Source organism: Pseudomonas fulva (assembly GCF_023517795.1).
Classification (GTDB): Bacteria; Pseudomonadota; Gammaproteobacteria; order Pseudomonadales; family Pseudomonadaceae; genus Aquipseudomonas; species Aquipseudomonas fulva_D.
In genome coordinates, this window is record NZ_CP082928.1 from 3697152 (window position 1) to 3751737 (window position 54586).

Below are 54586 nucleotides of genomic sequence, written 5' to 3' on the forward strand. Positions count from 1 at the left end.
GCTGCAGGCGGCCGGCATCCTCGAGGATCTGTTCGAGTTGCTGCTGCAGTTGCAGGCGGTTGGGCAGGCTGGTCAGGAAGTCGTACTGCGACATGCGCTGCAGGCTGTTTTCCGCCTCGCGGCGCAGGTGCGTGTTGCGTTCGATCGAGGCGAGCAGCCCGTTGGCGGTGTTGATCCACAGGCCCAGTTCGTTCTTTTCGTTGCCGGCGAGCATCGGCAGCTTGTTCTCGCTGGGGCGGTCCGGGTTGATGTTGCTCAGGTGCTCGATGATCTTGGCCAGCGGCTTGGTGAGCAGCCAGTAATAGACCAGGTACAGCACCAGGCCCATGGCCAGGGCGCGCAACACCCCGGAGATGAAGATGATCACCGAATTGGTGAGAAAGCTTTCTCCGTACAGCGCGGTGTCGAGGGTGATGTTCAGGTCGCCGTAGTATTCGTTGTACGGCTCGCGGCCGACCAGACGGGTGCTGAACTGCTGCTCCTCGCCGAGGATCGGGTCGGTCAGCCAGCGCAGGGGCAGGTCGGCGAGGGGGCGGCTCTTCTCGGCGAGCATCTGCTCACCCGGATGGCCGATGGACGCCTGGCGCACCGACTCGTGCTGGAACAGGCCTTCGACCACCTGCATGCCCATCTCGCGATCCAGGCTGTAGACCGCCTGGGTGGAGGGGTCGCGGAACATGCCGAGAATGCGCTGGGAATCGCTGGTGATGGAATGGCGCGTCTTGTAGATGTCGAACACGATCTGCCCGAGGCTGAGCACCACGCCCACGGCAAGCGCGGACAACAGCACCACGCGCAGCAGTTTCACGGACAGGCTGTGCTTGAGTTCCAGCTTCAAATGGCAGTTCCTTGTGCGATACCCGGCGCCGGATTGGAGTTGAGTATTGGCAAACTCGCGTTGCCAGTCAAAGGCCGTATGCATGGGGCGACCAATCTGGTCGCGCCCAGGGCGCGGCGGACGTTTCCCGTGACGACGCGGCTCGCGTTGAAAGGTGGACAGGTCCTCGGCTGGCACTACCCGCTCTGTGTCGGAAAGAAACCTCAGGTCTTGAGCGCCGCCTGTCGATGCCGCCAGGTTGCAACAGGCAAAAAAAAGCCCCCCTGACTCGCATCAGAGGGGCATTTTCATCGGCCAGGGGCTCAGGCGGCGAAGTTCTTCGCCACGAAGTCCCAGTTGACCAGGTTCCAGAACGCCTCGACATACTTCGGACGCACGTTGCGGTAGTCGATGTAGTAGGCGTGCTCCCAGACGTCGCAGGTCAGCAGCGGGGTGTCGCCGCTGGTCAGCGGGCAGCCGGCGCCGATGGTGCTGGCCAGGGCCAGGGAGCCGTCGGCCTTCTTCACCAGCCAGCCCCAGCCGGAACCGAAGGTGCCGATGCTGACCTTGCTGAACTCTTCCTTGAACGCGTCGAAGGAACCAAACGCCTTGTCGATGGCCGCTGCCAGTTCGCCGGTCGGCTGACCGCCGCCGTTGGGGCTCAGGCAGTTCCAGTAGAAGGTGTGGTTCCACACCTGGGCGGCGTTGTTGAAGATACCGCCGGAGGAGGTCTTGACGATTTCTTCCAGGCTCTTGCCTTCGAACTCGGTGCCGGGCACCAGGTTGTTCAGGTTCACGACATAGGTGTTGTGGTGCTTGTCGTGGTGGAACTCCAGGGTTTCCTTGGAGATGTGCGGCTGCAGGGCATCGTGTGCGTACGGCAGCGGCGGCAATTCGAAAGCCATGGTTATTCTCCTAATCAGGTCTGTTGCGATGAGCGCAAGGCCGATCACGGGCGGCCAAACATGCGTCGGCGGATTTGTACCCTTTGCGACGCAGGGCAGGGATCATAGCACCGGGGCTACGCCATAACCACGCGGCAACTGTGCGGGATACCGGGCCAGAGCCCTCGCGGCGATTCAGCTCAGCTTCATCATCGCCACGCCGGCGAGAATGATCAGGCAGGCCACGGCGCGCAGCGGCGGCAGGCTTTCCTTGAGCCATAGCCGGCCGATCAGCAGGGCGAACACCACGCTGGTTTCACGCAGCGCCGAAACCAGTGCCACCGGCGCCAGGGTCATGGCCCAGATGGCGATGCTGTAGGCCAGCATGGACATGGCGCCGCCGAGCAGGCCGGCGCGCCAGTGCGGACCGAGTGTCGAGACGACGCCTGGGCCGCGTTGAGCGAGGATCACCAGGGCCATCACCAGGCCGTTGACCGCGAACAGCCATGCCGAATACGACAGCGGGTCGCCATTGGCGCGGGCGCCGCTGGCATCGGCCAGGGTGTAGCCGGCGATGAACAGCGCGGTCAGCAGGGCATTGATCAGCAGGCCGCTGCGGGGGCGGCCATGACCGCCGCGCATCGCCATCAGCCAGATGCCGCCGACCAGTACGCCAAGGCCCAGCCACTGGCTGGCGGGCAGCACCTCGCCAAGCAGCAGCACCGACAGCGCGGCCACCAGCAGCGGCGAGCTGCCTCGGGAGATGGGGTAGACCTGGCCGAGGTCGCCGTGCCGGTAGGCGCGGCTCAGGAACAGGTTGTAGCCGATGTGCAGCAGCGCCGAGAGGATGATCCAGGGCCAGGCCGCGGCGGCCGGCACAGCCACGAAGGGCAGGGCGAGAAGGGCGACGACGCCGGCGCCGATCTGGATCAGCGAGGCGGTGAGGAAGCGATCCAGGCCGATCTTGAGCAGCGCGTTCCAGCCGGCGTGCAGGGCCGCGGCGGCGATGACCATGAGAAAGACACCTGTTTCCACTGCTGCTTCGCCCGTTGTCTGGAGCGCGCCAGCATAGCAGCTGGGCGCACGTCGTGCGGGCGTTACAGCGGGCTGGCGATCAGTTGCCAGGCGATGGCGAACATCATGGCTGCGACCACCAGATCGATGATCCGCCAGGTCAGCGGGCGGGCCAACCAGGGCGCCAGCCAGGCGGCGCCCAGCGCCAGGCACAGGAACCACAGCAGCGAGGCGCTGGCCGCGCCGGCCGCATAGGCCGGCGGCACGGCTTGCTGGGCGCCGAGGGAGCCGATCAGCAGCACGGTATCCAGGTACACGTGGGGGTTGAGCAGGGTGACCGCCAGGGTCGCCAGCAACACTGCACGCAACGAGCGCGGCGCCCCCGTTTCGGCCTGCAGGCCGGCCGGCCGGCAGGCGCGCCGCAGGGCCTGGGCGCCGTACCAGATCAGAAACGCGGCGCCGCCCCAGCGGGCGATCCCGAGCAGCCACTCGCTCTGCAGCAGCAGGGTCGCCAGGCCGAACACCCCGGCACTGATCAGCAGCGCATCACAGAGGATGCACAGCAGCGCCACGGGCAGGTGATGCTCACGGCGCAGGCTCTGGGCGAGCACGAAGGCGTTCTGGGCGCCGAGGGCGATGATCAGGCCGGCGGTGATCGCCAGGCCGTTGGTGTAGCTCTGCCACATGGTGAAAGTCCTTGGAAACGAACGCGTCGAGCACGATCTGCGGGTGGGGATGGCTATCAGTCTGCGCCCCTGGCCTGTATAAGAAAAAGCAATAGTACTGATCGATCATTAGGAAAATCGATTGCTCGACTACAAATTGCTCGCCGCCCTTGCCGCGGTCGTCGAACAGGCCGGTTTCGAACGTGGAGCCCAGGTGCTGGGCCTGTCGCAGTCGGCGGTGTCCCAGCGCATCAAGCTGCTGGAGGCGCGTATCGGCCAGCCGGTGCTGCTGCGCGCGATGCCGCCGACGCCCACCGATGTCGGCCGGCGGCTGCTCAACCACGTGCAGCAGGTGCGCCTGCTGGAGCGCGACCTGCAGCAGCAGGTGCCAAGCCTGGAGGCGGATGGGCAAACCCAGCGCCTGCGCATCGCCGTCAATGCCGACAGCCTGGCCACCTGGTGGGGCAGGGCGGTGGCGGATTTCTGCGCCAGCCACCGGGTGCTGCTGGAACTGGTGGTCGAGGATCAGGAGGTGGGGCTCAAGCGCATGCGCGCCGGTGATGTGGCCGCCTGCGTGTGCGCCGCGGAGCGGCCGGTATCCGGCGCGCGCAGCCTGGCGCTGGGTGCCATGCGCTACCGGGCCATGGCCAGCCCGGCCTTTATCGCCCGGCATTTTCCCGATGGGGTGAGTGCCGAGCGCATCGGTCAGGTGCCGGCCATCGTGTTCGGCCCGGATGACCAGTTGCAGCACCGTTATCTGAACGAGCTCGGTCTGTCCGGCAGCTTCCTGCACCACCTGTGCCCGTCGTCCGAAGGCTTCCTGCGCCTAACCGCCGAAGGGCTGGGTTGGGGCATGGTGCCCGAGCCGCAGATGGCCGAGGCCATGGCCAGCGGTGAACTGCTCGAGCTGCTCCCCGGCCGGCCCATCGACGTGCCGCTGTACTGGCACCACTGGCGCAACGGCGGCGAATTGCTCGACCAGCTCACCCGGCACCTGCAGCGCCATGCCGGTGATTATCTGGTACCGGTGCCGTGAACACGGCTGCCATGATCGGCGCGACGCCTTATAGTGCGCGCAGCAGCGGGCGGAGGGCGTGATGAAGATTCTGGTCACCGGAGCAAGCGGGTTCATTGGCGGGCGTTTCGCGCGGTTCGCCCTCGAGCAGGGCCTGGAGGTGCGCGTCACCGGCCGCCGCGAGGAGGCATTCGAGCACCTGATCCGCCGAGGGGCGCAGTTCATGTCCGGCGATCTGGCCGACCCCGAGCTGGCGCTGGCGCTGTGCAGCGACGTCGAAGCAGTGGTGCACTGCGCCGGTGCCGTGGGTGTGTGGGGGCGCTACGAGTATTTCCATCAGGGCAACGTGGTGCTCACCGAAAACGTCATCGAGGCCTGCCTCAAGCGCGGGGTGCGCCGCCTGGTGCACCTGTCCTCGCCGTCGATCTATTTCGATGGTCGCGATCACCTCGGCCTGCGCGAAGACCAGGTGCCCAAGCGCTTCTCCAGCCATTACGCGCGCACCAAGTTTCTCGCCGAACAGCGCCTGTTCGGCGCCCAGGAGTTCGGCCTGGAAGTGCTGGCGCTGCGGCCGCGCTTCGTGACCGGCGCGGGAGACGTGAGCATCTTCCCGCGGCTGATCGCCCTGCAGCGCAGGGGCCGCCTGGCGATCATCGGCAACGGCCTGAACAAGGTCGACTTCACCAGCGTGCACAACCTCAACGAGGCCCTGTTCGGCGCCTTGCTGGCTGCCGGGCCGGCACTTGGCAAGGCCTACAACATCAGTGACGGCGCGCCGCTGCCGCTGTGGGACGTGGTCAACTACGTGCTGCGCCAACTGGAGTTGCCGCCAGTCACCCGCCATGTGCCAGTAGCCCTGGCGCGCAGCCTGGCCGTTGCCAGCGAGGGGCTATGCAGCCTGCTGCCCGGCCGCCCCGAGCCCGCGCTGACCCGGCTAGCGGTGGACGTGATGAGCCGCGACTTCTCCCTGGATATCAGCCAGGCACGCGAGCACCTGGACTATCAGGCCAGCGCCAGCCTGTGGCCGGCCCTGGACGAGTTCTGCCGCTGGTGGCGGGCGCAGGGCTAATCGCCCGCGCCAGGTCGGTGCGGAACCCGAGGTGCCTGCAACGGGTCTCTGTGCGCAATGCAGGCCGTCGCGGCATGCCCATTACTGGCATTACGACACCCAAGCGCCAGCCGTGAATCGGTATACTGCGCGCACTTTGCCTCCACCCTGGTTTTCTCAAGGTTCTCCCCATGCGTAACGATGCCCACGACGAATTCGATGACGTACCCAGCCTGACCCCGGATCGCCGCGATCAGGACGATTTCGAACCCGAGCCGCAGCCTTACGCCCGCACTGGCGCGGCTTCGCGCAAGGCCAGCGCGCCGCGTGCGGCGAGCACCGGGCCCCTGTGGGCGCTGGTCGGCGCCCTGAGCATCGCCCTGGCGGGCCTGGGCTGGTGGAGCTTCCAGCAGATCAGCCTGATGGAGCAGCAACTGGTGGCCACCCAGGAAAGCTTCGCGCGTATCAGCGAGGAAGCGGCCGGACGTATTCAGGATATTTCCGGCAAGGTGGTGGCGGCCGAGTCCAACGTCACCACCGGCAGCGAGGCGCTGCGCCTGCAGGTGCGTCAGCTGGAGAACAAGGTCGCCGAGCTGGGCAAGCAGCAGCAGGCGGCGGGCGGCCAGCAGAGCGGGCAGGACAAGCGCATCGAGCAGCTGGTCGCCGACCTGAAGGCCCAGCAGGGCGATGCCGGCCAGTACGCCGATAGCCTGAAGACCCTGGGCAGCGGCCAGGACGCACTGAAGAGCGAGCTGGCCGCGCTGAAAACCGAACTGGCTTCGCTGAAGAGCAGCCAGGGCGACGCCGGCAAGCTGGCCGCTCAGGTGAAGAGCCTGGCGGGTGATGTCGAGGCGCTGAAAAAGGCTGGTAATTCCAACGCGGCAGTCGAGCGTCTGGAACAGGACATGCTGGTACTCAAGAGCCAGCTGGACAACCGCCCGGCCGCCAGCAACAGCGGCAGCAGCACCGCCGAGTTCGATGCCTACCGCGCACAGACCACTCGCAGCATCAACACGTTGCAGGCGCAGATTCAGAACCTGCAGCAGCAAATTGACGCCCGCTGATCAGCCCAACCCGCCGATACGAAAAAGCCCGCGTTTTTACGCGGGCTTTTTGTTGGCGCTGATGAAGCTTACAGACGCGGATAATCGATATAGCCGACCGGGCCGGAGCCGTAGAAGGTTTCCTTGTGCGGCTCGTTCAGCGGCGCGTCCTGGCGCAGGCGCTCGGGCAGGTCCGGGTTGGCGATAAAGGGCACGCCAAAGGCCACGGCGTCGGCCTTGCCGCTGGCCAGCCAGGCGTTGGCCTGGTCCTTGGTGAAGCCTTCGTTGGCGATGAACACGCCGCCGAACGCTTCCTTCAGGCTTGGCGACAGGCTGTCGTCGGCTTCGTGCTCACGGGCGCAGAGGAAGGCGATGTTGCGTTTACCCAGCTCGCGAGCCACGTAGGTGAAGGTTTCGGCGCGGTTGGAATCGCCCATGTCGTGGCTGTCGGCACGCGGGGCCAGGTGTACACCAACGCGGCCCGGTTCCCACACGCTCAGCACCGCATCGGTCACTTCCATCAGCAGACGGGCACGGTTTTCCAGGCTGCCACCGTAGTTGTCGGTACGCCTGTTGGTGCTGTCCTGCAGGAACTGGTCGAGCAGGTAACCGTTGGCGGCGTGGATTTCCACACCGTCGAAGCCGGCAGCCTTGGCGTTCTCGGCACCCTGGCGATAGGCCTCGACAACGTCGGCGATTTCTTCGCTTTCCAGGGCGCGCGGCGTGACGAAGTCCTTCATCGGGCGGATCAGGCTGACGTGGCCGGCGGGCTTGATGGCGCTGGGGGCCACCGGCAGTTCGCCATCCAGGTACACCGGATCGGAGATGCGGCCCACATGCCAGAGTTGCAGGACGATCTTGCCGCCGTTGGCGTGCACCGCCTTGGTCACGCCGCTCCAGCCGCGCACCTGCTCATCGGACCAGATGCCGGGAGTGTTCGGGTAGCCGACGCCCATGGGCGTGACCGAGGTGGCCTCGCTGATGATCAGGCCAGCCGAGGCGCGCTGCACGTAGTACTCGGCCATCAGGGCATTGGGCACGCGGCCTTCATCGGCGCGGCAGCGGGTCAGGGGCGCCATGATGACGCGGTTGGCGAGTTCCAGATCGCCGATCTTGATGGGGTCGAACAGAGTGGTCATTGCCTAGATCCTCGAATCATTCGCTCGGTAGGGGTTGCTGGATGGTGAAGGGGGGCGGGTTGCAATCGCATGCAGGTCACAGATCACGGGTGATCCGCTCGATAAAGGCGGCGATGGTCGCATCGTTGCGCTTGAAGAAATTCCACTGACCGACCTTGCGGCTGGTCACCAGACCGGCGCGTTGCAGGGTGGCCAGGTGGGCCGAAACCGTGGATTGCGACAGCCCGGTGGCCTGGTCGAACTTGCCGGCGCACACGCCGATCTCGAAGGAATGGTCGGGCTGCACGAAGTGCGCTGCGGGCTCTTTCAGCCAGCGCAGAATGTCGCGGCGCACCGGATGGGCCAGCGCCTTGATCACTTCGTCCAGGTCCATCTCTTCAGGGTTCATCGGCTCTCCTGCGTAGCTGCAACGGCATATCGCGATGAAGCGAACTTTATATCGAGACTTGGCGATATACAGATCGTTCAAGCAGATAGTGCATATCGACCGCCATGATGGCGCGCCCCTCGCCGTGGCCGGGGCGAGGCTTTAAGCTGGGCGGCATGAACTACCTCGCACACCTTCACCTGGGCGGCGATGCGCCCGCCGAACTGCTCGGCAGCCTGTATGGCGACTTCGTCAAGGGGCCGCTGGCCGGGCAATGGCCGGCCGCCATCGAGGCGGGCATCGCTCTGCACCGGCGCATCGATGCCTTCACCGACGGCCATCCGCTGCAGGCCCGGGCGCGGGCGCGCTTTCCCGCCGAGCGGCGGCGGGTGGCCGGGATCTTTCTCGACCTGTTCTTCGACCACTGCCTGGCCCGGGACTGGCAGCGCTACAGCGACCAGCCGCTGCAAGGGTTCACCGATCGTGTCTACCAGGTGCTGGCCGCCGAGCCACAGTTGCCCGGCAGCCTGCAGCGCATCGCCCCGCGCATGGCGGCGCAGGACTGGCTGGGCAGCTACCAGGAGTTCGAGGTGCTGGGGCAGGTGATCGCCGGCATGTCGCGGCGTTTGTCGCGACCGCGTCTGCTGGATGGCGGGCTGGAGGATCTGCGCCGGCTCTACGAACCGCTGAGCGAGGATTTCAGCGCCTTCTATCCGGCGCTGATGGCCTTCGCCCGGGACCAGCGTGAGGCGCTGCTACAGCCCGCGCGCTGAGCAATCAGCGCTGCCCTGAACCGTTGCGCAGGGTGTCGAACAGGGCTGCATCGACCTTCTTGCGACGGGCGCCTTCCAGGTGCGCGCGCATGCGGTCGGCGGCGGCGAGGCGGTCGCCCTGTTCGATCAGGTCGAGGATTTCCAGGTGCTGCTCGACCTGGGCGCGGCGATGTTCACGGGACACGTCCACGCGGTATTCGACCAGGCGGCGCAGGCGATCCAGACGTTTGAGCGATTGCAGCAGAAAGCGATTGCCGGAAAACCCGGCGATGACCTCGTGGAAGCGCGAGTTGGCTTCGTAGAGTTCCTCGATGGTCATGCTCAGATAGCCGCTTTCGGCGATGAACGCCTGCTGCTTGCGACAGTCCGCCAGCAGCTCGCGGTCGACCTGGAAGGTCGGCGACAACAGCCCGGCCGGCTCGATGATCGAGCGAAAGGCGAAGCTCTCCTCGTAGGCCTCGATCGAGTCGATCACCGGCAGCATCTTCCAGCCCTGGCCGCTGCGCTGTTCGGCCCAACCTTCCTGCTGCATGCGCAGCAGCGCCGTGCGCAATTCGGCGCGCGACACCCCGAACTGGCGCATCAACTCGATCTCGGTGAACTGCTCGGGCAACTGCCGCGACAGGCGCAGGGCGACGAAGCGGCGATACACCGAATCTTCCTCGGCCTCGGCGATTTCCTGCACCAGTCCGTTGAGCTCGTCGGCAGCCTGAGCGAGGAAGAAACCGCGGTTGCGGTCGTGCTTGAGCATGCCGCGTTCGGCGAGGTGGTTGAGCACGAACTTCACCGGGGTGCGCGAGGTGTTCAGGGTCTGCGCCAGGTGCGATTCGGCCAGGTGGTGGCCGATGGGCAGGCGCTCGCGACGCACGTAGGCGATGACCTCGCGGGCGACGCGCTTCTGCAGGGCAGTGAGAACCGCCGAAGGGGTATTGTCCTGGGCCATGGCCGTAAGCGTCGATTCCTGTCTGGGGTGATGCGCCGGTGCCGAGCGGCTCGGCAGGCGCTGCATTCTGCTACGTAAACGGTGCCACGCAAAGATGCCGGGCGGCTGGAGATCTTTCAACTTCCAATTGTTTTTTATTCGCCTAAAGAGCAATAATGGTGGCGTCGAATTACGAGGATAGCGGCATTGAATCTAGATTCATGTCGCTGTGCGCGACAGGCTGTGAACAACGTAGCGATAAAAATCATCCAATAACCAGGCTTTCGTTTTCCGCGACCACCTCGATCTGGATCAATCACCACGCTGCTGGTGCACGTACCGAAGGGGACGCCATGTTCAAGACCCACTGGAGCAATCACCTGGGCACGCCGCTGGTCGGTGCCCTCGGCGCGGTGATCGCCACCTTCATCGGCTGGCCGCTGCCCTGGATGATCGGCTCGCTGGTGGCGGTGATCCTGGTGCGCTGCTTCAGCAGCTGGCAGTTGCAGCCGCTGCCGGGCGGGCGCAAGTTCGGCCAGTGGATCATCGGTATCGGCATCGGCCTGCACTTCACGCCGGCGCTGGTCGCGCAGATCGCCGGTCATCTGCTGCCGATCATGGTCGGTGCGCTGATCACCGTGCTCAGCAGCATCGCTGGCGTGTGGTTCATGCGCCGCACCGGCGAGAGCATGGCCACGGCGTACTTTTCCAGCATGCCGGGTGGCTCCAGCGAGATGGTCAACCTTGGTGCCCGTAACGGCGCCGAACTGACCCGAGTGGCAGCCGCACAGAGCCTGCGGGTGGTGGCCGTGGTGCTGCTGGTGCCAGCAGTGTTCAAGTTCCTGCTGGGCGACGGCGAGGTGCACCATCACTCCGTTCACGTCGACTGGCCCTGGCTGGTGCTGATCCTGCCGGTGGCCGGGTTGGCCGGCTGGTTGCTGCAGCGCTACCGGCAGCCCAACCCCTGGCTGTTCGGCCCGCTGCTGGTCAGCGCCGCTGCCAGCATCGGCTTCGACCTCAGCAGCACGCTGCCGACCGGCGCCAGTCAGGTCGGCCAGCTGATGATCGGCAGCGCCCTGGGCTGCTTCTTCAACCGCGCGTTCTTCCGTTATGCCCCGTCATTCCTGGCCCGTACCCTGATCACCACCCTGGTGATGATGCTGGTGGCGTTCATCGGTGCGGTGCTGGTCGGCTGGGCCAGCGGGCTGGATATCCAGTCCCTGACCCTGGGGATGATGCCCGGCGGCATCGCCGAGATGAGCCTGACGGCCGAGACCCTGCAGCTGGCGGTGCCGCTGGTGACGGCGATGCAGGTGGTGCGGCTGTTTCTGGTGTTGTTCCTGGCCGAGCCGATCTTCCGGCGTTGGTTGCAGAGCGATAATCCGCAGTTGCGGCAGGCTTGATCGATCTCGTCGTAATTCCATGGGCAGCGGTCGCGGTGTAGTGAGAACGGACGTTGGTGCACTACCTTTGGGAGCGGGCCCTGCCCGCCATTTTTTTTTCGCGCGCATGGCCCGCTTCCACAACCGCAGCAGTGCCTGATCGTATGAAGGGATCCGCCGGGAAAGCTCGCGGCTAAAGCCGCTCCTACGCGGTTGCTGGGATCTCGCTTTTGCCTTGTCGCCCTTGCACCGCGCAAAGATGAGTTCCCAGAAGATCTTGAGCCGGCCCTAAGCCGCAGCCTGGGTTTCCTGCTGCTGCGCCCCATACAGCGCCTCGCTGACCGCTGCCTGGGCGCGGCGGGCCAGGTCGTTGCGGTTGCCCGAGTTGCTGGCGATCGGCTCGAGCAGCTGGATCTCCACCTCGGCGACATCGCTTCCCATCAGGCGCAGCAGGTGCGAGAGCATGTCGTCGTCGCCGATAAAGGGCGTCACATCGCAGCGCTGCCCACCGCGAACATAGCGAATGGCGACCGGCTGCAGGTCGACGCCGCTTTCGATGGCGCTGCTCAGCAGCCGGCCGTGGAAGGTGCGCAGGGCCGCGCCGTCGCAGGTGGTGCCTTCCGGGAAGATCAGCAGGTGGCTGCCGCCCTTCAGGTGGCGACCCAGTTGCTGGTTGAGCAGCCCGCCGTCACCGGCGCCGCGGCGGATGAACAGGGTGCCGGCCTTGTGCGCCAGCCAGCCGGCCAGCGGCCAGGTGCGCACCTCGGCCTTGGACAGGAACGACAGCGGTGCGAGCATGCCGAGCAGCGGAATATCGGTCCACGAGATGTGATTGCTCAGCCACAGCATCGGTTTGTGCGGAAGCTGCCCCCGCACGCAGACCCGAAACGGCAGGGCTCTGGCCAGGCGCGCCAGCCACCAGCGGGTCAGGCGTTGGCGCAGGCCCGTCAGGTCACGGCGGGTCAGGCGTTCGATCGGCACCAGCAAGGCGGCCAGTAGCGTGCCGATGGCCAGCACGGCGGCCAGGCGGGTCAGACGCAGATACAGACGCACGTTGCTCATCGGGTTTTGACCTGGACGGGGGAAAGAGGAGGGCGTGCGCCGCTGTATGAGCGGGCAACGCCCGGCGCGGCCTTTCTACCGTGCCAGGGCGCCGGGTTCAAGTCCCGCTCAGACCGCTGCCTTGAAGTGCCGGGCGTAGCGCGGGCACAGCTCGTCGCGCTTGAGCAGGATGAACACGTCGGCCACCTGGAAGTCCTTGTCCCAGCAGGGCTCGCCGCAGATCTTGGCGCCCAGGCGCATGTAGGCCTTGAGCAACGGCGGCATCTCGGCGATCACGTTGCCCGAGATCTCCAGGCTGGGCAGCGGAGTCTTCGGCTCGGCGCGCAGGTTCTCGGTGCACAGGTAGCGTTCGCGCAGGCGCTGCATGATCGCCTGGGCCTGGATGCCGCCATCCTGCATGGGAATGCTGGCGCAGCCCATCAGGTAGCGGTAGCCGCCCTCGTTGAGCACTTCGGCCAGTTCGGCCCACAGCACCGCGATGGTGCCACCGTTGCGGTAGGCGGCATCCACACAGGTGCGGCCGATTTCCAGCACCGGCCCTTGCAGATGACGCAGGCCGTGCAGGGCGAATTCCTCTTCGCTGTAGAAACGCCCCAGGCCGGCGGCTGCCCGATGGTCGAGCAGGCGCGTGGTGGCCACCAGTTCGCCGCTGTTCAGGTCGCGTACGCCGATGTGCTGGCAGTGCACGTCGTAGTCGTCCATGTCCAGGCCCAGCTCGGCGCCCTTGAGCTTGGCATCGAATTCGGCACTGAACACGCGAAAGCGCAGGGCCTGGGCTTCGCGCAGGGCGCGTGGCTTGCTCAGGCGTTCGGCCTGCAGGCGTCGGGGAGTGTTGCTGCGCTCGGGTGCCATGGCGTTCTGGGTCATGCCTTACCTCCGTTGCCGGTCGGGCAGCCTCGCTGCGCACGAACCGGATTAGCCTGCAGACCTGAGCAATCTCAGGAAACACATTCAGGCTAGGCAGGGCGGGTGTCACGCCTGTGAAGGTTCGGTGATGCTTGTGTGACAGCCCCACCGGGCAGGGACAGCGCGAATCACGCGTGCAGCGCAGGGGCATCCTGCTTACCATGTGCGCCTCTCAACCCTTCGAGCGCTCGTGGCGTATGTTCTTTATCAGAAACCTCGGCGTGCCCTTCATCCTGATCATCGGCGGCGTGGTCGCCCTGATGGGGCTGGCGATCCTCTCCCGGCAGGGCGGTGAGGCAGCGGCCTGGGCGCGGACGATCTTTCCCTGGATGATCCTCCTGCCGGCCCTTGGCGCGGCCTGGGCGGCACGGCGACTGGTGCAGATCGGGCAGTGGCGGCGCGGCACCCTGAATGGCGATTGCCCGCGTTGCACCGGGGTGATGAGCGGCGGACGTTGCCGCATGTGCGGGCAGCGCTGAGCAGCGCCAGCAACAAGGCCTGCCGGCTGTGGCCGCCATGCTCCGCGGCATGGACGTGGCGATGATCGTGCCGCCGCATGGCCGGCCGTTCGTGGGGCGCGAGATGGTCAGCGCCTTTCCGTACTGGATCTAGAACCTGGAGTGCGGGCTCGACCTGCTCGGCCCGAGGACTATCGGCTGCCGCGCCAGGGCCGTTATCGTTTCAGCGCGCGTGGGTGCGCCGCGCTTTGCAAGGCGCACGCGCCCGGCTATCGTGGCGCTTTCCCCGCTGCCGCCGAGATGTCATGCGCCGCTTTTCCCACCTTCTCTGTGTGAGTGACTGATGCCTGGTCAGGTCTATCCCTGGCGCCAGGGCAACCAGTTCACGCTGCTCAACGACGGCCCGGCGTTCTTCCCGCGGATGATCGCTTGCATCGACGCCGCCCGTGCAACGGTGGAACTCGAACAGTACCTGGTGTGCAGCAGCGCCTGCACCGATGCGCTGCTGCGCGCCCTGTGCGAGGCGGCCGCGCGGGGGGTGGCGGTGCGCTGCCTGTTCGACGCCTTCGGCTGTCAGGCGCTGAATGCCGCCGACCGCCAACGCATGCTCGATGCCGGCATCCAGCTGCGCTGGTACAACCCGCTGCGCTGGCGGCGAGGGGTGCGCAACCTGTACCGCGACCACCGCAAGCTGCTGGTGGTCGACAGCCAACTGGCCTTCGTGGGCGGCACTGGCTCGACCGATGATTTCTGGATGCCGGGGCAGCCCGAGAGCGCCTGGCATGAAGTGATGGTGGAAATCCAAGGACCGCTGGTAGCCGACTGGTTGCAGCTGTTCGACCGCCAGTGGCAGGCCAACAATTCGCGCTTCGCCTGGCGCCCCTATCTCACCCCCCATCGCCAGCCCTTGCCGCACCTGCCCGCAGCGGGCACCGGTTGGGGGCGGGTAGCCTATGCCGATGCCCGCCAGCACCGCGACATCCTGCAGTCGCTGGTGCGCGCGCTGAACGGCGCCCAGCACCGGGTGTGGCTGGCCACGCCGTACTTCCTGCCCACCTGGCGGGTGCGCCGGGCGCTGCGCAAGGCCGCCGGGCGGGGCGTCGACGTGCGCCTGCTGCTCAGCGGCCGGCATACCGACAACCCGCCGGTGCGCTTCGCCGGGCAGCGTTACTACCCGCGGCTGCTAAGGGCCGGCGTGCGCATCTTCGAATTCCGCCCACGCTTCCTGCACCTGAAGATGGTGCTGGTGGACGACTGGACCAGCGTCGGCTCCTGCAACTTCGACCACTGGAACCTGCGCTTCAACCTCGACGCCAACGTCGAAACGCTGGACGCCGCCTTCACCGCGGCGGTGCAGCAGAGTTTCGAGCGCGATTTCCCGCAGAGCCGCGAGGTCGACCTGCAGATGTGGCAGGCGCGGCCGTTCTGGACCCGGGTGCGTCAGCGCATCTGGGGCTGGGCGGATCGACTGATCGTCAACCTGCTCGATCGACGCCGCTGATTCGCCCCAGTATCCGCAGGTACAGGCGCATGGTGGTGCCCATCCCTGGCGCCGTTTCCACCCGCACGTCACCGCCCGTGGTGTTGGCGAACTCGCGGGCCTGGGCCAGGCCCAGCCCGGTGCCCTTGCCGGCCTGCTTGGTGGTGAAGAAGGGGTCGAAGATCCTGGCCGCCAGCTCGGCGGACATGCCCGGGCCGTCATCGTGGACGCTCAGCACCAGGTAATTGCCGTCGCTCAATTGCTCGTCGCCGATCAGGTGCTCCTGGTGGGTGGCGACCAGCACCCGACCGCGGCCCTGCATGGCATCGCGGGCATTGCTGAGCAGATTGAGCACCACCGCCTGCAACTGCACCTCGTCGCACATCACGCCGACATCGCGGGCACCCAGGTCGAGGCTCAGGGTGACGGCATCACCCAGGGTACCGGCCAGCAGCTCGTGGGCGGCACCAAGGCGTTCGCTGATATCGATGCACACCAGCTCCGGGCCGTCCTGGCGGACGTTGGCGAGCAACTGGCGGATCAGCTTGCCGCCTTGTTCCACCGCCTGCAGGCCGGTCTGCGTGAAGCGCTCCACGTCCGCCGGCCGCCGCGCCCGCAACTGGGCCATCTGCAGGCTGGTGCTGAGTACCTGCAGCAGGTTGTTGACGTCGTGGGCGATGCTCGCGGTCAGCATGCCCAGGGAGGACACGCGGCGCGCGTGACGCAGCGATTGCTCGGCCTCGCGATGCCGCGCCTGGGCCTGTTCCAGCTCATCGAGCAGCACGCTGGCACGCCGTTCGCGTTGCAACTCCAGCAGGCGCAATTGCAGCAGCGCGGCGGTCTGCCGGGCCAAGGCCTGCAGCGCCTGGCGCTGGTGCTCGGAGAGGGTGCGTGGACGGGTGTCGATCACGCACACGGTGCCCAGCGGATGGCCGGCGTCGGTGCGGATCGGTGCGCCGGCATAGAAGCGTATGTGCGGCTCGCCGAGCACCAGGGCGCTGTGCTGGAAGCGCGGATCCAGCAGGGCGTCCTCCACCACCAGCAGGTCATCGGGCTCGAGAATCGCATGGGCGCAGAAGGCCAGGTCACGGTGCGTCTGGCGTACGTCCAGGCCCACGCAGGCCTTGAACCATTGCCGCTCGCGATCCACCAGGGAGACCAGGGCGATCGGGGTGTCGCACAGGGTCGTCGCCAGCAGCACGACGTCATCGAAGTTCTGCTCGGGTGCCGAATCGAGGATGTCCAGGTGTTCGAGCGAGCGCACGCGCTCGTCGTCGTCGAGCGGCGCTGGGGCAGGGCGGTGGGGCATCGGTGGGTACCGCGGAAAGAGTGGCGGCATGATGCGCTGTACAGTGTACAAGAGGCAAGCAACTTGTCGGCGCTGCCGGCGTATCGAGCAGGGCGCCGGTGGGCACTGCGGAGCGCCCGCTTGAAAGTGTTGAACCAGGGTTTTGCCGCTTCGGTCACAACCTGCAGATGGCCTTGCAAGGCCGCGCACAGCCGTTAGCCGATGAGGTAATTCCATGCAGATCTTCGAAGCGTTGCGCGAGAGTCACGACCGCCAGAGGGCGATGGCCGAGGCGCTGGTCGCGACCACCGGCGATTCCCCCGAGCGGGCCCGCTATTACAGCGAGCTGAAGGACGAACTGCTGGCCCATGCCCGGGCCGAGGAACGCTTCTTCTATTCGCCATTGATGAAACACGATGCCGGGGTCGACCTGTCCCGCCATGGTGTGGCCGAGCACCACGAAATGGACGAGTTGCTGGAAACCCTGGAGGACACCGACCCGTCCAGCCCGTCCTGGATCGCCACGGCGCGCAAGCTCAAGGACAAGATCTTCCATCACCTGGAAGACGAGGAGCACACCTTCTTCCAGCAGGCCGGCAAGATGCTCACCGACCAGCAGAAAACCACCCTGGCCACCCAGTACGTGAAGGACTACGAGGACGCACTGGACTGACCGGCGCCCGTCCGGCGGTCAGTCGGCGAGCAGCTCACGCACCCGCGAGGCCAGGGCATCGAGGGCGAACGGTTTGGTCAGCACGGTGATACCGGGTGCCAGCTGCCCGTCGGTGAGCAGCGAGTTTTCCGCATAGCCGGTGATCAACAGCACCGGCATGTCCGGCCTGACCAGGCGTCCGGCGTCGGCCATCTGCCGGCCGTTCATGCCGCCGGGCAGGCCCACGTCACTGATCAGCAGGTCGATGGTGGCGTCCGAGTGCAGCAGGCCGATGCCCGCTGCGCTGTCGCTGGCCTCGATGACGGTCAGCCCCAGTTCCTCCAGTACGTCGTTCACCAGCAGGCGGATCGTCGGTTCATCGTCGACCACCAGCACGGTCTTGCCCCGTCGCTCTGCTGTGGGTTCCAGCGCTGCCATGGTGCCGGGCTGCGTGTCGCTCTGCGGGGCGCCGCTATGGCGGGGCAGGTAGAGGGTCACCACGGTGCCTTCGCCAACCACCGAGACGATGCGCATCTGCCCGCCGGACTGCTTGGCGAAACCGTAGGCCATGGACAGCCCCAGGCCGGTGCCTTCACCGATCGGCTTGGTGGTGAAGAACGGCTCCACCGCGCGGGCGACGATCTGCGCCGGCATGCCCACGCCTTCGTCGCTGACCGCCAGGCTCAGGTACGGCCCCTCGGCCAGGTTGAGCGCCGCGGCCTGGGTCGCATCGATGTGCAGGTTGCGGGTGGTGGTCTTGATCACGCCGCCGCCCGGCATAGCGTCGCGGGCATTGATACACAGGTTGAGCAGGGTGTTTTCCAGCTGCGAGGCGTCCACCAGGGCCGTCCACAGCTCGGCCTGCAAATCGCTTTCCAGGCGGATGCCGGGGCCGACGGTGCGCTGAATCATTTCCAGCATGCCGGCGATCAGCCCGTTGGCATCGGTGGGCTTGGGCAGTAGGGTCTGGCGGCGCGAGAAGGCCAGCAGCCGGTGGGTCAGCGCGGCGGCGCGGCGGGTGGCGGTTTCCGCTGCGCCCATGTACCGCCCGAGTTCATGGAAGCGGCCCTGCTCGATGCGCAGGTGCATCAACTCCAGCGCGCCGGAAATGCCCGCCAGCAGGTTGTTGAAGTCATGGGCCAGGCCGCCGGTCAGCTGGCCGATGGCTTCCATCTTCTGGGACTGGCGCAGGGATTCCTCGGCCATGTGCTGGGCGGTGACGTCGCGGCCGACGAAATGGAAAACCCGCCCTGACGGATCCGGCGCGGCGGTCCACATGAACGAGCGCGCTTCGCCGCCCCTGCTGCGCAGGCGGCTGGTGAAACCGCTGACCTTCTCGCCCTGGCCGAGGCGCGCCAGGAGGTCGAGCACGTCGGCCCGGTCGTCTTCGACCACCACCTCGAGAAACGGCATGCTCAGCAGCTTTTCCACCTCCCAGCCGAGCAGCTGGGTCCAGGCCGGGTTGATGGTCTTGAAGTAGCCGTCCAGACCTGCCGAGCCCATCAGGTCGTTGGTGCTCTCCCACAGGCGGTCGCGCTCGGCGGTGCGCTTGCGCAGTTCGGCGCGATTGAGTTTCTCGCGGGTGATGTCGCGTGCCGAACAATAGGTCTTGCGGCCATCGGGCACCGCCACCCAGGACAGCCAGCGCCATTCGCCGTTGCGGCAGCGGAAACGATGCTCCAGGCCCAGGGCCGGCTCGCCGGCCTCCTTGAATTTGAGCCATACGCTTTGCGTACCGGGCTGATCCTTGGGGTGGACGAATTCCAGGAAGTGCACGCTCGCCAGCTCTTCCTCGCTCCAGCCCAGGGTGACCTGCCAGGCCGGGTTGGTGGCTTCGAAGTAGCCATCGTGGTTGAGCACGCCGAGCAGGTCGGGGGTGATCTGCCAGGTGCGGCCCCGCTCGAAGGTCTGGGCGATGACCTTCTGTTCCAGCTCGGCATTGAGCGCCATGACCCGCGCCATGGCGCGGTCGCGTTCGCCTTCGATGGCACGCCGCTCCTCGACGTTGATCAGCACGCCGGGAAAGCTCAGGCCCGTGCCGTCGGCGGCCAGTTCGACGCGGCCGTTGGCCTCCAGCCAGTAGTAATGGCCGTCGGCGCGGCGCACGCGGTACTGGTGGGCATAGGGGCCGCCCCGGGCGATCGCTTCGTTGATGGCGGCGTGCAGGCTGTCGATATCCTCGGGATGCACCGTCTCCACCACCTGTTGCAGGCTGAGGCCCCGGCGACCCAGCGCCGGGTCGAGGCCGAAGCTGCGGGCGAAGGCTTCATCTACGGTGAACTGGTTGGTCGGCAGGTCCCAGAACCAGGTGCCGATGATCGCCCCGGCGGCCAGCGCCAGCTGCACCCGTTCGGCATTGGCGATGGCCGGCTGCTCGATGGTCACCACCTGGGTGGTTTCGATGGCCACGTTGAGAAAACCGGCGATCGCTCCGCTGGCGTCGCTCAGCGGGCTGTAGGAAAAGGTCCAGTAGGTGTCTTCCGGGTAGCCGTTGCGGGTCGTCAGCAGGTGCATGTGCTGCTGGTGCACCGGCTCGCCCGCCAGTACCTGGTCGACCAGCGGGGCGATGGTCGGCCAGACGTCCGGCCAGACCGCTTCGATCGGACGCCCCAGTGCCCACGGGTGACGTTCGCCGAGCAGCGCGATGTAGGCATCGTTGTAGATCAGGGTCTGCGCCGGGCCCCAGGTCGCGCACATGGCGAAACTGCTGGTGCGCATGATGGCGCAGGTGGTGCGCAACTCGGCAGGCCAGCGCGCTTGCGCACCTAGCGGAGTAGCGGCCCAGTCGAAATCGTCGAGGATGGATGGCACGGGGAAAACCTTGCGCTGGCGGTGCGGATCAGGCTGCAAGTGTGCCATCAGCGGGCATGGGGACACAGGGCCATCTGCGCCGATTGTCAGCGATCATCAGAATTCCTGTGCTGAACCGACGTGAGGCTGATACAGGGTTGTACAGCGCGTATTCAATGTAGAACTTCTTGCCGCCTCGCTGCTCGAATTCAGGACAGGGGCCTGCCATTGGCCTCGCCAGCAGCGCGATAGGTAAGCCGATGCCCACAGGTGGCAAGCATGATTTTCGGGTCGATAACGCCTCTTCGGGAGATATTTCCGGCTCGGGCAAGAACATCTTCTTCGCGGCGGTGGAAACCACCCGCATGCCGATGATCGTGACCGATCCCAATCGGCCCGATAATCCGATCATCTTCGCCAACAACGCCTTTCTGGAAATGACCGGCTACGAGGTCGACGAAATCGTCGGCCAGAACTGCCGGTTCCTGCAGGGGGCGGAGACCGATCGCTCGGTGGTGGCCCAGGTGCGCGACGCCATCAATGCGCGCCGGGAAATCTCGGTGGAGCTGATCAACTACCGCAAGGACGGCTCCACCTTCTGGAATGCGCTGTTCATCTCGCCGGTCTACAACGATGCCGGCGAGCTGATCTACTTCTTCGCCTCGCAGCTGGACATCAGCCGCCGTCGCGATGCCGAGGAGGGCCTGCGCCAGGCGCAGAAGATGGAGGCACTGGGCCAGCTGACCGGTGGCATCGCCCACGACTTCAACAACCTGCTGCAGGTGATGATCGGCTACCTGGAAGTGCTCGAGCGCACGGCGAGCAAACCCGAGTACGACCAGGACCGCATCCTGCGGTGCGTCAACAACGCCCGCAACGCCGCCGACCGCGCCGCCACTCTGACCCAACAGCTGCTGGCGTTCTCGCGCAAGCAGAAACTCGAAGGCCGGGTGCTCAACCTCAACGGGTTGATCAGCGGCTTCCAGGAGCTGGGCGAACGCACCCTGGGGCACGCCAACCTGCGCCTGACGCTCGACAAGACCCTGTGGAACTGCCGTATCGATCCGACCCAGGCCGAAGTGGCTTTTCTCAATATCCTGATCAACGCCCGCGACGCGCTGGAAGGCCGCGAGCAGCCCGCGGTGCATATCGAAACCAAGAACGTGACGGTCGAGGAGCTGGGCAGCATGTCCTACGACGGCCTGATGCCGGGGCGCTACGTCAGCGTGGCCATTACCGACAACGGCATGGGCATGTCCGACAGCGTGAGCAGTCGGGTCATGGACCCGTTCTTCACCACCAAGGACGAAGGCAAGGGCTCCGGGCTCGGGCTGTCGATGGTCTACGGTTTCGTCAAGCAGTCCGGCGGCACCGTGCGCATCTACTCCGAAGAGGGCGTCGGCACCACGCTGCGCCTGTACTTCCCGGCCGACGACAGCCAGGTGATCCACAGCCCGGCGAAGGAGCGCACCAACGAGCGCAACGGTACCGAGCGCGTGCTGGTGGTCGAGGACCGCCCGGACGTGGCCGACCTCGCCCGCATGGTGCTGGAGGATTACGGCTACGTCGCCGACATCGCCCTGAATGCCCGGGAAGCCCTGCTGCGCCTGGACGTGGCCGACTACGACCTGCTGTTCACCGACCTGATCATGCCCGGCGGCATGAACGGCGTGATGCTGGCCCGCGAGGCGCGGCGTCGCAAACCGGAGCTCAAGGTGCTGTTGACCACCGGTTATGCGGAGAACTCGCTGGAACGCACCGATGCCGGTGGCAGCGAGTTCGACGTGATCTCCAAGCCGTACGTGCCCAACGAGCTGGCGCGCAAGGTGCGTCAGGTGATCGACGGCCCTACCGGGGTGGGCTGAGGCACCTGCGGCAGGGGCTGGCACGGCTGGTCGTGGTGCCTTTTGGTGCACGCTGACGAGTGGTCGGAAGACTATACGAACTGTTCTGCATGTATACGCCTCACAAGGGTATGGACAAATACATCAGCAGATTCAAGACGGAAACCGGCTGCCAGCTCGAACTCGAACGAGGCCCCACCGGCATCTGCTTCAAGGCGATGTCGGGCAGTGGGCAATGCCTGGGGCAACGGCACCTGAGTACGTCGCAACTGGGCAACGGCGCCCTCGTCCAGGCGGTGATGCTGGACTTCATCGCCCAGGTCAAGCGCTTGCTGGAGCTCGACGGCCAGGCCGTTTCGATGCCCACCGATTCCTCCAGCACAGACTCCGACACCGCCCCTCGCCGCTGAGCCCACCTGCCGGAGGCGTGCAAAAATCCCCTCATGATCGGCTGTTTCGCAGCTACCGCGTTGGCAGGCGCGCTGTATAACGTGGAGCCCTTTCGCTGGTACAGGCCGTCGCTCCATGAATCTCTGGTTCCGCCTTTTCCTGATGCTGCTGCGTCGTCCCTGGCGCCGCCCCGTTTCGGCGTTCGCCACCACCGTGGTGCGCATGCGGGTATGGCCGCTGGATCTGGACCTCAACCGGCACGTCACCAATGGTCGCTACTTCACCCTCGCCGATATCGGACGCATGGATTACGTGCTGCGCAGCGGCGCGTTCCGGGTGGCACTGCGGCAACGTGCACTGCCCATCGTCGGTGACGTATGGGGCAAGTTTCGTCGCGAGCTGAGGGTGTTCGAGTCCTTCGAGATCCATACCCGCATGCTGGGCTGGGACGACAAGTGGAGCTTCATGGAGCACCGCTTCGTCAAGGATGGGCGGGTGGCCGGGGTGGTGATCATGCGCGGCCTGTTTCGCGGGCGGCAGGGCAATGTCCCGCCCGGCGATTTTGTCGGCGAGCTCGGCCTGCCGGCGCAATCGCCGCCGCTGCCGGACTGGCTGAGCGACTGGTCCGACAGCTGCGACCGGCTGAGCGGTCAACTGCGGGGTGAGGAGCAGTAGCGCAGGCGCTACGCCGGGCGCGCGGGCTCATGGCCCGGGCGCCGTTGGGCGCAGCGGCCTTGGGACCGCCCCGCAGTCAGGCCAGCGTTGCCAGGTCGGCGGCGTCGAAGCCTGGCAGCGGCTCGCCATTGCGAACCTTGTTGGCCCATGCAGCATCGGAAATCAGCACCCGGCCCACGGCGATCAGGTCGAACTCCTCGCGCTCCAGGCGCAGGTGCAGGTTGTCCAGCACCGCCGCGCCGGAGCCCTTGCCACCGAAGGCGGCGAAGAAGTCACCGTCGAGCCCGACCGAGCCGACGCTGATGGTCGCCGCACCGGTGAGCTTCTTCGCCCAGCCGGCGAAGTTCAGACCCTCGGCACCGTCCAGTTCCGGGAACTCCGGTTCCCAGAAGCGCCGCTGCGAACAGTGCAGGATGTCCACGCCGGCCTCGACCAGGGGCGCCAGCCATTCGCTCATCTGCTCGGGGGTAGTGGCCAGGCGCGCGGCGTAGTCCTGCTGCTTCCACTGGCTGACCCGCAGGATCAGCGGGAAGTCAGCCCCCACCGCCGCCCGTACCGCACGCACCGCCTCGGCGGCGAAGCGCGAGCGTTCGGCAATGGTGGCGCCACCAAAGGCATCGGTGCGGGTGTTGGTACCGGGCCAGAAGAACTGGTCGATCAGGTAGCCGTGGGCGCCGTGCAATTCCACGGTATCGAAGCCCAGGCGCTTGGCATCGGCCGCGGCCCTGGCAAAGGCGGCCACGGTGTCGGCGATGTCTTCCAGGCTCATTGCCACGCCGCGCGGATCATCCGGTGCCACCAGCCCGGACGGGCTTTCGACCGGTGCATCGGGTACCCACTCGCCGCGCGAACGGGTCGAGCCGGTGTGCCAGATCTGCGGGCCGATGCGCCCACCGGCCGCGTGCACCGCCTCGGCCACGCCGGCCCAGCCAGCCAGGGCCGCCTCGCCGTGGAAGAAGGGGATGCCCGGCATGTTGCGCGAGGCCGGGCGGTCGATCACCGTGCCCTCGGTGAGAATCAGCCCCACGCCGCCTTCGACGCGGCGTCGGTAGTACGCGGCATGCGCCTGGCCGGGAATGCCCTCCGGCGCCATGCTGCGGGTCATGGGCGCCATGACGATGCGGTTGGGGAGATCCAGGCTTTTCAGTTTGAAGGGGCTGAACAGAACGTCAGACATGGACACCTCGTCTCGGGTCGGATGGCCGCTGCGATCAGCGGCTTGCAATATGGGTAGGGCTGGACCGGGCGCGGCGCGCCGGCCGCCTCGACAGCGAAGCGCCGCCATATGCCCACGGCCATCACCAGCTTGCAAGATCCGCTGCAGCGCTGATACCTGCGCCATTCATGGCGCGAATACCGGCAGGGGCTGCCACTGGCCGTCAGGATTACGTTCATCATCTTTGCTCTCCCGTCTTTTTTGATTATGATCGACATCAATATGTGCAGATGTCATGGAGGTGAGCGTGAACCTGGAGGCGGCGATATGCGCGTGAGCAAGGCCCAGGCCCAGGCGAACCGGGCGCTGATCGTTGAAACGGCATCCCGGCTGTTCCGCGAACGCGGCTACGACGGCGTGGGCGTGGCTGACCTGATGGCGGCCGCCGGTTTCACCCACGGCGGCTTCTACAAGCACTTCGCTTCCAAGGCCGACCTGATGGCGGAGTCTGCCGCCTGCGGTATCGCGAAAAGCCTGGAGCACAGCCAGGATCTGAGTGCGCAGCAGTTCTTCGACCGCTACCTGACGCGCCAGCACCGCGATGCCCGGGATCTGGGCTGCACGCTTCCCGCCCTGGGCGGCGATGCGGCGCGCCAGCCGGAAGCCCTCAAGGCAGTCTTCGCCGACGCCATCGAGGCCCTGCTGACGGCGCTGGCGCGCCATGACCAGGAGACCGGCGAGCAGGGGCGGGCCCAGCTTGTCGGCCAGCTCGCCCAGGCGGTTGGCGCCATCGTGCTGTCACGGGCCTGCCCCAATGATTCGCCCCTGGCCGATGAAATCCTCAGCGCCTGCCGCTCGCACGGCACGCCCTGAAACGCCGTCAACCAATGTGCACCTGCCACGTACAGGGAGACCGCCATGACCCTTCACTACCTCGATGACCTTGCCCCCGGGCAGCGTTTCACCGGCGCCACCCGGGCGCGTGTCGACGAAGAGGCGATCAAGGCCTTTGCCCGTGAGTTCGATCCGCAACCCTTTCATCTCGATAACGAGGCAGCGCGCGATTCGCTGTTCGGCTCGCTGGCGGCCAGTGGTTGGCACACCGCGGCGCTGACCATGCGCCTGCTGGTAGACAGCGAGCCGAAGCTGGCCGGCGGCATCATCGGCGCCGGCTTCGATGAGTTGCGCTGGCCGCTGCCCGTGCGGCCCGGCGACGAGCTGCGGGTCGAACTCGAGGTGCTGGAGGTGCGGCCGTCCAGGAGCAAGCCTACCCAGGGCCTGGTCAAGCTGCGCACCACCACCCTGAATCAGCACGATCAGGCGGTGCAGATTTCCGTGGGTAACCTGGTGGTGCCACGGCGCCCCGCGCAGTAGATGCAACCGACCTAAGCCGCCTGGCGGCATGACGACAGTGGAGCAGACCATGAAATACGCAGCGTTCGGCACTACCGGCTTGCAGGTTTCCCAGGTGGCACTGGGCACGGGCAACTTCGGCACGGGGTGGGGCCATGGCGCCGACCCGGATACCAGCAAGAGCATGTTCGAGGCCTACGTCGAGGCCGGTGGCAACTTCATCGATACGGCGGACGTCTATCAGTTCGGCCAGTCCGAAACGCTGCTCGGCACCCTGCTGGCAGGGCGTCGCGAGGACTTCCTGCTCGCCAGCAAGTACACCAGCGGTGCAGTGCCGAACGCCAACCGCCTGGTGACCGGCAACAGTCGCAAGGCCATGGTCGCCTCCGTCGAAGCCAGCCTCAAGCGCCTGAAGACCGACCGCATCGATCTCTACTGGGTGCACCACCCCGATGGCGTGACGCCGGCCGAGGAACTGCTCCGCGGGCTCGATGACCTGGCCCGGGCCGGCAAGATCCTCTACGCCGGGCTGTCCAACTTCCCGGCCTGGCGCCTGGCCCATATCGCCACGCTGGCCGAGCTGACCCGGGCGCTGCCCATCGCCGCCGCGCAGTTCGAGCACAGCCTGGTACACCGCGATCCCGAGGCCGACCTGTTCCAGGCGTGCCGGGCGCTGGGGCTGGGCATGGTCACCTGGTCGCCGCTGGGCGGTGGCATGCTCACCGGCAAGTATCGCCAGGGCGAGAAGGGCCGCGCCGAAGGGCTGGGCGGGCGGGTATTCCAGGCCGAGAATTCGCCGCAGCGTACGCAGATCCTCGATACCGTGCTGGCGATCGCCGAGGAGCTGGGCGCCACACCGGGCCAGGTCGCCATCGCCTGGGCCGGCAGCCACGGCGCGGTGCCGATCATCGGGCCGCGTTCCCTGGCGCAGGCTACCGACAACCTCGGCGCGCTGGCGCTCGAGCTGTCGACCGAGCAGCTCGCGCGGCTCGACGCGGTGAGCGCCCTTGGCGAGGCCACGCCTGCGAGAACACCGCTGCCCGCCATGCCCGTGATCGCCTGATAGCGGCGCCGCGCCAAAACCCTCTCCACGCAGTATGATGGCGTATGGCTATGTCGCGTCGGGTGCCTGCCGCCCGGCATGACGCAGGGGGAGGGGGCATGGATTCGCTGAGCAAACCGCAACTCAAGGAACTGGTACGACGCGTCATCGTCGCCCAGGGCAATGCCTTCATCAAGGAGCTGTTGCGCGGCACCGGGGTCAAGATTGGCGCGACCAAGGAAGACTTCGCTGCCAACCTGGATGCCGCCATCGATGCCGATGAGCTGACCCAGGAAGAGCTCGAAGCCTGGCTGGCGGAAGTCGAAGGGTGGGGCGACCAGCATCTTTACCTGATCGAGCCGCCGCAGGTCGAAGCGGCCATGCTCGCAACCGGCATTGCAGGGGGCGTTCACGCCAGCGTGCTGAACGCCGGCGCCAGCCTGGACTTTCCAGCGGCACTCACGCTCAAGCACATCGCCCAGTCCGACGCCGGCCTGTCGATGGTCTGGCACCAGGGCAAGGCCGGCTGGAATCGCTTCAAGCCCAAGGATTTCACCCTCGAAGAAGGGCTGGAGCAGTACCGTTTCGACGCGTACCGGCAGCGCCTGGACCGCAGCGTGGTGCGCTTCGAATGGCGCTTCGCCGACCCTTATTGCCTGGTGCTGATTCACCGCAACCCGCAGATCGACCACAAGGCGGTCTTTCAGGACGTGCGCCTGACCCTGGTGGCGATTGGCTGCCCGGACGCCGCCCTGCAACCAATTCCCCTCGACCAGGCGGTAAAGGTCGCCGCGAGCAGGGGCAAGGGCGTGCACTCGACCCGCTTCGAGCTCGACGGTGGTTACGTGGAGATGGCCTCGACCCTCGCCGACGGCGGCATCGATGCGGTCGAGCCGGTGCGCGTGGTGCTGCAGGCGGTGGACACCGGGCAGTTCGACCGGGCCCAGGGCATGCTGCATTTCGCCGCCGAGGAACACGGTACCAGCCGGCGGATCGCCGTGCAGGTCCATGGTCGTGAAGGGCGGCTGCGCATCTGGGCGCAATGCAAGCGCGACGACGTGCTGCATATCGTCGAGCTGCTCTGGGCGTACAACAGCGCGCCATGAGTGCTGCCCGGTCAGACCGCTGGCAGGCGGAAGTCGAGCGCCGTCTGGGCCAGGGCGTCGAGCTGGAGTTCACCCTGGGGCAGTTCGCCCTGGCGGTCGGGGCTGCGCCTGGCGATGGCGCGCTGCACGCCTTTCTCGACGGCCTGGTCAGCGCCGCGGTTGCCCTGCGCAGCGACGCCTATCGGTGCCCCATGGCACCCTGTGCGCGTTTGCTGCCGGTTGGTACGGCCAATACGGTCTGCCCGTTCTGCCTGGCGGATTTCCAGCAGGAGGGCGTGGCGCCCGAGGTCGAGCCCGCCTACCGGCTGGTGGGCGAGAGCAGCCGCGATATCCGCTGGGTGATCGTCATCCACGGCATGAACAGCCGCGCCAAATGGCAGGAAGCGTTCAGCTGGGAAATCGCCAACCGGCTCAGCTATTCGGCCCCGGTACTGATCTACAAATACGGCTGGGCGACCATCGACGTCTTTGCCCGCTGGCTGCACGAGCGTCTCGCCCGACGCCTGGGCGAGCGCATGCGCATCGCCATCGAAGAAGCGCAAAAGAGCCGGCTACCCGACCGACCGGACATCATCGCCCACAGCTTCGGTACGCTGCTGCTGTCGCGGGTGCTGGAGAACCCGGCGTTCGCCGACCTGAAATTCGGTCGCATCATTACCGCGGCGAGCATCGTGCGCCCGGATTTCGACTGGGATCGGCTGATCGAACAGGGGCGCGTCGAGGCGGTGCTCAACCATGTCGGCGGCCGGGATCGCGCGGTGCCCTTGGCACAGTTCGCCATTCCCGGTGCCGGGCCGGGCGGCAAGGTGGGCTATCTGGCCGCCGCGACGCTCAACGTGCGCGCCGACCACTATGGCCACTCGGGTTTCTTCATTCCTGAAAACCTCGGCACGGCAATCTCGCGGCATGGCCTGTGGCAGGCTTTCCTGACCCGGCCCCTGGCCCATTTCCGCCCGGCGGGCGCCTTCGTGCCTGGGCCGCACTGGCGCCCGGCACCGCTGCCGCTGCGGTTGTGCACGCGGGCGCTGGCCTACGGCCTGTTCTGGGTGCTGGCGCCGTTCTCGTGGCTGCGGCGCCGGCTCGATCCCTGAACCAGGGGGCTGGCCAGGCGATTGCTCAGTTGCTCGGACGTTGCTTGGTCGAGTCCAGTTCTGCCTTGCTGGCCGTGGTGATCTCGGTGATCTGCGCCGATTTGGCAATGGCGTAGTCGAAGGTGTCCTGCATCCTGGCGATCGCTTCGGTGGGCGTGCCTTTCAATCCGCCGCTGGCGGCCCAGTCGAAGTTCCACACCCCGGACAGCTCATCGGCACCGGCCACGTCGTGGGTCTCGATGGCCGTGAATACGTCAGGGTGACGCTGCATGTATTTGGCCGCCTCGACCACATCGCTCGGCACCTTGCCCGAGGTGTCGTTGGCCAGCTGCGACACCTCCTGCTTGGTGATCGCCTGCTTGCCGTTCTGGCGCATGTAGTCGGCAATGGTCTTGCTGGATTTGGCGATGTCCAACTTGGTATCGAAAGCCGAAGTCGACGAGTTCGGAGTATTCGGGTTACCGCCGGTAGGTGAAACGGTCGTGGACATCGGCTCTGCTCCCTCAGTGGATGAACGGCGTGTGGCAGACGTTATCGTCCGCACCCTGGACGTTATCAGCAGGTAGGCGGCTAGAGCGCAGTGCCTTCACGACAATTCGCAACTATCCGAATATTTCACAGGCTTTCACAGCTGGCGGGACCAACGCAGCGCAGCACCCCTGGGCATCCTGCCCGGCGTGCTGCTTGCTTCGGGTGGCGTGCAAGGCCCTAGAGGCGGGGGGCACTCTTGATCGTCGACAGGGCGCGTTCGATGGCTTCGTGGGGCGTCGAGGGCATGGGTTGCTCGACGTAGTTGTACTTGCTGTTGTCCAGAACCAGCACCTGGGCCTTTTTCGCCAGTTTGTCGACGTCGTAGCCCAGGTCGATGCAGGCGCCCAGCATGGCCATTATGGCCTGTTCGAGCACTTTTTCACTCTGTGTAGCCATTTACGCACCTCGGTGATGGCCTGTTGCCGGCCGGCACTGGGCGCGGAGATTCCGCGCCCTACTGGTGTGTTATGACTGTGCCAGCGCGCCAAGGATTCAGCAGAAGTTGCGCGGTTGGACTGCCCAGCCGATGACTGACATGTGGCCTCCGGCTATTCCTGGCACCTCGCGGCAGCGAGAGCGATCGCACAGTGCCTGATGGGGCAGGGTGCTAAGATTGCCGCCGCCTTTCGCAGCACGCGCACCACGCGCCAGGCCAGGAAGGCCGAACATTCCCATCATGGACATGCATTGAGCAGACGATGAACAAATTAGCAGCAGTAGCAGTAGGGCTGGTGGCGGTTGGCGCACTCGGCACGGCCGGCGCCTGGTACACCGGCACCCAGTTGCCCGGCGTTCTCAACGACCTCATCGAGGAATCCAACCGGCAGGGCGCCGAGGCGCTGCTGGGCACCGGAGCCAGCGTCAAGCTGGAGCTGGTGTCGCTGGAGACCCGTTTGTTCACCAGCACCGCACGCTACAAGTTCAGCTTCGACGCGCCCTCGGAGGAGGGCCCGGCGCGGCACATGGAAGTGCTGCTGCTGGACAACATCGAGCACGGCCCGCTGCCGCTGTCGCGCCTGATGCGCCTGAACCTGTGGCCGGTCATGGTCGCCAGCAACTACCAGCTGGAACCCAACGAGCTGACCCGGAAGTGGTTTGATGCCGCCAAGGGCGCCGCGCCGCTCACCGGTGAGGCCAGCCTGGGTTACAGCGGTGCCAGCCGCGGTTCGCTGGTGCTGACGCCGCTGGATTTCGCACCGTCGCCAACCTCCACGGTCAAGTTCTCCGGCATGACGCTGGACTTCGAAGCCAGCAAGCACGCCAGGGACGTGCAGGTCAGCGGCACCATGGACAGCCTGTCGATCACCAGCACCGAGGACACGCCGATGCAGGCCGACCTGCATGGCCTGACCCTGAGCAGCGATCAGCGCCTGGGCAGCGCCGATTTCTACGTCGGTGACAGCAGCATCAAGCTGGCCACCGCGCAGATCAAGGTCGGCGACAAGCCCGCCGTGCTGATCAAGGACATCGCCCAGGTCGGCAGCCTGCAGGAAAGCGGCAGCATGCTCAACGGACAGATCGGCTATGACCTGGGCATGGTCAGCTACGACGGCAAGGACATCGGCGGCCTGCGCACCCTGTGGGCCATCAAGAACTTCGACAGCGCGGCGTTGCAGTCGCTGTTCAAGCTCTACCAGGACAAACTGACGCCCGTCCAGCAAGCCCAGGCCCTGGGTGAAGAGGCCCCGCAGCTCGACTTCTCCGCCGACGAGGAGGCACGCATGAAGGCCGACCTGGAGAAGCTGCTGGCTGGCAAACCCCAGCTGGCGCTGGACAACTTGACCCTCACCACGCCCCATGGCCAGGCCTCGCTGCGGGTGGTGGTGGACATGGACAAGCCCGAATCCTTCGAGCTGCCGCCTGACGAGCTGGCCCGCCAGCTGATCGGCAAGCTGGAGGCCAAGCTGGCGGTCGCCAAGGCGGTGATCGGCGATGGCGTGCGCATCCAGGCCATGGTCGAGGGCGTCACCGACGCCCAGGCCATCGAGCAGCAGGCGGCGATGATGACCGAGATGGGCAGCGGCATGGCGCTCGGCACCGGCCTGCTGACCCTGGAAGGCGAGACCCTGCAATCGACCCTGCACTACGCCGACAACAGGGTGACCTTCAACGGTCAGGACATGAGCGTCGAGGAGTTCGTCACGCTGGTGATGTCCAAGACCGGCGGCATGGGCGGTGGTCTGGGTGATGAGGCGTCGGCCTACGGCGACGATGCGACGCAAGACCTCGGTGGCTACGACGACGGCGCCGAGACGCAGGCGCCCGATCAGGCCGAGTGATCCCACTTGCGTGGGTGCAAGAAAGCCAGTCGAAGGACTGGCTTTCTTGTGGGTGAGGTTTGGACTTAGAAGCTGTACTTGGCGGTCAGCATCAGGTTGCGTGGGTTACCGTAGTTATCTCCGCCGTAGTTTACCGACTGGGATATTGAACTGTAGTACTTACGATCAAACACGTTGTTGGCATTAAGCTGCAGGTCAAGATTTTCAGTCATCTGATAGCCGGCCATGAGGTCAGTGATCGCATAGCTGCCTTGCTCGAGTCGATATTCTCCGCCGCTTGGCAGCGCTATGTCGTTATACATGCGGCTCTGCCACGACAGGCTGCCACCGACTCGCAGTTTTTCCAATTCGCCTTGGAAGCGATAGCTGGTGGTGAGCTTGAACAAGTGTTCAGGCGTATCGGTATCGAAGCGTTGGTTCTCGTTCTGAGGATTCGCAGCGTCCTTCATGGTGTGCACACGGGCGTAGGTATAGCCCGCGCCGACTTGCCAGTTTTCGGTCAATGCACCTTGCAGCTCCATGTCGATGCCCTGGCTCCGGACTTCACCAGAAGGGGCGTAGCATTGGTTGTTGGCTTGCGGGCAGTTGGGCACGAAGACCTGTACCGCGCGGTTTTCCTGGTCGATACGGAACAACGCTATGCTGGCGTTCAGGGCGCCGTCGAAGTACTCGCCCTTGATACCAATTTCATAGTTTTTACCGACGATGGGGCGCACAGGCGTTGCACTGGCGTCGAGTCTGGACTGAGGTGTGAAGATGTCGCTGTAGCTGACATAGACCGAGTGATGCTCGTCCAGATCGTAAATTAGGCCACCGTAGCGAGTGACGTTACGAGTGACCTTGTAGTCGCCAGCGCCATCACGATTGTCATAGTCGTACCAGTCAAGGCGGCCGCCGAGAATCAGCTTCAGCGGATCTGCCAGGCTCAGGCGGCTCGTGAGGTACACGCCATCCTGGGAGGTCACCGCACGGCGATGGCCGGTGTGGACGAAATCAGGCTCGGCGATATCCACCGGCTGCCCACCCAGGTTGTAAGGCGAGTAGTCGTGGGTGGTCATGTCGTAGATGCGCTTGCTGGCCCCGACTACCAGTTCATGAGTGCGGCCGAATGCCTGAAAGGGACCGCTCGCAAAGGCATCCACACCACCCTGATTTTCATCGTAGGTTGCATGGTAGATCGTCCTACGCTTTGCGTAGCCGACGTTCGCCATCTGTGTCAAGTACGAGCCTGAGAACAACCCATTCTGCTCGGCATAGTTGGCGTTCAGTTGCAGCGCCCAGTCATTGGCGAGGCGGTGACGGAGTTCGGCAAAGACCGCGTTGGTTTCCTGATCCTTGTTTTCCCAGTCAGTCCCTGGATTGTAGGAGCGCGGTAGATCGAGGTGGTGGCCATCCAAGCCGATCAGGGACGAGCCCCAGAATGAGTTCGTCTTGTCCTTCTGATGAGAGAAGCCGAAGGTCAAGGTAGTGTCTTCGCCAAAGTCTGCCTCGGTGACCGCATAGAACAGACCATGCTGCTCCTGCGCACGGTCCATAAAGCTGTTGGCGTCGCGGTACGAAGTGACTACGCGACCACGCAGGGTGCCGCTACTGTTAAGTGAACTGGATGCGTCGAGTTCGCCGCGATAGTCATCCCAGCTACCCGCTGCGCCGGTGAGGGTAACGCGCTGCTCGGCCAGCGGGCGCTTGCGCACCATATTGACCGCCGCCGAAGGGTTGCCTGCACCGGTGACCAGGCCAGTGGCACCGCGCACCACTTCCACCCGGTCGAACATCGCCAGGTTCGGCTGCACGCCGACGGCAACGCCGTTGTAGCCGCTGGGAATACCGTCATACATCAGGTTGTCGATTTCAAAACCGCGGGAGATGTAGGTCTGCCGACCGCGACCGCTAGCCGTGCTGAGGAACAGGCCGGGTGTCGCCTTAACCACGTCGTTGATGCTGGTCATGCCCATATCGTCCATGCGCTGGCGCGTGATCACGGTGACCGCCTGGGGCGTCTCGCGCATGGTCATGGGCAGCTTGGTGGCGGTGGACATGGCGCCGGTGGTGTAGGAACGCGAGCCTTCGGTGGTGCTGCCCAGCTGGGTATTGGTGATTTCGGTGGCGCCCAGCTCCATCACGCTGCCTGCTTCGCTGCTTTGTTGAGCCAGGGCCGGGGTCATGGTGGCCATGCAGATGGCCAGCGCCAGGTGATTACGGTGCGCGGCGAAGCAGCGAGGTGGGGTGAGACGCGACATGAGGGATCCCTGATAATCGAGTGGTAGGCGTTATGGTGGTGAGAATCGTTATTATTATAATCTCAAGAATGTCGCTGGATGACAAAGCGTGCTGCTTGAATTCGTCGACTCATCAAGGGCTTATCGATCGGAAAGCAGTGGGCGTCAGCCACCCGACGCCGTGCAACGAGGGCGTCCCATGATCTGCCAACCCACAGCTGGCGACTCGAGGCCTGTGCTGAGGCCCGCGCGGGTCATCGATCTTCCGGCGATCTACCGGGGCGAGCTGGGCTATATCCGCCAGTGGGAGCCGCAGCACGAGCACGCCTGGCAGGTGGCGGCCGAGCGGCACCTCGCGCAATGGGTCGAGAATTTCGAGCGGCTGACCCTGGCCTGGGTCGATGACCAGCTCGTCGGCTATTCGTTATGGGCCGATGAGCTGGGCAATGCGCAGTTGTGCGCCCTGCAGGTGAGCGAGGCGTATCGGTGCAGGGGGGCGGCCAGGTGCTGATCGCGCCCTATGTCGAGAGCGCCCGGCAGGCCGGCTTCGAGACGCTGAGCCTGCACGTGCGTAGCGATAACCCGGCCCGGCGGCTCTACGAGCGGGCCGGGTTCGCTGAAGTCGGGACCAATGCCCTCGGCTACCTGCGCTACGAACGGCAGGCCGCGGCCTAGCGGCCTGTCGGCGCTGGCGCCTGCGGCTTGAGCGGCCGGGTGCGTGGCAGCAGGGCAGTGGCCAGGCCCAGCAGCGGCAGGAAGGACACCAGGTGGTAGACCCAGACGATGCCGTGCACGTCGGCCAGCTCGCCCAGGCCGGCTGCGCCAATGCCGCCGATGCCGAACATCAGGCCGAACATCAGCCCCGACACCATGCCGACGCGCCCCGGCACCGCCTCCTGGGCATAGACCACCAGGGCGGCGAAGGCCGAAGACATCACCAGGCCGATCATGATCGCCAGCACCGCCGTTGCCGTGGCACCGACGTAGGGCAGGGCCAGGGCGAAGGGTGCCACGCCCATGAAGGAAATCCAGATCACCGCCTTGCGGCCGATGCGGTCGCCCACCGGGCCGCCCGCGAAGGTGCCGAATGCCACCGCGGCGAGAAAGATGAACAGGTAGATCTGGCTCTGCTGCACGCTCATGGCGAAGCGCTCGATCAGGTAGAAGGTAAAGAAGTTGGTGAACGCGGCGATGTACACGAACTTGGCGAACATCAGCACGCAGATCACCGCGATCGCCTGGATCACCTGGGTGCGGTTCAGGCCCACCGTCTGCTTGCTGGCCAGGTTCTTCAGCTTGGCCTGGCCATGATGGACGCTCCAGATGGTCAGGCGGCAGAGCACGAAGATCGCCAGGGCGGCGGCCAGCATGAACCAGGCGATGGCGTGCTGGCCGTAGGGGATGACGATGGCTGCCGCCAGCAGCGGGCCCAGGGCCGAGCCGGAGTTGCCGCCAACCTGGAAGGTCGATTGCGCGGTGCCGAAGCGCCCGCCCGAGGCCATCCGCGCGATGCGCGAGGCTTCCGGATGGAAGGTCGCCGAGCCCACACCGACCACCGCCGCCGACAGCAACAGCATCTCGTAGCTGCTGGCGAAGGCGAGCAGGGCAATGCCGATAAAGGTCATCAGCATGCCCGAGGGCAGCAGATAGGGCTTGGGGTGCTTGTCGGTGTACATGCCGATCCACGGCTGCAGCAGCGAGGCGGTGATCTGGTAGACCAGGCCGAGCCAGCCGATCTGCGCGAAGCTCAGCGCGAACTGGGTCTTGAGCATCGGGTAAACGGCGGGCATCACCGACTGGATCAGGTCGTTGAGCAGGTGCGAGAACGCGGCGGCGCCCACCACCGGCAACAGAAAGCCGTGGGCCTGGGGGGACTGAGCGAGGGTCGGGTCGGCAGGGAGGTCGGGTGTGCTGGTTTTCATACGCAAGGCTTCGTGTGGCTGCTGGGCCCGCCGGCACCAGGGTGCCAGCCCGGCCAGAGGGCGGGACGGGCCGCCAAGCTTACGGGCGCCGACGCCGCCTGTCTCGCCTGATTCGGCAACGGGTTAAACTTCCGCGCCGCCGCGCCGGTCGATTTTGGACATACCTCAATCGACGGCGAGGCCAATGCATAGCAGTCACACCACCCAGGCGAACCGTGAGCACCCGGGCTCCAGGCCTGGTGCCCGCGGATCGGTAACCGGATGAGCCGCCCTGACGCGGCAACCCTGACCACCCCGGACGGCCGCTACCTGATCGTCAGGGGCCGGCTGTGGCGGTTATCCAACCCCGAGCTGACCGAGCCGCAGCGCCAGGCGCTGGTCAATCAGCTAATGGACGCTCGGCGTCTGGTCAAGGCCGCCAAGGCGGCGGACGATGCCGCTTCGCTCAAGCAGGCGCGGGCCCAGGTGCAGGCCGCCAAGGTGGCGCTGGGTGAGCGTGGCCCGGTGTGGTGGCGCGATGGGGCGCCGGACTACAACCGCCATCTGGTCGGCAACAGCCCCTACGCCGACTGGTTCGATACCCTGCCGGTTGAAGGCGCTGGGCCGCAGGGTTCCGGAGCGTGAGCGAGGCGGTGTATACCGGGGCAGGGGGGCTGGGCGCCGCGCCCATCTGTGCGTACGCTGTGCGCGCCGGGCCCGATAGCGGATTGTCGACCGACGGTCGGGGCGGCAACCGGGAGCGATGCAATGGCGCGGCAGCGAACAGGGGTGACCAGAGGTGCATGATTCCGGCCGGCGACAGTTCGACCTGCCTGCGGGCGCCGGCAATCCCCGCGGGCTACTGATCGCCGCGGTGATTTTCGTCTGTGGCGTGCTGTTGCTGTCCACCGCCCTGCACGTGCGCTGGGACAAGTCCCAGGCCATGGCCAAGAACACCGAGGCCATGCAGACCCTGGCCGCTGCGCTGAACAGCCAGGCCGAATCGACCATTCGGGTCGCCGATACCCTGCTTACCGCACTGATCTCCATGTACCGCTCCGGCGGACACGGCGAGGCCAACATCCGCGAGCTCAATCAGGTGGCCCGAGCCCAGATACGCGAGCTGGGCGAGCTGGACGGCCTGTACATGTCCGACGCCGGGGGGCAGTACTTTCTGGCCACCAATGCCGAAGCCCATACGCTGAACAATGCCGATCGCCTGTACTTCCAGCACCACCGCCAGGGCTCGGGCAGCGCGCTGTACATCGGCCAGCCGATAAGGGGCAAGACCACCGGGCAATGGGTCATCACCTTTTCCAAGGGCATCTACGACGAGGACGGCAGTTTCCAGGGCGTTGCCCTGGCCACCCTCGGCGTCGAGCGGTTCCGCACGCTCTATCGCTCGCTGCCGCTTGGCGAGCAGGGCATCGTGGTGCTGGCCAAGCGCGACGGCACCATCCTCGCCCGCTCGCAGAGCGATGCGCAGACCTACCTGACCAATATTTCCCAGAGCCCGATGCTCCAGGCCATCAACGGCGGCACGCCCAGAGGCGCGGTGACGCTGACCGCCATCGTCGACGGCGTGCGGCGGGTCTATGGTTTCGACGCCAGCCTCAAGTACCCGATGCTGGTGGCGGTGGCCACGCCCGAGGAACAGGCGCTGGCCGCCTGGCGGCAACGCGCCTGGACGATGTGGAGTTTCGCCCTGGCCGCCGTGCTGGGCGTCGGCATCATGGGCCTGCTGGTGCTGCGAGCGCTGGGCCGGCAGTCGGCCATGGCGGTCGAGCTGCAGGCCGCCCACCAGTCCCTGGCTACGGCCAACAGCACCCTGAAAACCCTCGCCGCCGAAGACGGCCTTACCGGTCTGGCCAACCGACGCCATCTCGACGGCTACCTGGCCAGCGTGTTCCAGCGTGCCCGCAGCGATGGCACGCCACTGGCCTTCGCCCTGGTCGACGTGGATTTCTTCAAGGGCTACAACGATGCCTATGGGCACCAGCGCGGCGACCAGGCGCTGATCGAAGTCAGCAAGGCGATGCGCGCGCGGGTGCGCCGTGAGGGCGATCTGGTGGCCCGCTACGGCGGCGAGGAGATGGCCATCGTGCTGCCGGACGTGTCCGCCGAGCAGGCGCTGGGCATGGCCGAACAGGTGCGTGAGGCGGTGCAGCACCTGGGCATCGAGCATCGCCAGTCCGCCTACGATCAGGTCACCGTGAGCATCGGCGTGGTCACCGGTGTGCCAGGCGTGGACTTCGCCGACCCCGAGGCCATGGTGGCCGCCGCCGACCGTGCGCTCTACGCCGCCAAGGGCGGCGGTCGCAACCGCGTGGTGCTGGCCTCCCGGTAACATTCGGTCGCCAGGCAACCGGCCGTGATGCCTTGAACAGCGCAGCGCCGGGGTGGGTCAGATTGAGCACTTGTCGGCTGCGTTGGGTTCGAGGCGTATGAGAATTGCCTGTCTGGGATGGGGGTCGTTGATCTGGAAACCCGGCGTTCTGCCGGTCGAAGCCCGCTGGCGCCGCGATGGTCCGGACCTGCCCATCGACTTTGCCCGTGAGTCGGACGGCGGCGAGCTGGCCACCGTCATCTGCAGCACGGCGCCCGTCACCCGGGTGATGTGGTCGCTGATGCACGGCGACTCGATGGCCTGTGCACGTGAGCTGTTGCGCCAGCGCGAGAAGATCCCGTCTTCCCAGCCCTGGTCGGTAGGTAGCGTGGCCCAGGGCACGCTCGATCCCCAGCTGCCCCATGCCCGATCGATTGCCGCCTGGGCGCGCGCCCAGGGGCTCGACGGGGTGGTGTGGACAGCCCTGCCGCCGCGCTTTCAGGGCGAGAACGGGCGCATCCCGAGTATCGAAGAAGCGCTGCAGTATCTGCAGGCACTGCCCGAGCAACGCCGGCGCCACGCCGAGCGCTACGTATGCGACACGCCGAGGTTCGTCGCCACCGCGCTGCGCGAGACCCTGGAACGGCAGCTCGGCTGGGCACCCGGCCCTGGCGCCGCACCCCTGTTGCGAGCTCGGCAGGGGGCACCGCGGCCCGGCACCAGCCGGCGGCGATCGCCCGTCGCTGGCGCATAGACTTCCAGGCGCCTGGTGCTCCAGGCGCGTCAGGAGCGCGCCGGGCCGGCTTCGACCTGTTCGCGCAGCAGCTGCAGGTAGCGGCGAGCACCCAGGCCCAGCGGGCGGCTCTTGTACCAGATCACGTCCACCCACAGGCGGATCTGGCTGGCCATGTTGTCGAACTTCACCGCGGCCAGCACACCGGAGTCGATCATCGGCTGCACCAGCGGATGGGGCAGGTAGGCCCAGCCCATGCCGGCCTGCACCAGGTCGAGGGTGGCCATGTAGCTGTCGGTAAGCCACACCCGGTGGGACAGCACGATCTGCGGCTCCGAGGCCCTGGGGTCGTCACTGGCCACCACGATCTGCCGGGTGTCGGCCATCTGCCCGGCGTCCAGCCGCTTGCCTTCACTGTCGAACGGATAGCCCGGCGCCGCCACCGCGGTGAGCAGCTGGCTGCCGGCCTCGGCGAAGGCTTCGCGCTCGTCGATGCCCGGGCGCTCGAACATCAGCGCCACCTGCGCGCTGCCGTCATGAATCATGCGCACCGCATCGGTCTGCGCAGCCGAGCGGATCTCGATCTCCAGGGTCGGGAATTCCCGGGCCAGGGTAGTCAGCGGGCGGCTCCAGGCGCCGGTCTGCAGCTCCGGCGCCATGGCGATCACCAGGCGCCGTTCCAGGCCCTTGTGCAGTTGCAGCGCGTGGGCGTCGAGCAGGTTCAGCTGGCTGGCCACCTGCCGGGCCTGGGGCTCCAGGGCACGAGCCGCAGGGGTGGGCAGCGCCTTGCGGGTCGAGCGATCGAAGAGCGTCAGGTCGAGCTCCGCCTCCAGTTGCGACACCGCCATGTTCACCGCCGAGGGCACCCGGCCCAGGGCACGGGCGGCAGCGGAAAACGAACCCTGATCGATGACCGCCAGAAACACCCGCAGCGATTCGCTGGTAAACACCATGATTGTCAGTTTTCCTGATAACAGTTGTCTTTTTGTATCAGGTTCATGCGCCTAGCATCCACCTCCATCGAAACCCGGTTGGCGTGAGGTGGGTATGTTCAGGGTAATGGCAGGTCAGGTCGCGTTGGTCAGTGGGGCCGGCAGCGAGCGCGGCATCGGCATGGCCATTGCGCGTCGGCTCGGCGCGGCAGGCGTGAAACTGATCGTCACCGCCAGCAGTGCGCGCATCGCCGAGCGGGTGGCCGAATTGCGCGCCGCCGGTTTCGAAGCCGAAGGCCGCGCCGTCGACCTCACCGACGAAGCCCAAGTGCAGGCGTTCGCCGGCTGGGCCGAGGCCTGCTGGGGGCGCATCGACATCCTCGTCAACAACGCCGGCATGGCCATGCAGGGCAGCCCGGAGCCTTTCGTCGAAGTCGCCAAGATGAGCCTCGATGTCTGGAACCTGTCCATCTCGCGCAACCTGACCACTGCCTTCCTGCTCACCCGCGCCGTGTTGCCTGGCATGCAGCAGCGCGGCTATGGCCGCGTGGTGCACGTCAGCTCGGTGACCGGCACCCGTGTCGGCAACCCCGGTGAGGCCGGCTACAGCGCGGCCAAGGCCGGGATGGTCGGCCTCAACCTGTCGCTGGCGCTGGAAGTGGCCGGGCAGGGCATCACCGTCAACTCGGTGGCGCCGGGCTGGATCGCCACCGGCGCCAGCCAGCCGGAAGAGCAACGGGCCGCCGCCTACGTGCCGGTGGGTCGCGCCGGCCATCCCGAAGAAGTCGCCGCCGCGGTGGCCTTCCTGGCTTCGCCAGAGGCCAGCTACATCACCGGCGAGACGCTGGTGATCGACGGTGGCAATGCCCTGATCGAGAACAAGGCGCCCTGAGCGCCAACCCTCTTACTTTCCATCTTCTCGAGCGGCCCGCGGGCCGAGGAGCGAATCGATGCAACCCGTCGTTCTGATTACCGGTGCCCTGGGCGGCATCGGTCAGGCCATGTGCGAGCGTTTCAATGCGGGCGGCTGGGCGGTGTTCGGCACCGATCTGGACGCCGCCGCGCTGTCCGCCCAGCAGGCCGCAGGCAAGCTGGCCGGCGCCCATGCCGCCGACATCCGTAAACCCGGCGCCTGCCATGAGGTGGTCGCGGCGCTGCTGGCCACTACCGGCCGCCTGGACGCCCTGGTCAACTGCGCCGGCGTATGGCGCGAGGGGCCGGTCGAGTCGTTCAGCGAGGAGGACTTCGACCTCGTGCTGGACGTCAACCTCAAGGCCACCTTCTTCATGTGCTCGGCCAGCATCCCGGCGCTGCGCCACAGCAGGGGCGCCATCGTCAACCTCTCCAGCGACGCCGGCCGCCAGGGCAATCGCAATGCCGCCGCGTACTGCGCCAGCAAGGGTGCGGTAACCCTGATGACCAAGGCCCTGGCGCTGGACCTGGCACCCGATGGGGTGCGCTGCAACAGCCTGTCTCCGGGCGACGTGCAAACCCCGATGCTCAGGTTCCAGGCCGAGCGCTACGGCAACGGCGACCCGCAAGCCTATTACCAGGAGCTGCTGGCCAAGTACCCGCAAGGCGCGGCGGCGCGCTTTATCCAGCCCGGCGAAGTCGCCGACCTGGCGTTCTTTCTCTGCCAGAGCGGCGCGCGGTCGATCACCGGCGCCGACCTGGCCATCGACTGCGGTGTGTCGGCCGGCAACTGAGTGCGCCGACCCAATTGATAACAACAGGAGCCTCCCATGTCCCCGAGTGGCATCAACGATAAGGCCGTCGAAACCTTCGCTGCCCGTGAGCGCGAGCGTTTTCTGCAGCGCAACCCGAAATCCGTCGAGCTGGCCAAGCGTGCGCGCAAGTCGCTGTTCGGCGGCGTGCCGATGCACTGGATGAATGACTGGTCGATGCCCAGTTCGCTGTTCGTCAGCCGCGCCAAAGGCGCGCGCTTCCATGATGTCGACGGCCACGAGTACATCGACTTCTGCCTCGGCGACACCGGCAGCATGTTCGGCCATTCGCCCGAGCCTATCGCCCAGGCGCTCGCCGAGCAGGGCGCCAATGGCCTGACCACCATGCTGCCCGGCGAAGATGCGATCATCGCCGGTGAACTGCTCGCCGAGCGTTTCGGCCTGCCGTTCTGGCAGGTGGCGACCACCGCCACCGACGCCAACCGTTTCGTGATTCGCTGGGCCCGTGCCATCACCAACCGCAAGGTGCTGCTGGTGTTCGACGGCTGCTACCATGGCACCGTCGACGACGTGATGGTGCGCTGCAGGGAAGGCCGCACCGTGCACCGCGGCGGCCTGATCGGCCAGGCGCGCAACCTGGCCAAGACCAGCCGCGCCGTGCCGTTCAACGATGTCGCCGCACTGGAAGCGGCCCTCGCCCAGGGCGACGTGGCGGCGATTCTGTGCGAGCCGGCGATGACCAACATCGGCATGGTGCTGCCCGAGCCGGGCTTCATGGACAAGGTCCGCGAGCTGAGCAAGCAGTACGGCAGCCTGCTGATCATCGACGAAACCCACACCATCTCCACCGGCCCTGGCGGCTGCACCCGCGCCTGGAACCTCAAGCCGGATTTCATCACCCTTGGCAAACCGATCGCCGGCGGCGTGCCGTGCTCGGTGTACGGCTGCAGCCATGAAATGGCCCAGGCCATGCGCCTGGCCCAGCAGCATGCCAGCGAAACCAGCAGTGGCCATGGCCATAGCGGCATGGGCACCACGCTGTCGGCCAACGCCCTGGCCATGCGCTGCATGCGCGTGAACCTGGAGCAGGTGATGACGCCGGCCGCCTATGACCATATGCTGCCGCTGGCGGCACGCCTGGCTGCCGGCCTGCGCGGGCTGATCGGCAAGCATGGCCTGAGCTGGTCGGTGACCGAGCTGGGCGCGCGCTGCGAATTCCAGTTCTGCGCCACCTCGCCGCAAACCGGTGCCGAGGCCGAAGCGGCCTTCCACGACAGCCTGCAGATGGCCTTGCACCTGTACCTGATCAACCGTGGCATTCTCATCACGCCGTTCCACAACATGACCCTGTGCTGCCCGGACACCAGCGCCGCCGACGTCGACAGGCTGCTCGCCACCCTCGATGAGGGGCTGATCGAGCTGCTGGCGATCCCTGGTGCCCGCGGCTGAGCCTGATGTCGAGCGCCCGGCGCCCCTCGCTTTGCCACCAAGGCAGCGCGGATCGCGCCGGTGTTACCCGCAATCCTTTACGAGTACCGATCATGCAATTCGCCGACATCCAGGAAGCCCGCGACTTTCTCGTCGCCCATCCCGAAGTGCGCAGCATCGAGCTGATGCTGATCGATGCCAACGGCATTCCGCGGGGCAAGCTGCTGCACCGCGACGAGCTGCTGGCGATCTACCAGGACGGTCGCGCGCTGCCCAGCTCGATCCTGGCCCTGACCGTACAGGGCGAAGACGTCGAAGCCACCGGCCTGGTCTGGGAAGTGGCCGACGCCGACTGCTGGACCTACCCGCTGCCCGGCAGCCTGACCCTGCAGCCGTGGCGCAGCACGCCCACCGGGCAACTGCAGGTGAGCATGCACCCGACCCAGGGCCGGCCCGCCGCGCCGGCCGATCCGCGGCATACCCTGGTGCGGGTGATCGAGCGCCTCGAGGCAGACGGCTTCCACCCGGTGATGGCCGTGGAGCTGGAGTTCTACCTGCTCGACAAGCAGCGCGACGCCACTGGCCGCCCGCAACCGGCGCTGCAGATGAACGGCGTGCGCCCCGAGGCGCCCCAGGTGTATGGCGTGTACGAGCTGGAGCTAGTGCAGCCGTTCCTCGATGACCTTTACGCAGCCTGCGAGGTGCAGGGCCTGCCGGTACGCACGGCGATTTCCGAATACGCACCGGGCCAGCTGGAGCTGACCCTGGAGCACCGCTTCGATGCGTTGCAGGCCGTCGACGAGGGCATTCGCTACAAGCGCCTGGTCAAGGGCGTGGCCAACAGGCACGGGCTGCAGGCCTGTTTCATGGCCAAGCCGTTCGGCGACCGGGCCGGCAGCGGCATGCACCTGCACGTCAGCCTGGCCGACGCGCAGGGCAACAACCTGTATGCCAGTGAAGACCCCCAGGGCACGCCGCTGCTGCGCCACTCCATCGGCGGCATGATGGCCACGCTGCTCGAATCCCTGGCGATCTTCTGCCCCAACGCCAACTCGTTCCGCCGCTTCCAGGCCAACAGCTACGCGCCCCTGGCCAAGAGCTGGGGCGTGAACAACCGCACCGTGTCGTTCCGCGTACCGGGCGGCCCGGCCGTCAGCCGGCATATCGAGCACCGCATCTGCGGCGCCGATGCCAACCCGTACCTGGCGGCCGCGGCGATTCTCGCCGGCATCCACCACGGCATCCGCGAGCAGATCGACCCGGGCGCGGCCATCGTCGGCAACGGCTACGAGCAGGCCACCGAGTTCCTGCCCACCGACTGGCTCACCGCGCTGCGCGCCCTGGAAGGCTCGGCCTGGGCCCGCGAAGCGCTGGGCGAGGAGTTCCTCAAGGTGTTCCTGGCGATCAAGCAGACCGAGTACCGCCAGTTCATGGCCGAGGTCGGCGAGCAGGACTGGCGCTGGTACCTGAACCACGCCTGAGCCTTAGGCGTGTGGCCCGGACTGGAGCGGCAGCGTTAGAAGCTGGCAGGCAAGGGCAGGGCGGTGGTGGACTTGATGCGCTCCATGGCGAAGCTGGAGCTGACGTCGGCGATGCCGGGAATCTCGATCAGCCGCTTGTAAACGGCGTCGTAGCCCTCGATGTCCGGCACCACCACGCGCAGCAGGTAGTCGGTCACGCCGGCCAGCCGGTAGAAATCCACCACCTCGTCGATGGCCGCTACCTTGTGGTGGAACTGCTTGAGCCAGTCGGCGTTGTGCTGATTGGTGCGCACGAAGGCGAATACCGTGACCGGCACACCAACCTGGCGCGGCTCGAGCAGGGCCACCCGGGCGCGGATCACCTTGCTTTCCTCGAGCTTCTGGATACGCCGCCAGCAGGCGGTGTTGCTCAGGCCCACACGCTCGGCCAGTTCACCCAGCGCGAGGGTGCAGTCCTGCTGCAGAAGACCGAGGATGGCGTGGTCGAACTTGTCCATGGTGTGGCCCATTAAGATGATTGGGGAATAAGCAAAGCACGTAAGCGGATAATCATGGAAATATTTTCCATGAAAACGCTATTTGTCGGAAATTGGTTTCTTATTTGCGCGCGGCAAACCGGCAAATATCAAATTAATTTCCCGGCCGTTCTCTTAGCATATTCACTTTGATCCGCCGTTGCAGGCGGCCCCTCTGCTGATCCACAACGGCCGTTATCCCATGACTGAGCGCTACTTCGACTATGCCGCCACCACGCCCATCGACGATGACGTGATCCAGGACATGCTCGCCCACATGGGCCGCGATAGCACCTTCGGCAACCCCGCGTCGGCCTCCCACTCGTTCGGCCAGCGCGCCCGCCGTGCGGTTGAAAAGGCACGCCGGCAGGTCGCCGACCTGGTGGGCACCAGCGCCGACAACCTGGTGTGGACTTCCGGCGCCACCGAATCCAACAACCTGGCGCTCAAGGGCGTAGCCGCCGCGGCGCAGGGACGCCGGCATATCGTCACCAGCAGCCTGGAACACAAGGCGGTGCTGGATACCGCCCGGCAACTGGAGCTCGACGGCTTCGAGGTGACCTGGCTGCAACCGGATGCCGAGGGCCTGATCCAGCCCGAGGCCGTGGCGGCGGCGCTGCGGGACGACACCCTGCTGGTGTCGCTGATGCGGGTCAACAACGAGCTGGGCACCCTGACCGATATCGCCGCGATTGGCGAGCGGGTGCGTCAGCGTGGTGCGCTGTTTCATGTGGATGCCGCCCAGGCGACCGGCAAGGTGGCGATCGACCTGGCGGGCCTGGCCGTGGATTTGATGTCGTTCTCGGCGCACAAGACCTACGGCCCCAAGGGCATCGGCGCGCTGTATGTGGGTGAACGGGCACGGCCGCTGATCCAGGCGCAGATTCATGGCGGCGGCCATGAGCAGGGGCTGCGCTCCGGCACCCTGGCCACCCACCAGATCGTCGGCATGGGCAGCGCGTTCGCACGGGCCGGCGCGCTGATGGAGGAGGAAAACCGGCGCATCACCGGACTCGCGGCGCAGCTTCGCGAAGGCCTGCTGAGCCTGCCGGGCGTGCGCCTCAATGGTTGTGCCAGGCAGCGGGTGCCGCACACGCTCAACCTGTGCATCGACCACCCCTGGTTCAACGTCGAGAGCCTCAGCGGCAGCCTGGCGTTCTCCTCCACCTCGGCGTGCAATTCGGCCAGCAGCGCACCGTCGCACGTGCTGCTGGCGCTGGGGCTGGATGCTACCCAGGCGTATCGCAGCATTCGTCTGAGCCTGGGGCGCTACACCACGCTCGAGGATGTCGAGGCTGCCACGGATGCGGTTCGGCAGTGCCTGCCACAGTGATGTGTTGAGCAACGCTTAACGCTGTTCATGTGCTGTTCGAGCAGCGTATCCAGCCACCATGCTGTGACGGCAGCGCGCCGAGTATCCCCCCAGAAAGCCTGGCAGACATATGTCCGTCAGGTGCATAGCGTTCACAGTACCCCGATCGCTCACGCCTAAAAACACGACCACCAGGCGCCGCTTCGAGGTTTCCCTGGGGGTACTGAGGGCGTGATCAAACAGCGCCTCAGGCCTCGCACTGTGAGGCTCCTGGCCGTTTTTTATATACGCTAAAGTTTTCTTGAGAAGCTCAGTCTATACCGCTCGTTTATATATTTAGCGGAATTAATTCGTTCGGAATCGACGCCTTCTAGGCTAGGTTAGCGGCTATCCGTAGGCACCACAGGCCAGTTCTGTGAGCTGCTCACAGCTACCTTATAGGCCGCCGAATGTCGTTATCCATTGCCTCCACCTCCCAGCCAGCCGACAGCACCAGTCAGGGTGATTCGGCTTACGCTCGCATTCGTCGTGACATCCTCTCCTGCCGTCTGATGCCGGGTGCATTGATGACCGAGCCAGGGTTGATGGAGGCCTATGGCATCGGCAAGAGCAGTTGCCGCATCGCCCTCACTCGTCTCGCTCACGAAGGCTTTATCCAGTCGTTGCCGCGCAAGGGCTATCAGGTGGCGCCGGTCACCGTGAAGGATGTCGAGGAGGTGTTCACCTTGCGTGTGCAGCTCGAGCCACTGGCCGCTCGCCTGGCGGTCGGGCGCGTGGATATCGAGCGCCTGCGGGTGCTGGAAGCGGCCTGCCGGGTACGCCATCCGGTGCCGCTGCCTGATCAGATCGATGTGTTCATGGACGCCAACAAGGCATTCCACCTGGAGATCGCCAGGGCTGCCGGCAATGAGCGCCTGTTGCGCACCCTGTCCGGGCTGATGGACGAGATGACTCGCCTGGTGGCGCTGGGCTTCAACGTCCAGGGCACCAAACCGGAAATCAAGCATGATCACAACGCGATGATCGCCGCATTCGAAGACGGCGATGGCAAGCGCGCCGAACTGATTGCCCGCCGGCATATCGAGACCTTTCAGGCCATGACGCTGGAAAAGGTCTATGCCAGTCTCAGCGAAGCCGGCGCGTCGCTGCCACTGTTGGCCGCGAGATTGGCCCGATGAACGCGGCGCTGCAGCAGCACCTTGCGACAGCGGCGATCAGCCTGCATAGAGTCGGCAAGCGCTTCGAAGCACTGGAGGTGCTGCGTGATATTTCCTTCGACGTCGGGCAGGGTGAAATAGTCGCGCTGCTGGGCACGTCGGGGTGCGGCAAAAGCACCTTGCTAAACATCGTATCCGGTCTGTTGGCTCAGGATCAGGGGCAACTTCGCCTCTTTGGTGAAGCCACGGCGGCGTTCAGTGACTGGCGCCGCATCGCCTACCTGTTCCAGGAGGACCGCCTGCTGCCCTGGCGCAGCGTGCAGGCCAATGTCGCCTTTGGGCTGGAGGGTACCGGCATCGCCAAGGCGGAACGTGACCAGCGGGTTGCCGAGGTGTTACGCCTGGTGGGCCTGGAGGCCTTCGCGAAAGCCTGGCCACATCAGTTGTCCGGCGGCATGCGCAGCCGCGTGGCCCTGGCGCGCAGCCTGGTGGTCAAGCCCCAGGTGTTGCTGATGGACGAGCCGTTTTCCAAGCTCGATCCGCAGACCCGCAGTCAGATGCACGATGAGCTGCTGTGCCTGCAGGCCCTCACCGGGATGACGGTGCTGTTCGTCACCCATGATGTGGAGGAGGCCGTGGTCCTGGCTGACCGAGTGGTGGTGCTGGAGCCGCGCCCCGGGCGCATTCGCGCGATTCACTCGATGGCCTTGCCACGCCCGCGGGTGCCCACCGAGCCTGCCGTCAGCGAGCAGGTGCGCCGCCTGCGCCTGGAGGTCTGATGTGGATACCGCCAAGCGATTTTCCAGCCTCGCCCTGCAACGCTTCGCCCTGATCGCCGTGGTCGGTCTGCTCTGGTGGTACGCCGCGAGCCGCCTGCCATCGTTCGTCTTGCCCGGGCCGGAGAGGGTCTTCGCCGCGCTCGGCAGTCTGCTGCACAGCGACACCTTCTGGCGTGACCTGAGCGCCACCCTCGGGCGCGTGTTCAGCGGCTTCGCCCTGGCCACGCTGGTGGGCACGCCCTTGGGGCTGGCACTGGGTAGCAGCCCGGCGCTGGCACGCTTCTTCGAACCGGTGCTGTCGGTGTTCAACACCGTTTCGTCGGCGATCTGGGCGATCTTCGCGATCATCTGGTTCGGCATTTCCGATGCCACCACGGTGTTCGTGGTGTTCATGACCGCCATGCCGCTGATCCTCACCAATGTCTGGCAGGGCGCGAAGACGGTGGAGCGGCAATACGTGGAGCTGGCGCGCTCGTTTCGCCTGTCGCGGTTGCAGATCCTGCTGAAGATCTCCCTGCCGAGCATTCTGCCGTACTTCTTTTCCGGCGCACGCCTGGCGTTCGGCTTTGGCTGGCGGGTATCGCTGGTGGCCGAGACCCTCGGCGCCTCCGATGGCATCGGTTATCGGCTGCGCCAGGCCGCGGATCTGGTGCAGAGCGATCAGGTATTCGCCTGGACCGTGCTGCTGGTCGCCCTGATGTTGTCGCTCGAGGCGGGTGTGCTCAAGCCCCTCGAGCGTCGGCTGTTCCGTTGGAAAACCCCCTAGTTCTATCAAGGATCACTCCATGCGTAAGTTGATTGCCGTCGCGGCCCTCGCCGCGAGCGCGGTGCTGCCTCTTGCTGCCCATTCGGCGGACAAGGTCCGCATCGGTTACTGGACCAGCGGCGTGAGCCTGGGCTACGGCTCGGTGCTCGAGTCCAAGGATTTCCTCGCCAAGCGCGGTATCGAGGCCGAGTTCGTGCACTTCCCCGACGTCAATGCGCCGATTCGCGCACTGGCGGCCGGCTCCATCGACCTGGCGTTCGGCGCCCCCCTGGCCGGGGTGTTCTCGACCGCCGCCGAAGGCGTGCCGATCCGTATCTTCGCCGCGACCCAGCCGGCCGACGTGCAGTTCGTGGTGCCGGCCGACTCGCCAATCACCTCGCTGGCCGAGCTCAAGGGCAAGAAGATCGGCATGTCGCCGGCAGGCTCGTCGGTGGCGGTGATCGCTGGCGCGGTGTTGGCGGGCAACCATGGCATCAAGGCCAATGATTTCTCCCTGGTCGGCGGCAACGAGTCGCGCCTGGCGCAGTTCCTGGCGCAAAAGCAGGTCGATGGCGCGGCCCTGCGCTCGGTCACCATCGCGCAGCTCGAAGACGAATTGAAGGTCAAGCGCCTGGGCAGCTTCGCCGAGGAATGGAAGACCCTCACGCACGCCGATGCAGTGCCGTACATCGGCGTTGGCACGGTCGCCGCCAAGCTGGTCGACGACCAGCCGGAGGTGGTTGCCCGCGTCATCGCCGGCCTGCGCGACACCCTCGCCTGGGGCAAGGCGAACCCGGATGAAGTCGTCCGCATCCTGCAGCAGAGCGCCAACCTGCCCGAGCAGGATGCCCGCGTGTACGTCGGCCAGTGGGATGCTATGAACCGCATCGCCTTCGAACCGGCGGACATCGAGACCCTGCGCCGTCAGCACCAGGTGTTCGTCGACGGCGGCCTGATCAAGGGCGAACTCAAGGACGACCTGTTCGCCACCGAACCCTACACCCAAGCCAAACACATCCACTAATCACGGAGACAACGACTGTGAGCAAGACCATGAAAGCCCTGGTACTCGACGAACACGGCGACCTCGACCAGTTGCGCGTCGTCACTGATAAGCCGATACCGGCAGTGGGCAGCGGACACGTGGTAATTCGCGTTGGCGCATCGTCCTTCAATTACCACGACGTCTTCACGGTGAAGGGCATGCCCGGCATCAAGGTGCCGCTGCCGGTGGTCATCGGCCTCGACCTGGCCGGCACCATCAGCGAACTGGATGAAGGCGTGGAAGGGTGGAAAGTCGGTGACCGCGTGCTGATCAACCCGCTGAAACCCGATGTCGGCCTGATGGGCGAAATGGTCGATGGCGGCATGGCCGAGTACGCTCGCGTCGATGCACGGCAACTGATCCGCCTGCCCGATGCGGTGAGTTTCGAACAGGCAGCGGCCTTGCCGGTAGCCTACGGCACCGCCCACCGCATGCTGATCACCCACAACACCGTGAAGGCCGGGGACCGCGTGCTGATCCTCGGCGCCAGCGGCGGTGTGGGCACCGCCTGCGTGATCCTCGCCAAACTGCTGGGCGCCGAGGTGATCGCCTGTGCCGGCAGTGACGAGAAGGGCGAGCGCCTCAAGGCGCTGGGCGCCGACCACGTCATCAACTACCGCGACACTGACTTCTCCAAATGGGCCATCGCCCAGTACGGCAAGCCGCAGCGCCGTACCTACGAAGGTGGCGTGGACGTGGTGATCAACTTCACCGGCGGCGACACCTGGCTGCCCTCGCTCAAGTGCATCAAGCGCGGCGGCACGCTGCTGGTGTGCGGCGCCACCGCCGGCCACGACCCCAAGGAAGACCTGCGCTATGTGTGGAGCTTCGAGCTCAACATCAAGGGCTCGAACAGCTTCTACGAAGACAACCTGGTCGGCCTGCTCGACCTGATCGCCGAGGGCAGGATCGACCCGATCATCGACCGCGTCCTGCCCCTCGAACAGGCCGCCGAAGGCCTGGCGCTGATCCGTGACCGCGAAGTGCTGGGCAAGGTGGTCATCACGCCCTGACCGGCCTGCAGCGACCCGTACCGTGCAATCGTCCGTTTGCGGGCGATTGCACGGCCTCCGAAACAACTCAACAGGATTGATCTCATGAGCGAAACGACACTTCCGAGCGCTGCCGACATCCAGGCCAAGCTGCTCAAGGGCCCCTATCACCAATGGCTGGGCCTGCAGGTTCAAGGGGTGGGTGAGGGCAGCATCGAACTCAGCGCGACATGGCGCGAAGAATGGGTGGTCAACGTCGAAGGTGGCTACACCCATGGCGGCATACTCGCCGCACTGGTCGACCTGACCGCGGACTGGGCGCTGGTGTCCAAGACCGGCAAGGGCGTGCCGACCATCGACCTGCGCGTCGATTACCACCGCCCGGCCAAGGGCGATCTGCGCGCCAAGGGCACGGTCATCAAGTTCGGCAAGCAGTTCTCGGTGGCCGAGGCGCAGGTCTTCGATGGCGAAGGCAACCTGGTCGCCAGTGGCCGCGGGGTCTATGCCACGCCTGCACCGAAGGCGTGATTCCATGAGTGCGGTACTGGATCACCTGGTCATCAACGCGCGCTTCGCTCTCGATGGGGCGGCAGAGGTATTCGCGGGGCTGGGGTTCACCCTCACGCCCCGGGGGCAGCATTCCCTCGGCTCGATCAACAACCTGATCATGTTCGCCGAGGGCTACCTGGAGCTGATCGGCTTGCCGGCCGGGGGCGAGCGTCTGCGGCAGGAAATTCTCGACAGTCCCCTCGGCATCGATGGCCTGGTGCTGGCCAGTGAAGACCCGCGCCGCACCCATGCGGCCCTGGTGCAGGCCGGTTTTCTGGTGCAGCCGGTGCAGCATTTCTCCAGGCCGGTGGAGGTCGATGGGGCCTCTGTTGAGGCACGCTTCGGCACCGTCCGGCTGCTGCCCGGGCAGTTCGATGCAGGCCGCGTGTACTTCTGCCATCACCAAACCCCCGAGTTGGTCTGGCGGCCCGAGTGGCTGGGCCATGCCAATGGCGTACACAGCATCGAACGACTGACGGTGGTCAGCGAGCAGCCGGTGCAGACGCGCGAGCTATTCGAGCGCCTGGGGCGCTTCGATGGGCGTTTCGCACTCGAGGTCATCGACGCGCAGGCCTGGCGCGCCCGGGTTGTTCAGACGCCAGAGGCCGGACAAGCGCGGCCGGAGCGTTTCGTGTCGATCGGCTTGCGCGGTGGTGACCCGGCGGATCTGGCGCAGCGTGCGGCGAGTCTTGGTTTGCCCCATCGGCAGGCGGCAGACCGGGTGGTGATTGCCATCCCGGCGTTCGCCACCGTACTGGAGTGCCTGGCATGAACCCGCAGACCCGTAACCTGGGCCGCGTGCTCGACCCGCTGGTCTCCGGCGAGCGACTGGCGTTCATCGGTCTGGACAATCAGCTCAACGAGTCGCGTTGCAGCTATGCCGAGCTGGATGCGCTGGCCGATGGTATCGCCCGTGGCCTGCTGGCCCGTGGGCTGGTGGCCGGAGAGCGCGTCGCGCTGCTGGCGTTCAATTCGCCGGCATCGATCGCCGCGCTGCTGGGCATCATGCGTGCCGGGCTGGTGGCGGTGCCGGTCAACCACCGCTTCCCGAAGGCGCTGATCGACTTCGTCATCGCCGACAGTGGTGCGCGCCTGCTGTTCTGCGATGCGTTCCATGAACAGGTTGCCGCGGGCAGGGCCTGGGTGTCGCTGGAGGCGGAGGGCCTCGAGGCATTCACCGAGCCCGGGGCGTTCAGCGCCTTCGAACCCGAGGGCGACGAGCCGGCGATGATGCTCTACACCTCGGGCTCCACCGGCAAACCCAAGGGTGTGGTGCTGAGCCACCGCGCCCACTTGTGGATCGTGCGCACCCGGTTGCAGGCCACGCCGCTGGCCGATGAGCGCACGCTGATCGCCGCGCCCTTGTATCACATGAATGCCCTGGCCCTGGCGCTGCTGGTGCTGGCCAGCGGGGCCACCGCGGTGCTGCTGCCGCAGTTCGGCGCTGCGGCCTACATCGAGGCGATCCAGCGTTACCGTTGCACCTGGCTGACCGCCGTGCCGCCGATGATCGCCATGATGCTGCGCGAGCAGGCGCTGCTGGCGCATGCCGACCTGTCCTCGGTACGGGTGGTGCGTATGGGATCGGCGCCGGTGAGCGCCAGCCTGCTGGCGCAGATTCACCGTTTGCTGCCCAATGCGCGGGTCATCAACGCCTACGGCACCACCGAAGGCGGGCCGGTAGTGTTCGGGCCTCACCCTCAGGGCCTGCCCAGCCCGGCGCTGTCGGTGGGGCATGCCCATCCGGACGTACAGGTGCGCCTGCGTGACGAGGCGGGCGCGCTGGCCGACGAGGGCGTGCTGGAGCTGAAAAGCCCGGGCTTGATGTCCGGCTATCACAACCGCCCGGATCTGGCCGTACCGTTCACGGTCGATGGTTTCTATGTTACCGGCGACGTGTTTCGCCGGGATGCCGACGGCTTCCATACCTTCGTCGGCCGCCGTGACGACATGTTCGTCAGTGGCGGCGAGAACATCTACCCCGGTGAGGTGGAAAAGCTTCTCGAGCGTCACCCCGAGGTGCAGCAGGCCTGCGTGGTGCCGGTCGAGGACGAGATCAAAGGGTTCAAGCCCATGGCCTTCGTCGTCCGGCGCCAGGGCAGTGCTGTCGGGGAGGCGGCCATCAAGGATTTCGCCCTGGCCCATGCACCGGCCTACCAGCATCCGCGTCGGGTGTGGTTCCTCGATAGCCTGCCGCTGGCCTCCACCCACAAGATCGACCGCAAGGCCTTGCTCGACAGGGCTCGGCGAAACCTCCTGGACAGTGACCGGACCACCGGACCGTCTGAATCGCAATCTGCCTAGGACCTACCACCATGCGCTTTGCTATCCGTTCCTTGCTGCCCCTGACGCTGGCCGTTGCCAGCCAAGCCCATGCCCTCGACGAGGTCACCGTCGCCCTGGCCATTCCACCAGCCGTCCACGACGGCGCGCCTTACGCTGCAGCCCAGGAGCTGGGCCTGTTCAAGGAGCAGGGGCTGAGTGTCAGTACCCTGGTGTTCCAGGGCGCCGGCGCCTTGCTTCCGCAGGTCGCCAGCAAGCGGGTGACCTTCGGTTTTCCGGTGGCTGAACCGGTGCTCTCCAGCCACTTCAACAAGAACCCCTTGCCGCTGCGCTACTTCTACAACGGCGTTCCCAGCCAGACCCTGGAATACCAGGTGCTCGCCGATTCGCCGATCAGGACCCTGGCCGATCTCGAGGGCAAGAAGATCGGTGTCGGCGCCCTGACCTGGGGCACGCTGCCCAACAGCCGCGCGGCCCTGCGCGTCGCCGGGCTGGAGCCTGGCAAGAACGTCGAGTTCGTCGCCGTCGGCGCGCTCGGCGCGGGCTTCCAGGCATTGCGCAGCGGCCAGGTGGATGCGCTCAACTTCAACAACAGCTGGGGCGACATGCTCGAGCTTTCCGGCACGCAAACCCGGCGCATCCAGTACCCCGAGGTGTTCCAGGAAAACCCCGGCAACGGCTTCATCGCGCACCAGGATACCTTCAGAGAAAACCCGGACCTGATCCGCCGCTTTGGTCGTGCCTATACCGAGGCACAGTTCGTGTGCGAGGTGAACCCGGCGTTCTGCGTGCAGGCGTTCTGGCGCCAGCATCCGGAAAGCAAGCCTGCCGATGCCCAGGGCAAGGGCCTGGAAGATGCCAAGACGCTGCTCAGCCGGCGCCTGCAACGTACCCTGTATTTCCCGGACGGCAGCCCGCGTGTGCCGGGGCAGTACGACCTGCAGGCGATCCGCGCGGCGGTCAAGGCGATGGCCGAGGCGGGCGAGTTCCCCAGCGCCGAGGTGCCGGTGGAGCAGGTGTTCTCCAACGAGTTCGTGCCGGCGTTCAACGACTTCGACCGTGATGCGCTGCGCAAGCGGGCAGAGGCGGCGCAATGAACCCGGCATTCGAGATCGACATTGTCGATGGCCTGATCGACCAACCGCGGCGCATTCGCGTAGGGGGGCTGAACCCGGGGCTGGCGCGCCTGACCACCACCCTGGAGCATCCCGATGGCAGCCTCTGGCAGAGCGAAGCCCGCTTCGACATCGCGGCCGACGGTGCACTAGATATCGATGCACAGCTGCCATTCGATGGCGACTGGAGCGAGCGGGAAGCGCTGGCGCCCGTGTG

At 66.1% G+C, this 54586-nt stretch carries 55 protein-coding genes and 1 pseudogene (2 of these 56 only partly in view); 38 read left to right on the forward strand and 18 right to left on the reverse strand.

Annotation, left to right across the window (positions count from 1 at the left end; genetic code table 11):
* From K8U54_RS16860 to K8U54_RS16875, 4 genes are all read right to left on the reverse strand, one after another.
* Positions 1–838 carry the 5' portion of a putative bifunctional diguanylate cyclase/phosphodiesterase gene (locus K8U54_RS16860; protein WP_249906893.1) on the reverse strand. Its footprint begins 1226 nt before the window's first position, so only the first 838 of its 2064 coding nucleotides appear in the window; it begins with the start codon at positions 836–838; its stop codon lies off the left edge, out of view.
* A 302-nt stretch (positions 839–1140) separates the two neighbouring features.
* Positions 1141–1722: a superoxide dismutase gene (locus K8U54_RS16865; protein ID WP_070885743.1), complete on the reverse strand. Its 582-nt coding sequence runs from the start codon at positions 1720–1722 to the stop codon at positions 1141–1143.
* A 174-nt stretch (positions 1723–1896) separates the two neighbouring features.
* Complete coding sequence (locus tag K8U54_RS16870; protein WP_249906894.1) at positions 1897–2736, reverse strand: EamA family transporter; 840 nt, start codon at positions 2734–2736, stop codon at positions 1897–1899.
* 62 nt (positions 2737–2798) lie between these two features.
* Positions 2799–3401 (reverse strand): LysE/ArgO family amino acid transporter, encoded by a 603-nt coding sequence (locus K8U54_RS16875; protein WP_249906895.1) that lies wholly within the window; start codon positions 3399–3401, stop codon positions 2799–2801.
* A 121-nt stretch (positions 3402–3522) separates the two neighbouring features.
* On the opposite strand from K8U54_RS16875, the gene K8U54_RS16880 reads away from it, so the two are divergent.
* The 3 genes from K8U54_RS16880 (at position 3523) to K8U54_RS16890 (ending at position 6507) form a co-directional block, all read left to right on the forward strand.
* On the forward strand, positions 3523–4416 hold the full coding sequence (locus tag K8U54_RS16880; RefSeq protein ID WP_249906896.1) for a LysR family transcriptional regulator ArgP: 894 nt from the start codon (positions 3523–3525) through the stop codon (positions 4414–4416).
* Between the two features lie 61 nt (positions 4417–4477).
* Positions 4478–5464: an NAD-dependent epimerase/dehydratase family protein gene (locus K8U54_RS16885; protein WP_249906897.1), complete on the forward strand. Its 987-nt coding sequence runs from the start codon at positions 4478–4480 to the stop codon at positions 5462–5464.
* Positions 5465–5634: 170 nt separating this feature from the next.
* On the forward strand, positions 5635–6507 hold the full coding sequence (locus K8U54_RS16890; RefSeq protein WP_249906898.1) for an ATPase: 873 nt from the start codon (positions 5635–5637) through the stop codon (positions 6505–6507).
* A 68-nt stretch (positions 6508–6575) separates the two neighbouring features.
* Here K8U54_RS16890 and K8U54_RS16895 read toward each other — a convergent pair whose 3' ends face one another.
* Positions 6576–7625: an alkene reductase gene (locus K8U54_RS16895; protein ID WP_249906899.1), complete on the reverse strand. Its 1050-nt coding sequence runs from the start codon at positions 7623–7625 to the stop codon at positions 6576–6578.
* A gap of 76 nt (positions 7626–7701) precedes the next feature.
* Positions 7702–7998, reverse strand: a complete 297-nt coding sequence (locus K8U54_RS16900) for an ArsR/SmtB family transcription factor (RefSeq protein ID WP_249910461.1) — start codon at positions 7996–7998, stop codon at positions 7702–7704.
* Between the two features lie 170 nt (positions 7999–8168).
* Between K8U54_RS16900 and K8U54_RS16905 the strand changes: the two genes are divergently transcribed.
* Positions 8169–8765 carry an ACP phosphodiesterase gene (locus K8U54_RS16905; protein ID WP_249906900.1) on the forward strand — a complete coding sequence of 199 codons (597 nt, stop codon included), beginning with the start codon at positions 8169–8171 and terminating at the stop codon, positions 8763–8765.
* Between the two features lie 4 nt (positions 8766–8769).
* On the opposite strand, the gene K8U54_RS16910 is transcribed toward K8U54_RS16905, so the two are convergent.
* Positions 8770–9708, reverse strand: a complete 939-nt coding sequence (locus K8U54_RS16910; protein ID WP_249906901.1) for a GntR family transcriptional regulator — start codon at positions 9706–9708, stop codon at positions 8770–8772.
* 332 nt (positions 9709–10040) lie between these two features.
* On the opposite strand from K8U54_RS16910, the gene K8U54_RS16915 reads away from it, so the two are divergent.
* Entirely contained in the window at positions 10041–11090 is a 1050-nt protein-coding gene (locus tag K8U54_RS16915; protein ID WP_249906902.1) for an AbrB family transcriptional regulator, read from the forward strand.
* A 267-nt stretch (positions 11091–11357) separates the two neighbouring features.
* Here K8U54_RS16915 and K8U54_RS16920 read toward each other — a convergent pair whose 3' ends face one another.
* Positions 11358–12131: a lysophospholipid acyltransferase family protein gene (locus tag K8U54_RS16920; RefSeq protein ID WP_249906903.1), complete on the reverse strand. Its 774-nt coding sequence runs from the start codon at positions 12129–12131 to the stop codon at positions 11358–11360.
* Positions 12132–12239: 108 nt separating this feature from the next.
* Positions 12240–12998 (reverse strand): L-ornithine N(alpha)-acyltransferase, encoded by a 759-nt coding sequence (gene olsB, locus K8U54_RS16925; RefSeq protein ID WP_249906904.1) that lies wholly within the window; start codon positions 12996–12998, stop codon positions 12240–12242.
* Between the two features lie 236 nt (positions 12999–13234).
* Here olsB and K8U54_RS16930 point away from each other — a divergent pair, with 236 nt between their 5' ends.
* The 3 genes and pseudogenes from K8U54_RS16930 to K8U54_RS16940 all read left to right on the forward strand — a co-directional run bounded on the left by K8U54_RS16930 (position 13235) and on the right by K8U54_RS16940 (position 14996).
* Positions 13235–13516, forward strand: coding sequence for a hypothetical protein (locus tag K8U54_RS16930; protein ID WP_249906905.1), 282 nt, complete (start codon positions 13235–13237; stop codon positions 13514–13516).
* A 5-nt stretch (positions 13517–13521) separates the two neighbouring features.
* Positions 13522–13649, forward strand: a pseudogene (locus K8U54_RS16935) (MBL fold metallo-hydrolase); the annotation flags it as partial.
* A gap of 189 nt (positions 13650–13838) precedes the next feature.
* Positions 13839–14996, forward strand: a complete 1158-nt coding sequence (locus K8U54_RS16940) for a phospholipase D-like domain-containing protein (RefSeq protein ID WP_249906906.1) — start codon at positions 13839–13841, stop codon at positions 14994–14996.
* Here the strand turns inward: K8U54_RS16940 and K8U54_RS16945 are convergent.
* Entirely contained in the window at positions 14971–16284 is a 1314-nt protein-coding gene (locus K8U54_RS16945) for a sensor histidine kinase (RefSeq protein WP_249906907.1), read from the reverse strand. The two genes, K8U54_RS16940 and K8U54_RS16945, sit on opposite strands and share 26 nt — an antisense overlap.
* A 214-nt stretch (positions 16285–16498) precedes the next feature.
* On the opposite strand from K8U54_RS16945, the gene K8U54_RS16950 reads away from it, so the two are divergent.
* On the forward strand, positions 16499–16936 hold the full coding sequence (locus K8U54_RS16950; protein WP_070885727.1) for a hemerythrin domain-containing protein: 438 nt from the start codon (positions 16499–16501) through the stop codon (positions 16934–16936).
* 18 nt (positions 16937–16954) lie between these two features.
* On the opposite strand, the gene K8U54_RS16955 is transcribed toward K8U54_RS16950, so the two are convergent.
* The gene (locus K8U54_RS16955) at positions 16955–19726 is read right to left on the reverse strand and encodes a PAS domain-containing protein (RefSeq protein ID WP_249906908.1); all 2772 of its coding nucleotides are present in this window, start codon (positions 19724–19726) and stop codon (positions 16955–16957) included.
* A 239-nt stretch (positions 19727–19965) separates the two neighbouring features.
* Here K8U54_RS16955 and K8U54_RS16960 point away from each other — a divergent pair, with 239 nt between their 5' ends.
* From K8U54_RS16960 to K8U54_RS16970, 3 genes are all read left to right on the forward strand, one after another.
* Entirely contained in the window at positions 19966–21570 is a 1605-nt protein-coding gene (locus K8U54_RS16960) for a histidine kinase famiy protein (protein WP_249906909.1), read from the forward strand.
* A gap of 89 nt (positions 21571–21659) precedes the next feature.
* On the forward strand, positions 21660–21959 hold the full coding sequence (locus K8U54_RS16965) for a hypothetical protein (protein ID WP_249906910.1): 300 nt from the start codon (positions 21660–21662) through the stop codon (positions 21957–21959).
* 115 nt (positions 21960–22074) lie between these two features.
* Positions 22075–22614 (forward strand): thioesterase family protein, encoded by a 540-nt coding sequence (locus tag K8U54_RS16970; protein WP_249906911.1) that lies wholly within the window; start codon positions 22075–22077, stop codon positions 22612–22614.
* Positions 22615–22690: 76 nt separating this feature from the next.
* Here K8U54_RS16970 and K8U54_RS16975 read toward each other — a convergent pair whose 3' ends face one another.
* Positions 22691–23791, reverse strand: a complete 1101-nt coding sequence (locus K8U54_RS16975; protein WP_249906912.1) for an NADH:flavin oxidoreductase — start codon at positions 23789–23791, stop codon at positions 22691–22693.
* A gap of 306 nt (positions 23792–24097) precedes the next feature.
* Between K8U54_RS16975 and K8U54_RS16980 the strand changes: the two genes are divergently transcribed.
* From K8U54_RS16980 to K8U54_RS17000, 5 genes are all read left to right on the forward strand, one after another.
* Entirely contained in the window at positions 24098–24643 is a 546-nt protein-coding gene (locus tag K8U54_RS16980) for a TetR/AcrR family transcriptional regulator (RefSeq protein WP_249906913.1), read from the forward strand.
* A 45-nt stretch (positions 24644–24688) separates the two neighbouring features.
* Complete coding sequence (locus tag K8U54_RS16985) at positions 24689–25144, forward strand: MaoC family dehydratase (RefSeq protein ID WP_249906914.1); 456 nt, start codon at positions 24689–24691, stop codon at positions 25142–25144.
* Positions 25145–25193: 49 nt separating this feature from the next.
* The gene (locus tag K8U54_RS16990) at positions 25194–26186 is read left to right on the forward strand and encodes an aldo/keto reductase (RefSeq protein WP_249906915.1); all 993 of its coding nucleotides are present in this window, start codon (positions 25194–25196) and stop codon (positions 26184–26186) included.
* A gap of 98 nt (positions 26187–26284) precedes the next feature.
* A complete protein-coding gene (locus K8U54_RS16995; protein ID WP_249906916.1) occupies positions 26285–27271 on the forward strand; it encodes a hypothetical protein in 987 nt (328 codons plus the stop codon).
* A complete protein-coding gene (locus tag K8U54_RS17000) occupies positions 27268–28362 on the forward strand; it encodes a hypothetical protein (protein ID WP_249906917.1) in 1095 nt (364 codons plus the stop codon). Before K8U54_RS16995 ends, K8U54_RS17000 begins: the two co-directional genes overlap by 4 nt.
* 25 nt (positions 28363–28387) lie before the next feature.
* Here K8U54_RS17000 and K8U54_RS17005 read toward each other — a convergent pair whose 3' ends face one another.
* The gene (locus tag K8U54_RS17005; RefSeq protein ID WP_249906918.1) at positions 28388–28852 is read right to left on the reverse strand and encodes a hypothetical protein; all 465 of its coding nucleotides are present in this window, start codon (positions 28850–28852) and stop codon (positions 28388–28390) included.
* 218 nt (positions 28853–29070) lie between these two features.
* Positions 29071–29289: a hypothetical protein gene (locus tag K8U54_RS17010; RefSeq protein WP_249906919.1), complete on the reverse strand. Its 219-nt coding sequence runs from the start codon at positions 29287–29289 to the stop codon at positions 29071–29073.
* A 302-nt stretch (positions 29290–29591) separates the two neighbouring features.
* Here K8U54_RS17010 and K8U54_RS17015 point away from each other — a divergent pair, with 302 nt between their 5' ends.
* On the forward strand, positions 29592–31172 hold the full coding sequence (locus K8U54_RS17015; protein WP_249906920.1) for a YdgA family protein: 1581 nt from the start codon (positions 29592–29594) through the stop codon (positions 31170–31172).
* A gap of 65 nt (positions 31173–31237) precedes the next feature.
* Here the strand turns inward: K8U54_RS17015 and K8U54_RS17020 are convergent, their stop codons facing one another.
* Positions 31238–33412, reverse strand: coding sequence for a TonB-dependent siderophore receptor (locus K8U54_RS17020; protein ID WP_249906921.1), 2175 nt, complete (start codon positions 33410–33412; stop codon positions 31238–31240).
* A gap of 178 nt (positions 33413–33590) precedes the next feature.
* Between K8U54_RS17020 and K8U54_RS17025 the strand changes: the two genes are divergently transcribed.
* Together K8U54_RS17025 and K8U54_RS17030 are read left to right on the forward strand one after the other, a co-directional pair.
* Positions 33591–33902, forward strand: a complete 312-nt coding sequence (locus K8U54_RS17025; protein ID WP_249906922.1) for a hypothetical protein — start codon at positions 33591–33593, stop codon at positions 33900–33902.
* A complete protein-coding gene (locus K8U54_RS17030) occupies positions 33896–34066 on the forward strand; it encodes a GNAT family N-acetyltransferase (RefSeq protein WP_249906923.1) in 171 nt (56 codons plus the stop codon). The genes K8U54_RS17025 and K8U54_RS17030 overlap by 7 nt, the downstream gene beginning before the upstream one ends.
* Here the strand turns inward: K8U54_RS17030 and K8U54_RS17035 are convergent.
* On the reverse strand, positions 34063–35313 hold the full coding sequence (locus tag K8U54_RS17035) for an MFS transporter (protein WP_249906924.1): 1251 nt from the start codon (positions 35311–35313) through the stop codon (positions 34063–34065). The two genes, K8U54_RS17030 and K8U54_RS17035, sit on opposite strands and share 4 nt — an antisense overlap.
* Before the next feature lie 261 nt (positions 35314–35574).
* Between K8U54_RS17035 and K8U54_RS17040 the strand changes: the two genes are divergently transcribed.
* From K8U54_RS17040 to K8U54_RS17050, 3 genes are all read left to right on the forward strand, one after another.
* On the forward strand, positions 35575–35937 hold the full coding sequence (locus tag K8U54_RS17040; RefSeq protein ID WP_249906925.1) for a hypothetical protein: 363 nt from the start codon (positions 35575–35577) through the stop codon (positions 35935–35937).
* A 154-nt stretch (positions 35938–36091) separates the two neighbouring features.
* The gene (locus K8U54_RS17045; RefSeq protein WP_249906926.1) at positions 36092–37639 is read left to right on the forward strand and encodes a GGDEF domain-containing protein; all 1548 of its coding nucleotides are present in this window, start codon (positions 36092–36094) and stop codon (positions 37637–37639) included.
* Between the two features lie 127 nt (positions 37640–37766).
* Positions 37767–38372, forward strand: coding sequence for a hypothetical protein (locus K8U54_RS17050; protein ID WP_249906927.1), 606 nt, complete (start codon positions 37767–37769; stop codon positions 38370–38372).
* 29 nt (positions 38373–38401) lie between these two features.
* On the opposite strand, the gene K8U54_RS17055 is transcribed toward K8U54_RS17050, so the two are convergent.
* The gene (locus K8U54_RS17055; protein WP_249906928.1) at positions 38402–39304 is read right to left on the reverse strand and encodes a LysR family transcriptional regulator; all 903 of its coding nucleotides are present in this window, start codon (positions 39302–39304) and stop codon (positions 38402–38404) included.
* 94 nt (positions 39305–39398) lie between these two features.
* Between K8U54_RS17055 and K8U54_RS17060 the strand changes: the two genes are divergently transcribed.
* The 4 genes from K8U54_RS17060 (at position 39399) to K8U54_RS17075 (ending at position 43877) form a co-directional block, all read left to right on the forward strand.
* The gene (locus K8U54_RS17060) at positions 39399–40175 is read left to right on the forward strand and encodes an SDR family NAD(P)-dependent oxidoreductase (protein ID WP_249906929.1); all 777 of its coding nucleotides are present in this window, start codon (positions 39399–39401) and stop codon (positions 40173–40175) included.
* Positions 40176–40233: 58 nt separating this feature from the next.
* The gene (locus K8U54_RS17065) at positions 40234–40989 is read left to right on the forward strand and encodes an SDR family NAD(P)-dependent oxidoreductase (RefSeq protein WP_249906930.1); all 756 of its coding nucleotides are present in this window, start codon (positions 40234–40236) and stop codon (positions 40987–40989) included.
* Between the two features lie 36 nt (positions 40990–41025).
* Positions 41026–42417: an aspartate aminotransferase family protein gene (locus tag K8U54_RS17070; protein WP_249906931.1), complete on the forward strand. Its 1392-nt coding sequence runs from the start codon at positions 41026–41028 to the stop codon at positions 42415–42417.
* 92 nt (positions 42418–42509) lie between these two features.
* Positions 42510–43877 (forward strand): glutamine synthetase family protein, encoded by a 1368-nt coding sequence (locus tag K8U54_RS17075; protein ID WP_249906932.1) that lies wholly within the window; start codon positions 42510–42512, stop codon positions 43875–43877.
* Positions 43878–43912: 35 nt separating this feature from the next.
* Here K8U54_RS17075 and K8U54_RS17080 read toward each other — a convergent pair whose 3' ends face one another.
* On the reverse strand, positions 43913–44374 hold the full coding sequence (locus tag K8U54_RS17080; RefSeq protein WP_249906933.1) for an Lrp/AsnC family transcriptional regulator: 462 nt from the start codon (positions 44372–44374) through the stop codon (positions 43913–43915).
* Between the two features lie 220 nt (positions 44375–44594).
* Here K8U54_RS17080 and K8U54_RS17085 point away from each other — a divergent pair, with 220 nt between their 5' ends.
* The 11 genes from K8U54_RS17085 to K8U54_RS17135 form a co-directional block, all read left to right on the forward strand.
* Positions 44595–45725: a cysteine desulfurase family protein gene (locus K8U54_RS17085; protein WP_249906934.1), complete on the forward strand. Its 1131-nt coding sequence runs from the start codon at positions 44595–44597 to the stop codon at positions 45723–45725.
* A 428-nt stretch (positions 45726–46153) separates the two neighbouring features.
* Positions 46154–46882: a GntR family transcriptional regulator gene (locus K8U54_RS17090; protein ID WP_249906935.1), complete on the forward strand. Its 729-nt coding sequence runs from the start codon at positions 46154–46156 to the stop codon at positions 46880–46882.
* A complete protein-coding gene (locus tag K8U54_RS17095) occupies positions 46879–47640 on the forward strand; it encodes an ABC transporter ATP-binding protein (RefSeq protein WP_249906936.1) in 762 nt (253 codons plus the stop codon). The genes K8U54_RS17090 and K8U54_RS17095 overlap by 4 nt, the downstream gene beginning before the upstream one ends.
* 1 nt (position 47641) lies before the next feature.
* A complete protein-coding gene (locus K8U54_RS17100; protein WP_249906937.1) occupies positions 47642–48406 on the forward strand; it encodes an ABC transporter permease in 765 nt (254 codons plus the stop codon).
* A gap of 19 nt (positions 48407–48425) precedes the next feature.
* Entirely contained in the window at positions 48426–49409 is a 984-nt protein-coding gene (locus K8U54_RS17105; protein WP_249906938.1) for an ABC transporter substrate-binding protein, read from the forward strand.
* Between the two features lie 17 nt (positions 49410–49426).
* Positions 49427–50443: a zinc-binding dehydrogenase gene (locus tag K8U54_RS17110; RefSeq protein WP_249906939.1), complete on the forward strand. Its 1017-nt coding sequence runs from the start codon at positions 49427–49429 to the stop codon at positions 50441–50443.
* A gap of 84 nt (positions 50444–50527) precedes the next feature.
* Positions 50528–50950 (forward strand): PaaI family thioesterase, encoded by a 423-nt coding sequence (locus K8U54_RS17115; RefSeq protein ID WP_249906940.1) that lies wholly within the window; start codon positions 50528–50530, stop codon positions 50948–50950.
* Positions 50951–50954: 4 nt separating this feature from the next.
* The gene (locus tag K8U54_RS17120) at positions 50955–51743 is read left to right on the forward strand and encodes a VOC family protein (RefSeq protein ID WP_249906941.1); all 789 of its coding nucleotides are present in this window, start codon (positions 50955–50957) and stop codon (positions 51741–51743) included.
* Entirely contained in the window at positions 51740–53275 is a 1536-nt protein-coding gene (locus tag K8U54_RS17125) for a class I adenylate-forming enzyme family protein (protein ID WP_249906942.1), read from the forward strand. The genes K8U54_RS17120 and K8U54_RS17125 overlap by 4 nt, the downstream gene beginning before the upstream one ends.
* An 11-nt stretch (positions 53276–53286) precedes the next feature.
* Positions 53287–54351 carry an ABC transporter substrate-binding protein gene (locus K8U54_RS17130; RefSeq protein ID WP_249906943.1) on the forward strand — a complete coding sequence of 355 codons (1065 nt, stop codon included), beginning with the start codon at positions 53287–53289 and terminating at the stop codon, positions 54349–54351.
* On the forward strand, positions 54348–54586 hold the beginning of the coding sequence (locus tag K8U54_RS17135; RefSeq protein WP_249906944.1) for an acyl-CoA thioesterase/bile acid-CoA:amino acid N-acyltransferase family protein. 1069 nt of this gene lie beyond the right edge of the window; only the first 239 of its 1308 coding nucleotides appear in the window; it begins with the start codon at positions 54348–54350; the stop codon falls past the right edge of the window. Before K8U54_RS17130 ends, K8U54_RS17135 begins: the two co-directional genes overlap by 4 nt.

What these genes read in the sequence shown, in the direction of transcription:
- K8U54_RS17125 (WP_249906942.1), top strand. Translation starts at nt 51,740, where the DNA reads ATGAACCCGCAGACCCGTAACCTGGGCCGCGTGCTCGACCCGCTGGTC.
- K8U54_RS16960 (WP_249906909.1), top strand. Translation starts at nt 19,966, where the DNA reads ATGCCCACAGGTGGCAAGCATGATTTTCGGGTCGATAACGCCTCTTCG.
- K8U54_RS16940 (WP_249906906.1), top strand. Translation starts at nt 13,839, where the DNA reads ATGCCTGGTCAGGTCTATCCCTGGCGCCAGGGCAACCAGTTCACGCTG.
- K8U54_RS17015 (WP_249906920.1), top strand. Translation starts at nt 29,592, where the DNA reads ATGAACAAATTAGCAGCAGTAGCAGTAGGGCTGGTGGCGGTTGGCGCA.
- K8U54_RS17025 (WP_249906922.1), top strand. Translation starts at nt 33,591, where the DNA reads ATGATCTGCCAACCCACAGCTGGCGACTCGAGGCCTGTGCTGAGGCCC.
- K8U54_RS16915 (WP_249906902.1), top strand. Translation starts at nt 10,041, where the DNA reads ATGTTCAAGACCCACTGGAGCAATCACCTGGGCACGCCGCTGGTCGGT.
- K8U54_RS16890 (WP_249906898.1), top strand. Translation starts at nt 5,635, where the DNA reads ATGCGTAACGATGCCCACGACGAATTCGATGACGTACCCAGCCTGACC.
- K8U54_RS16980 (WP_249906913.1), top strand. Translation starts at nt 24,098, where the DNA reads ATGCGCGTGAGCAAGGCCCAGGCCCAGGCGAACCGGGCGCTGATCGTT.
- K8U54_RS16910 (WP_249906901.1), bottom strand. Translation starts at nt 9,708, where the DNA reads ATGGCCCAGGACAATACCCCTTCGGCGGTTCTCACTGCCCTGCAGAAG.
- K8U54_RS17105 (WP_249906938.1), top strand. Translation starts at nt 48,426, where the DNA reads ATGCGTAAGTTGATTGCCGTCGCGGCCCTCGCCGCGAGCGCGGTGCTG.
- K8U54_RS16990 (WP_249906915.1), top strand. Translation starts at nt 25,194, where the DNA reads ATGAAATACGCAGCGTTCGGCACTACCGGCTTGCAGGTTTCCCAGGTG.
- K8U54_RS16905 (WP_249906900.1), top strand. Translation starts at nt 8,169, where the DNA reads ATGAACTACCTCGCACACCTTCACCTGGGCGGCGATGCGCCCGCCGAA.
- K8U54_RS17070 (WP_249906931.1), top strand. Translation starts at nt 41,026, where the DNA reads ATGTCCCCGAGTGGCATCAACGATAAGGCCGTCGAAACCTTCGCTGCC.
- K8U54_RS17060 (WP_249906929.1), top strand. Translation starts at nt 39,399, where the DNA reads ATGTTCAGGGTAATGGCAGGTCAGGTCGCGTTGGTCAGTGGGGCCGGC.
- K8U54_RS16875 (WP_249906895.1), bottom strand. Translation starts at nt 3,401, where the DNA reads ATGTGGCAGAGCTACACCAACGGCCTGGCGATCACCGCCGGCCTGATC.
- K8U54_RS17095 (WP_249906936.1), top strand. Translation starts at nt 46,879, where the DNA reads ATGAACGCGGCGCTGCAGCAGCACCTTGCGACAGCGGCGATCAGCCTG.
- K8U54_RS17090 (WP_249906935.1), top strand. Translation starts at nt 46,154, where the DNA reads ATGTCGTTATCCATTGCCTCCACCTCCCAGCCAGCCGACAGCACCAGT.
- olsB (WP_249906904.1), bottom strand. Translation starts at nt 12,998, where the DNA reads ATGACCCAGAACGCCATGGCACCCGAGCGCAGCAACACTCCCCGACGC.
- K8U54_RS16895 (WP_249906899.1), bottom strand. Translation starts at nt 7,625, where the DNA reads ATGACCACTCTGTTCGACCCCATCAAGATCGGCGATCTGGAACTCGCC.
- K8U54_RS16885 (WP_249906897.1), top strand. Translation starts at nt 4,478, where the DNA reads ATGAAGATTCTGGTCACCGGAGCAAGCGGGTTCATTGGCGGGCGTTTC.
- K8U54_RS17080 (WP_249906933.1), bottom strand. Translation starts at nt 44,374, where the DNA reads ATGGACAAGTTCGACCACGCCATCCTCGGTCTTCTGCAGCAGGACTGC.
- K8U54_RS16900 (WP_249910461.1), bottom strand. Translation starts at nt 7,998, where the DNA reads ATGGACCTGGACGAAGTGATCAAGGCGCTGGCCCATCCGGTGCGCCGC.
- K8U54_RS17085 (WP_249906934.1), top strand. Translation starts at nt 44,595, where the DNA reads ATGACTGAGCGCTACTTCGACTATGCCGCCACCACGCCCATCGACGAT.
- K8U54_RS16945 (WP_249906907.1), bottom strand. Translation starts at nt 16,284, where the DNA reads ATGCCCCACCGCCCTGCCCCAGCGCCGCTCGACGACGACGAGCGCGTG.
- K8U54_RS17010 (WP_249906919.1), bottom strand. Translation starts at nt 29,289, where the DNA reads ATGGCTACACAGAGTGAAAAAGTGCTCGAACAGGCCATAATGGCCATG.
- K8U54_RS17120 (WP_249906941.1), top strand. Translation starts at nt 50,955, where the DNA reads ATGAGTGCGGTACTGGATCACCTGGTCATCAACGCGCGCTTCGCTCTC.
- K8U54_RS16920 (WP_249906903.1), bottom strand. Translation starts at nt 12,131, where the DNA reads ATGAGCAACGTGCGTCTGTATCTGCGTCTGACCCGCCTGGCCGCCGTG.
- K8U54_RS16985 (WP_249906914.1), top strand. Translation starts at nt 24,689, where the DNA reads ATGACCCTTCACTACCTCGATGACCTTGCCCCCGGGCAGCGTTTCACC.
- K8U54_RS17005 (WP_249906918.1), bottom strand. Translation starts at nt 28,852, where the DNA reads ATGTCCACGACCGTTTCACCTACCGGCGGTAACCCGAATACTCCGAAC.
- K8U54_RS17055 (WP_249906928.1), bottom strand. Translation starts at nt 39,304, where the DNA reads ATGGTGTTTACCAGCGAATCGCTGCGGGTGTTTCTGGCGGTCATCGAT.
- K8U54_RS16865 (WP_070885743.1), bottom strand. Translation starts at nt 1,722, where the DNA reads ATGGCTTTCGAATTGCCGCCGCTGCCGTACGCACACGATGCCCTGCAG.
- K8U54_RS16930 (WP_249906905.1), top strand. Translation starts at nt 13,235, where the DNA reads ATGTTCTTTATCAGAAACCTCGGCGTGCCCTTCATCCTGATCATCGGC.
- K8U54_RS17040 (WP_249906925.1), top strand. Translation starts at nt 35,575, where the DNA reads ATGAGCCGCCCTGACGCGGCAACCCTGACCACCCCGGACGGCCGCTAC.
- K8U54_RS16950 (WP_070885727.1), top strand. Translation starts at nt 16,499, where the DNA reads ATGCAGATCTTCGAAGCGTTGCGCGAGAGTCACGACCGCCAGAGGGCG.
- K8U54_RS16970 (WP_249906911.1), top strand. Translation starts at nt 22,075, where the DNA reads ATGAATCTCTGGTTCCGCCTTTTCCTGATGCTGCTGCGTCGTCCCTGG.
- K8U54_RS17115 (WP_249906940.1), top strand. Translation starts at nt 50,528, where the DNA reads ATGAGCGAAACGACACTTCCGAGCGCTGCCGACATCCAGGCCAAGCTG.
- K8U54_RS16975 (WP_249906912.1), bottom strand. Translation starts at nt 23,791, where the DNA reads ATGTCTGACGTTCTGTTCAGCCCCTTCAAACTGAAAAGCCTGGATCTC.
- K8U54_RS17000 (WP_249906917.1), top strand. Translation starts at nt 27,268, where the DNA reads ATGAGTGCTGCCCGGTCAGACCGCTGGCAGGCGGAAGTCGAGCGCCGT.
- K8U54_RS17035 (WP_249906924.1), bottom strand. Translation starts at nt 35,313, where the DNA reads ATGAAAACCAGCACACCCGACCTCCCTGCCGACCCGACCCTCGCTCAG.
- K8U54_RS16995 (WP_249906916.1), top strand. Translation starts at nt 26,285, where the DNA reads ATGGATTCGCTGAGCAAACCGCAACTCAAGGAACTGGTACGACGCGTC.
- K8U54_RS17075 (WP_249906932.1), top strand. Translation starts at nt 42,510, where the DNA reads ATGCAATTCGCCGACATCCAGGAAGCCCGCGACTTTCTCGTCGCCCAT.
- K8U54_RS17020 (WP_249906921.1), bottom strand. Translation starts at nt 33,412, where the DNA reads ATGTCGCGTCTCACCCCACCTCGCTGCTTCGCCGCGCACCGTAATCAC.
- K8U54_RS16965 (WP_249906910.1), top strand. Translation starts at nt 21,660, where the DNA reads ATGTATACGCCTCACAAGGGTATGGACAAATACATCAGCAGATTCAAG.
- K8U54_RS17065 (WP_249906930.1), top strand. Translation starts at nt 40,234, where the DNA reads ATGCAACCCGTCGTTCTGATTACCGGTGCCCTGGGCGGCATCGGTCAG.
- K8U54_RS17130 (WP_249906943.1), top strand. Translation starts at nt 53,287, where the DNA reads ATGCGCTTTGCTATCCGTTCCTTGCTGCCCCTGACGCTGGCCGTTGCC.